Raw genomic sequence first — 57,671 nt, 5'->3', positions numbered from 1 at the left:
CGCCGATCATTCTGGGCGGCCTGGCGGCGATCATGATCTATTGGGTCAATTATTTCCCGCAATGGACCGATTTCAAGAAATTCATGGGCTTTGCCGCCGCCGTCGTGGGCGGCTACAAAGGCCCCGACATCTATGTCCAGAACCTGATCACCAAGCGCACCGCCGCGATCCGCAAGGGCCTGCCCGACGCGCTCGATCTGCTGGTGATCTGCGCCGAGGCGGGCCTGACGGTGGACGCGGCCTTTTCGCGCGTGGCCAAGGAACTGGGGCGGGCCTATCCCGAACTGGGCGATGAATTCGCGCTGACCGCCATCGAGCTGTCCTTCCTGTCCGAACGGCGCCAGGCCTTTGAAAACCTTGCCTATCGCGTGGCGCTCGACTCGGTGCGCGGGGTGGTGACGACGATGATCCAGACCGAGCGCTACGGCACCCCGCTGGCCTCGGCGCTGCGCGTGCTGTCCGCCGAATTCCGCAACGAACGCATGATGCGCGCCGAGGAAAAGGCCGCCCGTCTGCCGGCGATCATGACCGTGCCGCTGATCCTGTTCATTCTGCCGGTGCTGTTCATCGTCATCCTTGGCCCGGCGGCCTGTTCGATTGCCGACGCCTTCAGCAGCGGCCCGGCGGCGACCAAGAAATAAGCCCGCGAACAAAGACTCTGTCCTACAGAAAACCATTCCGGTTATAAGCCGCCACCATCCCGCGCCGAGATCCGCATCGGGGGCCGTCGACAGCCCCCCAGCCGGCCCCGGCAAGGGAGGACCGGCAGGCGTTGCGGGGCAAAGGCGGCGGCATCTCAGCCGCGCACACCCAACCGCCAAAAAGCCAGCGGGATCAAAAGGATGGACGGAAGCCTGCGAGCCCGGCCGCCATCCACCCGGCTGATGAGGGCCGAGCAGGGACACCGGCGTTTGCCCTGCCCTTCGCCAAAGCGCCAAAGCGCCGCCCTTGCGCACCAAGGCGGCCCGCATGTCTGCCGGTCCACGGCCTCTTATCCGCATTGGCCTGCGGAGGGGCGATTATGCCTACCTCAGAGTTCCCGATGCGATTCGAGGTATTTTTCCGGAATGCGCAGGATCTCGGCGGCAATCTGCGTCTCGCGCAGGAAGAGCCACAATCCCCACATCAGCAGCGCCACCGAGATCAGAAAGCCCCCCGCCGCCACGCGCTCGAGCGGCACCGACACCATTTCCTCCAGAAACAGGATCGCCACCGTCAGCCCGATGCACAGGCCCGACATCACCAGCACGCGAATAGCCTTGGTGTTCAACTGAATACGCAGATCGACCTGCCGCATTTCCAGCACGACAATGTCATGCGCCGCCCCGGTGGTTTCGCCATAGAGCTTTTGCAAAGCGCGCGCCCGGTCCACGATCCGGCCCAGCCGCGTGGACAGGATGTTCATGATATTGCCGATCGCCACCAGTACGAAAACCGGGGCAAGGGCAAGCTGGATAGTATGCGCGATCATGGGCCTGTTCATAATTCAAGCGCGGCCCAAACCCAAGAGGCCCCGATTCCTATTCACAGGAACCAGCTCTGCTTCCACCCAAAGACCGATTCGACCGGCCGACCGGCCCCGTCGCGTGCGGGATTGAAGCGGAACCGCTCCATCACCATCCGGCAGGTCAGAGCATCGGCGGCGGGGTCGCGGCTGGGCCGATGGATGCGACAGGCGATGGGGCGGCCATCGACGCCCACCGTGATCGCCACGATGACATAATCGCCGATCCGCGCCTCGCGCCCCTCGCGCGGATAATCGCGCGCGGTGATTGTGCCCGCGATCTTGACCGCCGGGCCGCCCCCGCCCTGCCCCGTGCCGCTGCCTCCCGCGCCGCCGCCATCCCCCGATTGGGCGGCGCCGGTGCCCGCCCCGCTGCTCGCGCCCGAGGATTGCGCCGTTCCGCTGCCCGCCACCGGGGGCGCCACGATCGGGCGCAGCGCCACGACGGGTTTGGGCGCCGCCACAGGGCGCGGCACGGCCTTGTCGCCCGCGGCCCCCTTGGGCGCGGCGGGCGCGGCGGTCTGGGGTTTGGGCTCTGCCTGCGGTTCGGGGGGGGGCGGCGGCAGGGTGAAATCGACGCTCTCCATCGCGCCCACCGCGCCCTGACGCAGGCCATCGACCCCGCGCCCCAGCCCCAGCAAGGCCAGCAGCACCAGCCCCTGCACACCGCCCGCCAGCACGGCGGCGGCAAGGCGCGTTCGAGTGGAAGGCTTTTCCATCGCCCGTCTATTAGCACCAACGCCCGGTCGGACACCAACGCAAAGGGGGCGGAAAGCCCAAGCCTTCCGCCCCCTTATGCGAAACCTGAAACAGGCTTACTTCTTCAGCGTGCCCAGATAGGCCACGATGTTGGCGCGTTCGGCCGCATCGGGGATCACCATCGCCATGCGGCTGCCGGGCACCAGCTTGGTCGGACCCGAAATCCACTGATCGATCAGCGCCGGGGTCCAGGTCTTGCCATAGGCCTTGAGCTGGGGCGAATACATCGCGAAATCGGTGGAACCGGCCTTGCGGCCAACCACGCCCAGCAGGTTGGGGGCCATGGTGCCCTTCTGGCCCGCGCCGATCACATGGCACAGCTGGCACTTGGTCTTGAACGAGGCCGCGCCCTTGGCAGGATCACCGGCAGCAGCAGCAGGAGCGGCAAAGCCCAGAGCCATCGTGGCGGCAGCCACCAGCGCGGCAGCGGGGGTAAACAGTCGCGACATCGTCATTCATCCTCTTTTCAAGCGAAAGGCCCGGCCCGGCAATTCACGCAGAATCATCCCGACCGTCTTTTTCATCGGCGCTCATGCCCGCAAAGTGGCGGGGAAAGCAAGCGTTGAGAAAGGCCCGTCAGCGTTCATAATCAACGCAAACATCGGGCATTTTCTCTGGCCTTGCCGCCCCCTGCCCCACAATGCGCAGTTTTGCGCTGTAGCCTGCTTATCGAACAGAATGGCTGTCGGCGCGCTGAATAGGAATTACAGCCTCTCGATCTTCTGCGTGGCCTCATCAATGATACGGGCCACTTCAAAAGGCAGATCCTCGCCCGCCCCTTCGCGGCCCAGCCGCTCCATCACGGCGGCGCGCAGATTGTGGACCGCGCGGCGCACCGGGGCGCCATCGGTCCGCTCGGCCTGCGCGGCCAGGGCTTTCAACCGGGCAAAGAGCGCCTCGATCTGCTCGCCCTTGCCCTCGATCTCGGCGCGGCCAAGATCGCTGATGGCAAACAGGCGGCGCTTGCCCCCGGCAGTGTCCACCTCGACCACCAGCTCCATTTCGCTCAGCATCACCAGCAGCGGGTAAAGCACGCCGGGGCTGGGCTGATAGGCGCCGCCCGATTGTTCGGCAAAGGCGCGGATGATCTGATACCCATGCTGAGGCGCATCGGCCAGCAGCGCGAGGACGAGCAGGCGCAATTCATCGCCGTCATACAGCTTGCCCCGGCGCCCGCCGAAACCGCGCCCGCCACCAAAGCCGCCGCCGCCGAAACCGCCTCCAAAACCGCCGCGCCCGAACGGGCCGCCTTCAAAGCCGCCCTCAAAACCGGCGGCAAAGCGCCCGTGGTGGCCGTGATGGCCGTGATGGCCAAAGCCGTGATGGTCAAAGCCGTGGGCACCCCTGCGCCCGTGTTTTCCGATGTTCGATCCGAACATGGCATACTCCTTCATATCGGTCATGAAGCCGAATGTAGGAGAATTTCAAAAACCTTCAAGATATATCTTCATAAAATTTCAGCACGCCGATTGTCCCGGTCAATCCGCCACCCCTGCGGCCTGTCGGGATCATCGGAAACATGGGCGACATAGCCCGCCCCCGGCGCTTCCCAATCCGCCGCCGCCATTGCCGCCCCATCGCGCGCCAGCCAGCGCCCATCACGCGGAAATTGCGCGAAATCCCCCGCCCGCCGCCGGGCCGAAAGCGCCGCGACATCATCCTCCAGCGCCTCGTCCCGCGCCGACCAGTCGACCCAGCCGATCGCGCTGTCCTGACAATAGGCATTGTTGTTGCCCTGCTGCGTCCGGCCAAATTCATCGCCCGCGCTCAGCATGATCGTGCCGGTCGAGGCGAACAAAGTGCCCAGCAGCGCGCGCGCATCCGCCCCCCGCCGCGCGTTCACCTCGGGCGAATCGCTTGGTCCCTCAACGCCATTGTTCCAGCTGTGATTCTCGCCATGCCCATCGCGGTTATCCTCGCCATTGGCGTGGTTGTGGCGCTGTTCATAGGCCACCATATCGGCCAGCGTGAAGCCATCATGCGCGGCCAGGAAATTGACGCTGCGGCATTGCTGCTCGCCAAACACATCCGCGCTGCCCGCCATCCGCGTGGCCAGCGCGCCCAGCCCTCCCTCGCCCTTCCAGAACCGCCGCACATCATCGCGAAACGCATCATTCCATTCCAGCCAGCCCGCCGGAAAGCGCCCCAATTGATAGCCGCCCGGCCCGATATCCCACGGCTCGGCAATCATCACCCGGTCGGCCAGAACGGGATCACCGGCGATCTCGGCAAAGATCGGCGCATCGGGATCAAACCCCGGCCCGCGCGCGATCACCGGCGCCAGATCGAAGCGAAACCCATCCACCCCGCATGTGACAACAAAATGCCGCAGCGCCGCCAGCGTCAATTCGCGCACCGCCGGATTGGCAAAATCCAGCGTATTCCCGCAACCCGTATCGTTGATCAGCGCCCCATCCGGCGCATGGGCATAGGCCGCATCATCCAGCCCGCGCAGCGACAGCACGCCGCCCAGCACATCGCTCTCACCCGTATGGTTGAACACCAGATCAAGGATCACCCCGATCCCCTCGGCGCGCAAAGCCGCCACCGTCTCGCGCAATTCCATCACCCCGCCGGGGCACAGGCCGGGGTCCAGCGCCATCATCGCCACCGGATTATAACCCCAGAAATTGCGCAGACCCAAGGGCGGCAAATGGCGCTCATCCAGCCAGGCCACAATCGGCATCAGCTCCACCGCGCCCACGCCCAGCTTCTTCAAATACGCGATAATCGCGGGATGCGCCAGCGCCGCCACCGTCCCGCGCTGCGCCTCCGGCACATCGGGGTGCAGCAGGGTAAAGCCGCGCACATTGACCTCATAGATCAACCCGCCCGGCGCGAAACAGGGCGGCAGAGGCGCGACCGGCGGCATTGCGCCCGGCACAATCGCACGCGGCACAATCGCCCCCGTATCCACGCCATAGACCGCCAGCATCGGATCCTGAACAAAGCGGCGATCCAATTCCACCGCATAGGGATCGACCAGCAATTTGGCCGGATCGAACCAGCGCCCGTTTTGCGGATCCCACGTCCCATCGGCGCGATAGCCATAGCGCGCGCCTGCCCGGTCTCCCGGCAGGCTGACGCGCCAATTATCCCCTTCGCGCGCCATAGCAACGCACACCTCAGCCTGCCCTTCAAACAGGCAGAGCCACACCGCAGCGGCCAGCGGGGCGCGCACCGCGAAATGGGTCGCGCCCGCCTCTACCCACGCGCCGTAACGCGCCATCAGGTGATGACGCTGGGCTCGGTCCGCCCGGTGTGGCGCGCGATGCCCGCGATGCCATCGGCCGCCGCGATCAGATCGGCCAGCTTGACCGGCGTCTCGCCCGCCAGATCGCCACCCACCGGCTCATATCGCTCCAGATAGACGCGCAGGGTCGCCCCTTCGGTGCCCGTGCCCGACAGGCGGAAGACGATGCGGCTGCCGCCCACAAACAGGATGCGCACGCCCTGATTGGTGGACACCGAGCCATCGACCGGATCGGTATAGGCGAAATTGTCCGCCGTCTCGATGGTCAGCCCCTCGAAAACCTGCCCCGGCAAAGTGGCCAGCGCCCCGTTCAATTCGCCCATCAAGGCATTGGCCGCCTCGGTCGGCAGGCCCTCATAATCGTGGCGGGCATAGTAATTGCGCCCGAACTTGGCCCAATGTTCCGCCGCAATCTGCGCCACCGGCTGTTTGCGCACGGCCAGAATGTTGAGCCAGAGCAGCACCGCCCAGAGCCCGTCCTTTTCGCGCACATGGTCGCTGCCGGTCCCGGCGCTTTCCTCGCCGCAGATCGTGGCCATGCCCGCATCCAGCAGATTGCCGAAGAATTTCCACCCCGTGGGCGTCTCAAAGGCGGGAATGCCAAGGCTCTGCGCCACAAGGTCCGCCGCCGCGCTGGTCGGCATGGAGCGCGCAATGCCCTTGAGGCCCCCCGCATAGGCGGGCGCCAGATGCGCATTGGCCGCCAGCATCGCCAGAGAATCCGAAGGCGTCACGAAAATCCCGCGCCCCACGATCAGGTTCCGATCGCCGTCGCCATCCGACGCCGCGCCGAAATCGGGAGCGTCGGGCCCGAACATCGTTTCAAACAATTCATGGGCATGGACCATATTGGGGTCCGGATGATGCCCGCCAAAATCCTCCAGCGGCACGCCATTCTTCACCGTGCCGGGCGCAAAGCCGAGGCGCTTTTCCAGAATTTCATGCGCATAGGGGCCGGTGACGGCATGCATGGCATCAAAGCTCATCGTCAGCCCACCGGCGACAGCGGCCCGGATCGCTCCGAAATCGAACAGCTTTTCCATCAGCGCGGCATAGTCGGCCACGCTGTCGATCACCTCGACCGCCATGCCCGCCACATCGACCACGCCCAGCGTATCGAGATCAATGTCGGCCGTATCCACCGCGCGCCATTCGGTGATTTGCGTGGTGCGCTGATAGATCGCCTCGGTCACGCCCTCGGGCGCGGGGCCGCCATTGGCGATGTTATACTTGATCCCAAAATCCTCATCCGGGCCGCCCGGATTGTGGCTGGCCGACAGGACCAGCCCCCCGCTGGCGCCATATTGGCGGATCACGTTGGAGGCCGCAGGCGTCGAGAGAATGCCCCCCTGACCCACCAGCACGCGGCCATAGCCATTGGCGGCGGCCATGCGGATCGCCTGCTGGATCACGGTGCGGTTGTGATAGCGCCCGTCGCCGCCGATCACCAGCGTGGCCCCATCGCCCCGCTCGACCACGTCGAACACGCTCTGGATAAAGTTTTCCGCGTAATTGGGCTGGGCAAAGACCTTCACCTTCTTGCGCAGGCCCGAAGTGCCCGGCTTTTGCCCGGCAATCGGCTGGGTGGCCTGAGTGATGACCTGTGGGGTCAGGGTCGTTGCGGTCATGCTGGCGAATTCTCCAAAGCGATGGATCTGTATAAATGCGCATAGGCGGCGCCCGATTGACGCCAGGTAAAATCGGCGGACATTCCGGCTTTTTGCATCGCGCGCCACACATCCTGCTGGGAATAAAGCAGGATTGCACGACTGATTGCGCCCGAAAGCGAGGCATAGTCAACTGTTGCGAATTGCAAGCCCGTGGCCGCCCCGGCCTTGACCGCGGCCAGATTGGCATCGACCACCGTATCGGCCAGCCCCCCTGTGCGCGCCACCACCGGTACGCAGCCATAGGCCAGCCCGTACAATTGCGTCAGGCCGCAAGGCTCGAACCGGCTGGGCACAAGGATGGCATCGCCCCCCGCCTGCATCCGGTGCGAGAGCGCCTCGTCATAGCCGATGCGCAGGGCCACGCGCCCCGGATGGCGCGCGGCGGCGGCGGAAAGCTCGCCCACCAGCCCCGCATCGCCCGAGCCCAGCAGCGCCAGACGCCCGCCCAGCCCAACCAGATGATCGATGCACTGCGCCAGCACATCCATGCCCTTTTGCCACGTAAGACGGCTGACCACGATGAAGAGCGGGCCGTCGTCGCGCTCAAGGCCAAATTCGGCCTCCAGCGCGCGTTTGTTGGCCTGTCGTTTGGCAAGGCTTCGCACGGTAAACTGGCTCTTGATCGCCGCGTCGGTGGCCGGGTTCCATTCGGCCGGGTCGATGCCGTTGACAATGCCATGCACCTGCGCGCCCCGGCTGCGGATCAGCCCTTCCAGCCCCATGCCGAAATGCGGCTCGCGGATTTCCAGCGCATAGGTGGGTGAAACGGTGGTGATCGCATGAGCCGCCTCCAGCCCGGCCTTCAACAGCCCCACGCCGCCGTGATATTCCACCCCGTTCATCGCCCATGCCTCGGCAGGCAGGCCGATCTCATGAAACAGCGCGGCAGGGAAATGGCCCTGAAACGCCATGTTGTGGATCGTCATCACGCTGGGAACGGAATGCCCGCCATAGGGCGCGAATTTGAGATAGGCCGGAGCCAGACCCGCCTGCCAATCGTGAGCGTGGAGGAGGTCGAAGGTCATCCCCTCGACAATGCCCCCCGCCACATCGGCCGCCGCCCGCGCAAAGACGGCAAAGCGAAGTCCATTGTCGGGCCAGTCCTGCCCCGCATCATTGCCATAAGGCCCGCCGGGGCGGTCAAACAGCGCCGGGCAATCGAGCACCAACAAGGGCGCGCCATCACCCGCGCCATCCAGCGTTCCGGCCAGCAGCCGCGCGGGATGGCCACAGATCGCCTCCCATTCGTGGAGAACCTTTGGCCCCGCCGCTTTTGCGCGCTTGGATTTGGGCGCCGGATATTGCGCCGCCAGCCGCGCCAGAACCCCCGGATAGCCCGGCAGCATCGTGGTCATCGCCACCCCATGCGGGGCGACCGCGGCGGGCAGCGCCCCCGCCACATCGGCCAGCCCGCCGGTCTTGATGAAAGGCACGGCCTCCGAGGCGAGGCTGAGGACGCGCAGGGTCATGTCTCCCAATCCCTTCAATCCAGATCCAGCGCCTGTATCATCCGCTTGGTGATGAGGCAGACGCCGTTTTCAGTGCGGCGGAAACGCTTGGCGTCCAGTTCGGGGTCCTCGCCCACCACCAGACCTTCCGGGATGCGCACGCCCGAATCGATGATCACGCGCGAGAGTTTGGCATGACGCCCGATGTTGCAATAGGGCAGGATCACCGCCTCATTGACCTCGGACCAACTGCCCATCTTCACGCCCGTAAACAGCAGCGAGCGATAGGCCGTCGCGCCCGACACGATGCAGTCCTGCGAGATCAGCGAACGGATCGCATGGCCCCGGCGCCCTTCCTCGTCATGGACGAATTTGGCGGGCGCGGCCACGACCTGATCGGTCCAGATGCGCCAGTCGCGGTCATACATGTTGAGCATCGGCACGGTATCGGTCAGATCGAGATTGGTCTCGAAATAAGCATCCAGCGTGCCGACATCGCGCCAATATTCGCCGATCTCATCGGCCGCCCGAACACAGCTTTCGGTAAAGCGATGCGCCACCGCCTTGCCGCCCTTGACGATCTTGGGGATCAGATCATTGCCGAAATCATGCGTGCTGATCGGATTGGCCGCATCCTCGCGCAGCAGTTCGAACAGAAATTTGGTGTCGAACACATAAATGCCCATCGACGCCAGCGACCAGCCCGGCTTGCCCGGAATTTCGGGCGGATTGATCGGCTTTTCGACGAAATCGGTGATGACATCATTGCCGTCCACCGCCATCACGCCAAAGCCGCTGGCCTCCTTTTGCGGGACCACCAGACAGCCGATCGTCACATCCGCGCCGCTGTTCACATGCTGGCGCAGCATCAGTTCATAGTCCATTTTATAGATATGGTCGCCCGCCAGGATGACCATATATTTGGGACCATAGCTCTCGATGATATCGATATTCTGATAAACGGCGTCGGCGGTACCCTCGTACCACTGGGTTTCGGATACGCGCTGGCTGGCGGGCAGGATGTCGAAGCTTTCGTTACGTTCCGGGCGCATGAAATTCCACGCGCGGTTCATGTGGCGGATCAGGCTGTGCGCCTTGTACTGCGTGGCCACGCCGATGCGCCTGATCCCTGAATTGATCGCATTCGACAGGGCAAAGTCGATGATCCGGCTCATTCCCCCGAAATAGACCGCAGGCTTAGCGCGATTGTCGGTCAGTTCCTTGAGCCTGCTGCCCCGCCCCCCGGCCAAGACATAGGCCATCGCCTCACGAGCCAGAGGCTGGCTATTCGTATCGCGCATCATACCCTCCCATTCACGCCGCAGCTTCGATCCATTCCAGCATAATCGTGGCAAGAGGCGGCAGCGTGACCAACGCCGCGCCATTTTGCGCCACAACCTGCCCCATATTGCCCAAGCCCGTGCCGCCATAGATGGTTGCATCGGTGTTGATGATTTCGCGCCATACCCCCTCGCGCGGCAAAGGCAGGCGGTACGAGCCATGCACCTGGGGCGTCATATTGCTGATGACCGCCACACAGCCGCCATCGCCGGCATGGCGCACCCATGCAAACACACTGGCCAGCGCATCATCGACCACCAGCCATTGGAACCCCTCGCCCTCGCAATCGCGGGCATGGAGCGCGGGCGTCTCGCGATAGGCGCGGTTGAGATCGCGCACGAGGCTGCGCATCCCCTCATGCGCGGGTTGGCCCAGCAGATCCCAATCAAGGCTGCGCTCCTCGCTCCATTCGCGAAGCTGGGCAAATTCCTGCCCCATGAACAGCAGCTTCTTGCCCGGATAGCCCCACATCAACCCGTAATAGGCGCGCAGATTAGCGAATTTCTGCCACTCATCGCCCGCCATCTTGTTGACCAGGCTGCCCTTGCCATGGACCACCTCGTCATGGCTGATCGCCAGCACGAAATTCTCGGCAAAGGCATACATCAGGCCAAAAGTGATGTCGTTATGGTGATGGCGCCGGTGGATGGGATCGCGCGCCATATAGCGCAGCGTGTCATGCATGAAGCCCATGTTCCACTTGAAGCCAAAGCCCAGCGCGCTGCGATTGTCCTCCACCGCCGGTTGTGTCACGCCCGGCCATGCGGTCGATTCCTCGGCCACGGTGAAGAAGCCGGGGAACTGGCCATAGACCGCCCGGTTGACGGCGCGCAGGAAATCCACCGCTTCCCAATTCTCGCGCCCGCCCGCCTCGTTGGGGATCCATTCGCCCGCCTTGCGGCTGTAATCGCGATAGAGCATCGAGGCCACCGCATCGACGCGCAGCCCGTCGACATGATAGCGCTCGGCCCAGAACAGCGCATTGTTGACGAGGAAGGAGGACACTTCCCGCCGCCCGAAATTATAGATCGCGGTGTTCCAGTCGGGGTGAAAACCCAGACGCGGATCGTCGTGTTCATACAGCGCCGTGCCGTCAAAGCGCGCCAGCCCATGCGCATCGGTGGGGAAATGCGCGGGCACCCAGTCGACCAGCACGCCGATCCCGGCCCGGTGCGCCCCATCGACAAAGCGGGCAAAGCCTTCGGGCGGCCCAAAGCGCGCCGAAGGGGCAAACAGGCCCAGCGTCTGATAGCCCCATGACGGATCATAGGGATGTTCGGCAATCGGCAGGAATTCGATATGGGTAAAGCCCATCTCCACCACATAGGGGATCAGCTTTTCCGCCATGGCGTCCCAGTCGAGGAACCAGTCCTTATCATCGCGCATCCATGATCCGGCGTGGACCTCATAGATGCTGATGGGCGCGCGGCGCGGGTCGACCTTGGCCCAATAGTCGCGGTGGGTTTCATCGCCCCAGTCCTGTTTCACCGGATGGGCGGTCAGGCTGGCGGTGGAGGGGCGCAATTCGCCCGCCTGCCCCCATGGGTCGGCCTTGAGCGGCAGGACCGTGCCATCGGCCCCGACGATGCGGTATTTATACGCTGAACCCACGCCCACGGTGGGCACGAAGATTTCCCACACGCCGATGTCGGCGCGGCGGCGCATCGGGTGGCGCCGATGGTCCCAATCGTTGAAATCGCCCACCACGCTGACCAGCGCGGCATTGGGCGCCCAGACCGCAAAATGCACGCCCTCGCTGCCCTGATGGCTGATGCAATGCGCGCCCAGCTTGTCGAACAGGCGCAGGTGATGGCCCTCGTTGATGAGGTAATCGTCGAGCGGACCAAGGACCGGCCCATAGGAAAAGGCATCCTCGACAAACCAATGCGCGCCCAGCGCCCCGACGCGATAACGCAAGGGTTGGGGCGCCCCGGCGATCACGCCTTCAAACAGACCCCGGTCATCCACCAGCGCCAGTTCGCCCAGTTCCGTCCCGTCCAGCGCGCAGGCCACCGCGACCTGCGCCCCGGGCAGGACAGCCCGGACAAAAGTGCCCCCCGGCCCCTCATGCGGCCCCAACAGGGAAAAGGGATCGCCATGCGATCCATCGAGCAGGGCGGCAATGGCGGTCGGGTCGGGCTTCACTTGGATATTGTCCTTATTTCACGCCCCAGATGTCGCGCGCATATTCGCCAATGGTGCGATCAGAGGAGAACCAGCCGACATTGGCAATGTTGTGAATGGCCGCCTTGCGCCAGCCCGCTTCGTCCATCCAGCGCGCATCCACGGCGCGCTGGGCCTGAGCATAGGAGTCGAAATCGGCGGCCACAAGGAACCAGTCGCTATCATAGAGACCGCCCATCAGCCCCTTGTAGCGGTCGCGGTCATCGGGGCTGAACACGCCGCTGGCAATGGCCTGCACCGCCTGACGCAATTCGCGGTTGCCCTCGATGATGGCGCGGGGGTTATAGCCATTGGCGCGGGTGTCCTCCACCTCTTGCGCGGTCATGCCGAAGATGACGATGTTATCGTCGCCCACCCGGTCCTTGATCTCGATATTCGCCCCGTCCAGCGTGCCGATGGTCAGCGCACCATTCAGCGCGAATTTCATATTGCCCGTGCCGGACGCTTCCATGCCCGCCGTGCTGATCTGTTCCGACAGGTCGGCGGCGGGGATAATGCGTTCGGCAAAGCTGACATTGTAATTGGGGACGAACACCACCTTGAGCAGCCCGCCCACGCTGGGATCGGAATTGACGCGGCGGGCAATGTCATTGGCCAGTTTGATGGTCAGCTTGGCATTGTGATAGCTGGACGCCGCCTTGCCGCCAAAGATCTTGACGCGCGGCACCCAGTCCTTTTCCGGGTGGCTGCGGATCTGGTCATAAAGCGCGACGGTCTCGACCAGATTGAGCAACTGGCGCTTATATTCATGGATGCGCTTGATCTGGACGTCGAACAGGGCATCGGGATCGAGCCGCACGCCCATCAATTGCTTGATATGGTTGGACAGCGCCACCTTATTGGCGCGCTTGACCTCGGCAATGCGTTCGCCAAATTGCGCGTCGCCCGCCAAGGCGTTCAGATCGGCCAGCTTTTCGGCATCATCCAGGAACGCATCGCCGATCCCCTCGCGGATCACCCGCGTCAGGCCCGGATTGCATTGTTGCAGCCAGCGGCGCGGGGTGACGCCATTGGTCTTGTTGTTGATCCGCGCGGGATACAGCTTGTGCAGATCGGAAAAGACCGTGCTCTTCATCAGATCGGTGTGCAGCGCGGCCACGCCATTGACGCTGTGCGCGCCGACAAAGGCCAGATTGGCCATGCGCACCCGCCGCTCGCCATGTTCGTCGATCAGGCTAATGGCGGCAATCTGCTCGCCGCTCATCCCGGCCTTGCGCGCCTCACGCAGCACGCGGCTGTTGATGGCATAGACGATCTGCATATGGCGCGGCAAAAGCCGTTCGAACAAAGGCAGCGGCCAGCTTTCCAGCGCCTCGGGCAGGAGCGTGTGGTTGGTATAGCCGATGGTGCCCTTGGTCACCTCCCACGCCTCGTCGAATTCCAGATGATGGACGTCGATCAACAGCCGCATCAGTTCGGCGACGGCCACGCTGGGGTGGGTGTCGTTCAACTGGATCGCGGCCATTTTCGGCAGATTGCGCACGTCCTTGTCGGCCTGAAGATGGCGGCGCAGGATATCCTGAATGGAGGCGCTGGAGAAGAAATACTCCTGACGCAGCCGCAATTCCTGACCCGCAGGCGTATTGTCGGCCGGATAAAGCACGCGCACCAGAGAGTCCGCCTTGACCTGTTCGGCCAGAGCGCCCGCATGGTCGCCCGCGTTGAAGGCATCCAGCCGCAGCGGATCGAGCGCCCATGCCGTCCACAGGCGCAGCGTGTTGACCCGCTTGCCCCGCCAGCCCACCACGGGCGTATCGACGGCGCTGGCCTCAACCTGCTCGGCCGGATGCCACACCACCCCGCCGTTGCCCTCGATCACTTCCCCGCCGAAACCGACGCGATAGGCGCTTTCGCGGCGATCAAACTCCCAAGGATTGCCATGCGCCAGCCATGTTTCGGGCAATTCCACCTGCCAGCCATCGTCGATCCGCTGGCGGAACATGCCATTCACGTATCGGATGCCATAGCCATAGGCCGGAATATCCAGGCTTGCCAAACTCTCCATAAAGCAGGCCGCAAGCCGCCCAAGCCCGCCATTGCCCAGCGCCGCATCCGGCTCCAGCTCCTCCAGTTGGGCCAAATCGAACCCATGTTCGCGCAGCGCCGCTTCCATCTCGCGCGTTACGTCCAGATTGGAGAGCGCATCGCGCATTAACCGCCCGATCAGGAACTCCAGACTCAGATAGTAAACCCGCTTGCCCTCTTCCTCATAGGTACGGCGGGTCGATTCAAACCAGCGGTCGATGATCCGGTCGCGCACCGAAAGCACGGCGGCGTGAAACCAGTCATGCGGCTTGGCGGCGCGCTCGTCCTTGCCCACGCGGTGGCGCAGAACATCGACAATCAAATCGCTGATCGAGGGCTGGGAATCTGTCTGGGACTGGCTCATGCAACGATACTCCCCATGATGCCCGAAGCGCCCTTTGGCCGCCCGAGACGCTGATGTCCTGTCCTCCCCCAACCGACGTCGCGCCTTGCCTCTGATGAGCGCATAGGTGTTTTCGCGTCGCTTCCTTTGCAGGAGACTAGGACAGCTTTGCCCGAGCCGACAAGGTGTGATGCAATCTATTGTCACAATTTCCTGCCCTGTCGATGATGCTCCTTTGGCAATACGTATGTCATCGCGGCGCAGCACTCTTGGCGCTGCGGCGCAGCAATGCCAGAATAAAGGACATCGGCGCCTTCCCGCGCCGCCATGCTGCGGAGCCGCGCGATGAGTGATGCCAGTTGTGAAGAGATGCCATGGTGGCGCGGGGCGGCGATCTATCAGATCTATCCGCGCAGCTTTGCCGACAGCAATGGCGACGGCATCGGCGACCTGCCGGGCATCACCGCCCGCCTGCCCCATATCGCCTCCCTTGGCGTCGAGGCAATATGGATCAGCCCGTTCTTTACCAGCCCGATGGCCGATTACGGCTACGACGTGGCGGACTATCGCGATGTCGATCCGATCTTCGGCACGCTGGCCGATTTCGACGCGCTGATCGCCCGCGCGCATGAATTGGGGATCAAGGTCACCATCGACCTGGTGTTCGCTCATACCAGCGATGCCCATCCGTGGTTCGCCGGCAGCCGCGCATCGAAAGAGGGCGATCATGCCGACTGGTATGTCTGGCGCGACGCCAACCCGGACGGCACCCCGCCCAACAACTGGCAATCGGTGTTTGGCGGCCCGGCATGGACATGGGACGCCCGGCGCCAGCAATATTACTATCACCAGTTCCTGAAGGATCAGCCCCAGCTCAACGCGCATCACCCGGCGGTGCAGGACGCCTGCCTTGATGTCATGCGCTTCTGGCTGGATCGCGGGGTGGACGGGTTCCGGCTCGATGCTTTGAACCACGCCTTTTTCGATCCCGACCTGCGCGACAATCCGGTGTCGCGGGGGCATCATATCCGCACCCGCCCCTTCGATTTTCAGGACAAGATCCACAGCCAGAACCACCCCGCCGCCATCCCCTTCATCGAGCGGATCGGCGCGCTCTACGGCGAATATGGCGCGATCTTCACTGTGGCCGAGGTGGGCGGCGATGGCGCGGTGGGGCTGATGAAGGATTACACGGCGGGCGACGCGCGCCTGTCGAGCGCCTACAGTTTCGACTTTCTCTATGCCCCCGAATTGACGCCGCAGCGGATCAAGAGCTCGCTTGGCCAATGGCATGGCGAGGCGGGCGAAGGCTGGCCAAGCTGGGCCTTTGAAAACCACGATGCGCCGCGCCATATCTCGCGCTGGGCAGAAGGCGCGGATCTGACCGCCTATGCCCGGCTGACCATGGCGCTGCTGATCGCGCTGCGCGGCAATATCTTCCTCTATCAGGGGCAGGAACTGGCGCTGACGCAGGACGAGATCCCTTTCCACCTGCTCAAAGACCCAGAGGCCATCGCCAACTGGCCCCTGACGCTGAGCCGCGACGGGGTGCGTACGCCAATGCCATGGCAATCGGACGCGCCCCATGGCGGCTTTACGACAGGCGAACCATGGCTGCCTTTGTCAGAGGCCAATATCGCCCGCGCCGCCGCCACGCAGGAGGCCGATCCGGCCAGCCCGCTGCAATGGACCCGCGCGATGCTGGCCCTGCGCCGGGGCAGCGCGGCCCTGCGCCTCGGCGCGATGGAGGATGTGCATACCCATGGCATGTTGCTGCATTTCGCAAGGGCTTGGGGGGACGAACGGCTGCATTGCGCCTTCAACCTCGGCGCCGCGCCCATGCGCCATGCCTGTCCGCCCGGCGCGCTGATGCTCTCGGTCAATGGCGGCGGGGCCGCGCAATTGCCGCCATTCGGCGCAGTTTTCATTCGACAGGCATTGGGCTAACACGCCCGGCATGACATTGCCCATTGATGACGATCATGCCGCCCTGGCCGCGGCGGCAGCGCATGGCGGCGCGCTTTGCACAGTCGTGGGGATCGACGGCAGCTGGTCGCGGCGCTGGGGCGCGCAACTGGCGGTGCTGGGCGATGGGCGCATGGTCGGATCGCTGGCCGATGGCTGCCTCGAAGCCGCGCTGATGCGCGAGGCCATGGCGGGCAGAGAGCCCCGCGTGCTGCGCTATGGCGCGGGTTCGCCCTTTATCGACGTCCGCCTGCCCTGCGGTTCGGGGGTTGAGGTGATGGTCGATCCGGCCCCCGATGCCGATGCATTGCAGGGCGCGGTGGCGGCGCTGAAGCGGCGCGAGGTGGCGCATCTGCCGCTGGGCGCGGGCTTTACCCGACGCTACCTGCCCCGTCTGCGCCTGCTCGTGCTGGGCAGCGGGCCGGAAGCCGCGACCCTCGCCGCCATGGGTCGCGCGCAGGGGATCGAGGTGTTGCTGGCCACGCCCCATGGGCAGGCCGGAGATGCCATCATGTCGCTGGGCCAGCCCCCCGCCCTGCCCGATGATTGGACGCCCGATGCATGGACCGCCGTGGCCGTCCTGTTCCACGACCACGAATGGGAGCGCACGCTGATCCCATGGGCAATGGGGAGCGATGCCTTCTATGTGGGCGCGCAGGGCGGCGCGAAAACGCGGGCGAACCGGGTGGATTTGCTGTCCTCGCTGGGTTTCGACGGGGCCGCGCTGGCGCGTCTGCATTCGCCCATCGGGTTGATCCCGGCCACGCGGACGCCCTCGGTGTTGGCGCTATCCGTGCTGGCCGAGGTGGTGGGGGCTTATGAGGGGTTGTTGGGGTAGGGTTTGAGGCAGGTGTGCCTCCGGCGGGCAAAGGGACTCGTCCCTTTGCAATCCCATTCTGGAGTGGTGGGAAGTTGGCGAGGTGGCGCGATGAGTTTTAAAGCCTGCGGCGCGGCGAGGCAGCGCTGAAAAGCGCCGCAGGCTTTAAAAATTCAAACCGCCCGTCTGACACAAACCGCCGCCCCCATAGCACAACGCCGACAGTATCGGGATTGCAAAGGGCCCCCGCCCTTTGCCCGCCGGAGGCACCTCACACCCCTAAACCAACCCTACAACCGATCCGCCTGCGACACCGCATCACTGGCGCGCAAACTGGACACGATCCGCGTCAGGTGGGCCAGATCGCTGACCTCCAGATCGACCTCATAGGTGCCGAAGAGTTCGTCGCGCTGGACATTCTGGAGCTGGGTGATGTTGGCCTTGTTGGCGGCGAAGATGCCTGTGACTTCGGCCAGCGTGCCGGGGCGGTTATAGAGGACGCAGCGCAGGCGGCCGACGGCGCCAACGCTGCGATCACCCCATGACAGGTCGATCCAGTCGTGGTCCCCGCCCTCGATCAGCACGTCGCAGGCGATAGAATGGACCTCGACCCCGACGCCCGGTTTGCGCAGGCCCACGATGCGGTCGCCCGGCACCGGGTGGCAGCATTCGGCAAGCTGGAAAGCCATGCCGGGGGTAAGCCCCTTGATCGAGATCGCGCGTTCCTGCTTGGGCCAGGCCTCGGGCTCGGGCATGTCGCGCGCAGAGCCGGGGACCAGCGCCTCCATCACCTGCCGGTCGTCCAGCTTGGCCGTGCCGATGGCGGCCATCAGCTCGTCCTCGTTCTTCAGCCCCAGCCGCTTGACCGCCTCGGCAGTGGCCTTCTTGCCGACCTTGGTGGGCAGGCGCTCGATAATCTCGTCGAACAACTTGCGCCCGATGGCGGCCAGTTCGGAGCGCTCCTTGATGCGCACCGCGCGGCGGATCGCGGCGCGCGCCTTGCCCGTCACGCAAAAGCCAAGCCATGCCAGTTGCGGGCTGGCCGACCGGTTCTTGATGATTTCGACCACATCGCCATTGCTCAGCGCCGTGCGCAAGGGCACGTGGCGGCCGTTGAGCTTGGCGCCCACCGCCATGCTGCCCAGATCGGAATGGACCGCATAGGCAAAGTCGATGGGGGTCGCGCCCTTGGGCAACTGGAACAATTTGCCCTTGGGGGTAAAGGCGAAGATGCGGTCCTGATAGATCGCCATCCGCGTGTTTTCGAGCAATTCTTCAGGATCGTTGCTGGCCTCGAGCACCTCGACCAGATCGCGCAGCCAACCCACCTGCGAATCCGGCATCACCCCGCCCTGCTTATAGCTCCAATGCGCGGCAAGCCCGTATTCGTTGGTTTCGTGCATATTCCATGTGCGGATCTGCACCTCCATCCGCATGGCCTTTTCATAGATCATGGAGGTGTGCAGGCTTTGATAGCCATTGACCTTGGGGGTCGAGATGTAATCCTTGAACCGCCCCGGCAAAGCCTGCCATGTGGTGTGCAGCACGCCGATGGTGCGATAGCAATCCTCGACATTGTCCACCAGCACGCGGAAGGCCATGATGTCGGTGATCTGGTCGAAATTGACATGGCGCTCGGCCATCTTGCGCCAGATCGAATAGGGGTGCTTTTCCCGGCCCCAGACCTTGCACTTCACCCCCGCCTCGGTCAGCGCCTGGCTGATCGAGAGGGCGATGGCATCCACCTGCCCGTGGTCCTGACTGCGGATTTGCGCAAGGCGCCCGGTGATCGTGGCATAGGCCTCGGGCTCAAGCTGCTGAAACGCCAGCAACTGCATCTCGCGCATATATTCATACATGCCCACGCGCTCGGCCAGCGGGGCATAAATATCCATGGTTTCCTTGGCGATGCGGCGGCGCTTGTCCTCGCTCTTGATGTAATGGAGCGTGCGCATATTGTGCAGCCGGTCGGCCAGCTTGACTAACAGCACCCGCAGGTCCTCGCTCATGGCCAGCAGGAACTTGCGCAGGTTTTCGGCCGCGCGCTCCTTCTCGCTCATCGCTTCGATCTTGGACAGTTTGGTCACGCCATCGACCATCCGCGCCACATCCGGCCCGAACAGCTTCTCCACCTCATCAATGGTGGCCAGCGTGTCCTCGACCGTATCGTGCAGCAGCGCGGTGATGATCGTATCCTGATCGAGCTTCAACTCGGTCATCAACCCGGCCACCTCGACCGGATGGCTGAAATAGGGGTCCCCGCTGGCGCGCTTCTGGCTGCCATGCTTCTGGACGGTATAAACATAGGCGCGGTTGAGCATCTGCTCATCCGCATCAGGCGCGTAAGCCTTCACCCTTTCGACAAGTTCGTATTGGCGCAACATCGTCCAAAGACTTTGGGGGGTGGAACGCGCAAGGGCAAGGGGGAAAGGCCGGGACATTGACGCATGGCAACGAATTTTGCCGCAAAACATCTTTGCGCCAATGCTTAAAGGGCGAAGGGCGGCCTGTTCCATCATGGCCTCAGCCCCCGACAGCGGCGCGATCCTGCCAATCGATCACGGCCAGATAATTGCGCAGCCGGTTCTCCTCCAGCCGGGCCAGCAGCAGATTGTCGTCATAGGGCGCAAGGATGCGCGCCACATCTGCGGCCCATGGCGCATCGCCATCATAAACGACACCCAGCCCGAAAACGGCGGGCACATGGGCATAGCGCAGGTCGCGCCCTTGTCCCTTTTGTCCGGCGATAAAATCCTCCACCGCCGTCAGCACACCGTTGCGCGCGCCGCCCGCCTCCAGCGCCCAGGCATGAAAACCGCCGCCGCGAAAGCCGCGATGGGCGATGCTGCCCCGCGAATCCAGCGTAACGCCCACATCATAGGAATGGGGATGGCGAAATTCCGTCGGGATCCGTTCCGGGGCATAATACATGTCGCGCCGCGCACAGGGCCAGCCAACGTCATGCAGGATCGCCAGCAGCGGCCGCCCGGCCTCCTGCGCATTGGCCGACGCCAGCGCCAGTTCATGAAAGACTGTGTAATAATTGTGATCGCCGTCAATCACCCAGGCATCCATCGGCCCCAGTTCGGGCATGGCCTCAAGGCTGGGCCGGGCGATATGGTGTACATGGGGCATGGCCGCCGCCCAGACCAGAAATTCGGGCTTGGGCGAAGGGTCGATGCTGATCAGCTCTGCGCCGCGTTCGTGGCAATATTGGGCCAGACGGGTGGACATGCCACCAAATTCCGCCCCGATCTCGGCAAGGGTCCGCGCTTTGGCGGCGGCCAGCACATCAAGGATCAGTTCGCCGAATTCGGCCATTGAATGGATCAGCAGATCGGCCATGTCCCCACACTCACTCCCGTTTGAAGGAGCGGAGGATGGACCCTGCTTGGTTAATGCCCGGCTTGGCGCGGCCTAGGGCATAATGCAGAGAGTTTGAAAGGCTTTCGGGCGGGCAAGGCGCTCCCTGCCCGCCCGAGACGATCCCTATTGCCCCCGGACGAATGCCCCACAGGCAATCCGCCCGCCCGCATTGCCGGTGGGGTCGGTTTTGTAATCATCGGGCGCGGCATGGACGACCACCGCCCCGCCATCCTTGTCAAACAGCGCGGTCAGCAATTCATCCGCCTTATAGTCCAGCGGCAGCGTGACATTGGCCGTGCCGTCATCGCCCACTGTCACATTGGGCAGATCGCCCATATGCGCGCCCATCGGATTGTCGCGGCCATGCTGATGCCCGGCCGGGTTCAGGTGTCCGCCCGCCGAGGTGAAGGCCGGAACCTCGCACACGCCGCGCATATGCAGATGTACCGCATGCACGCCCGCCGGCAGGCCCGAGAGCGAGAGTTTCAGCCCCAGCTTGCCCTTGGCCTCAACGATCGAGGCAACGCCCGCAGGCATCGTATCGCCCTTCATCAAGGCCGCGCTGGCCAGCACCTTGTCCTTGGCGGCCGCCTTGGGCGCCGTTTTGGCCATACCCACACCCGGCACCATCAGGGCGGCCAGCACCCCGGCCATCGTCAGCCCCGTCAAAACCTTAGCCATCATCCGATCCTTTCCGCTTATCCGCGCCCACAACGCGCCAACCCGGTTTTTGCTCCCGTATCAGCTCCACACCGCCTCAGGCGGCAGGCTCATCAGGATCGCATCAATATTGCCGCCGGTTTTCAGCCCGAACAAAGTGCCCCGGTCGTAAACCAGATTGAATTCGGCATAACGGCCCCGCCATTCGAGTTGCTGCTGCTTTTGCGCGGCGTCAAAGGCAATGCCCATCCGGCGGCGCACCAGTTGCGGGAAAATGGACAGGAAGGTCTCGCCCACGGCCTTGGTGAAGGCAAAGTTTGCTTCCCACGCGGCCTCATCAGCGCATTCCAGATGGTCATAGAAAATGCCGCCCACGCCGCGATGGACCTTGCGATGGGGGATGTAGAAATAGTCGTCGGCCCATGCCTTGTAGCGCTCGTAATAGCCCTCGCCATGCGCATCGCAGGTAGCCTTGAAGGCGGCATGAAAATCGGCCGTGTCCTCGTCATAGGGCAGCGGCGGATTGAGATCCGCCCCGCCGCCGAACCACGCCTTGGTGGTGGTCAAAAACCGCGTGTTCATATGCACGGCGGGCACATGCGGATTGGCCATATGCGCGACAAGGCTGATGCCCGTGGCGGTAAAGCCGGGGTTTTCCACGCTGGCGCCGTTGATGCTGGCGGCAAATTGCGGGCTGAACACGCCATGGACGGTCGAGACATTCACCCCCACCTTTTCAAACACCTTGCCCTTCATCAGGCCCTGCACGCCGCCGCCGGTGTCCGCCTCGCCCGCCACCGCGTCGCGGGTCCAGGGGGTATATTGGAAACCGGCGTCCGAACCCGCCTCGCGCTCGATCTTTTCAAATTCGGCGCAAATGCCATCGCGCAGAGCCTCGAACCATGTCTTGGCGCGCTGCGTATAGGGGGTCCAGTCGGTCACGTCGGCCTCTCTTGCGGGGATTGTTGCGCCCCCGCTTGCCACCGCCGGGCGGGCGCGGCAAGGGGGCCGCATGACCGCGATGCAGTTTGCCCCTTTTTCCTTTGCCGATCACGAATGGCTGATCTCGGACAGCCGCGCGGTCTATTGGCCCGCACAGCAGGCCCTGCTGGTGGCCGACCTCCATCTGGAAAAGGCCAGCTGGTTTGCGCAGACCGGCCAGATGCTGCCCCCCTATGACAGCCGCGAAACGCTGGAGCGGTTGAGCGCGGCGGCGGCCATGACGGGGGCGCGGCGGGTGCTGTGCCTTGGCGACAATTTCCACGATGACGATGGCCCCTCGCGGATGGAGCCGGAGGCGGCGCGATTGCTGGGCGATCTGGCGCGGCGACTCGATGTGGTGTGGATCGTGGGCAATCACGATGCAGGGATGACGCGCGAGATGGCGGGCGATGTGGTGGAGGAGCTGATGCTGGACGGCATCGCCCTGCGCCACGAGGCCGAGCCGGGCGAAACCGGGCCGGAAATCTCGGGCCATTACCATCCCAAGCTGCGGCTGCGGGTGCGCGGGCGGATGATCAGCCGCCCTTGCGCGCTGCGCAGCGAGAATCGGCTGATTCTTCCCGCTTTTGGCGCTTTGACCGGGGGTATGGATGCGGCCGATCCGGCGCTGATCGCCGCCATGCAGCCCGCAAAACGCGCCGAGGCGATCTTGTGCGCCGCGGCAAAAGCGGCCATCCTGCCCGTCTGGCCCGCGTGAATCGGATGGCTGAAACAAAAGTTTCGCGATTTTGCCCCGACTGTGGCGAAATTGCGCTTTCATGCGTGTGGGTTTCGCTCTAAAGGCGCTCATCCAGAAATGTCTTATGGAGAGTAGACTATAGCCCCCCCTCCCCGGCGCAGTATGGCGCCCCCCGTCAAAAGCGGGCCTCGCTATAACGAGATGATTAACGTGCCCAAGGTGCGCGTGATCGATGACGAAGGCGAAAACCTCGGCATCCTGTATACGCGTGAGGCAATCGAGCGCGCGTTCGAACTCGGGCTTGACCTTGTCGAAGTGTCGCCCAACGCCGACCCGCCGGTCTGCAAATTCCTCGACGTGGGCAAGTTCCGCTATGAGGCGCAGAAGAAGGCCAACCTGGCCCGCAAGTCGCAAAAGACGCAGGAGATCAAAGAGATCAAGATGCGTCCCAATATCGACGATCACGACTATGACGTGAAGATGCGCGCCATTCACAAGTTCATCGGCGAAGGTGACAAGGTGAAGGTGACGCTGCGCTTCCGCGGTCGCGAACTTTCGCACCAGCAGTTGGGCATGAACCTGCTCAAGCGCGTGCAGGAAGATGCGGCCGAACTGGCCAAGGTCGAAGCCTATCCGCGCATGGAAGGCCGTCAGATGCTGATGGTGCTTTCGCCGAAATAAGGCTATAAGGCTCCTGCCTCGCTGGTTTGGCGGCCATTTCCGGCCAAACAGGCTGACCGGCAGGATCTACGAAGAGGCGCTGGCCCCGAATGCGGGACCGGCGCCTTTTTCTATTCAGCGCCTTGTACGCCGACTGCCAAATCGTTCGCGATTGGATATTTCCAGCGCCCTGAGCAGCGAGGACTTTGCCGTCCCGTCATCCCAGATATCGGCAATCCGCCATTGCCGATTTTCCGGACGCAAGATGAAGATGGCGTCATGCCGCCAATCACCACCAGCCGAATAGTGGACTCTGACCGCGACACCTCCGCCAACAACCGCGACCCGCTGGACTTGCGCCTTCAGACCCTCATTGTCCTGACATTGGCAAAGGACTTCTGCCTCAATCACGTCAATTTCTGACCGTGAACCGTCAAGCAGCATCGCGTCTGCCAATTGCCCGGTGAAAAAGCGCAAATACGCCGGACTGCGCGGATCGGGATCGCCATGCAACGCAAAGGCCAACGCACCTTGCATAAAAAACCGCGCGCCAGACGGTTCGCCCGCATGTGCGGCCATCGACAAAGTCATAAACCACAAGCTGACAACCCAACGCATACCGCCCACTTCCGACCATAAACCATCACGGATGCAGCAAAAAATGTCAGGGGGCCTGTAAGCCGGGTTCTGTGAAGGCCGCTCGTATCTATCGACGCGGCGGCCAGCGGCAGCCATTCCTCTCGGCGCCCTGTTACCAGTGCGCTCCAGCAACCAACCCGGGCAACTGGCGCGAAACCCGCCTGTCCTGATGGACGCGTTGCCCCTATTCGGTCTTGCTCCGGGTGGGGTTTGCCATGCCGATGCTGTCGCCAGAATCGCGGTGCGCTCTTACCGCACCCTTTCACCCTTGCCTTGGGGTTTGCACCCGTTCGGCGGTTTGCTCTCTGTGGCACTTTCCCTTGAAGGTCGGCCAAAAGCCTTCCCCCCGGCGGGCGTTACCCGCCACCCTCGTTTCGTGGAGCCCGGACTTTCCTCGGCAGGGATGAACCCTGACGCGGCTGCCCCGCCCCCTGACGCCCGCTCCGCTAGCAGGCTTTGGCAGGGAACAAAAGCGATTAAGGCGGCGATTTTTGCGTAGCGTCAAAGCAGGCTGCGCAAGTGGTGTCATGAGAGGGTCGACGCGCTAGGTTTTCCACCTGATATATTCGATAACTCGCACATTACACTTATGTTGCAACTGCGTCACACTGTTGCTAGATTTTGGATGAATGTGTCAAAACGCGATTGCATGTCGCGGCCCGGCCCCCAATAGACTTTCACCACTGTAAGTAAAGTGCCTGTGCGGGCTCTTCCCACAGGCGCTTTCAGGGGGACAATCCAGTTATGAATAACCACAAGCACCTTCGCGGCGCGTGGCTGCGCCATGGTGTTGCCGCTCTCTCGCTGGCCACCACGCTCGCCTCGGCGCCTGCCTTTGCGCAGAGCACCACCGCCGCCGCCGAGCCCGAAACCATCGTCGTCACCGGCACGATGTTCCGCCGCACCAACACCGAAACGCCTTCGCCGGTCACCGTGCTGACCTCCGAATCGCTGATCAAGGCCGGCATCACCAACGCCTCGGACGCGATTCGCTCGATTTCGGCTGACGGCGCCGGTTCGATCGGTTCGGGTTTCCAGTCGGGCTTCTCGGCGGGCGGTTCGGCCGTGTCGCTGCGCGGCCTAGGCGTGTCCTCTACCCTCGTTCTGATTGACGGCCTGCGTTCGGCCAACTTCCCGCTGAATGACGACGGCCACAACGCCTATGTCGACCTCAACTCGATCCCCTTCAGCCTGATCGACAAGATCGAAGTCCTCAAGGACGGCGCTTCGTCGAGCTATGGCGCGGACGCGATCGGCGGCGTGGTCAACCTCAAGCTGAAGAAGCAGTTCAACGGCGTGGCCGGCAATGCCGAAAGCGGCATCTCCGAGCGCGGCGATGGTCGCAACAACCGCCTGAGCCTGACCGCCGGTTTCGGTGATTATGAGAACCAAGGCTGGAACTTCTACCTGAACGGTGAATACCAGTACAATGGCCGCATCTCGAACAAGAGCCGCGGTTTCCCCTACAACACGCAGGATCTGACCTCGATCGGTGGCCTCGACAAGAACGCCGACGACTCCTCAATGACCCGCAACGTGCCGACCGCCTATGTCGTCCGCACCTCGCAGAGCGATCTGAACAACCCGCTTTCGGGCGGCATTAATGCATCCGACGGCAAGACCGCGCAATATACCGCGCTTGGCCTTGCCAATTGCGCGGGCGGCACCTTCACTGGCTCAAACGGCACGGGCTGCAAATACGATTTGGTCAACCAGTATCGCCAGATCGCCCCGCTGCAGGAACGCTACTCGATCAACGGCCGCCTCAGCTTCCGCGTCTCGGACAGCATCGAAGGCTATGTCACCGGCAGCTGGAGCCACAGCTATGTGTCGATCAACGGCACGCCTTCGGCCATTCGCGCCACCCAGCCCTTCGGCGGCTCGCCCACGCTGGCTTCGTCCAGCCCCGGCATCGTGCTGCCCGTCTACGTCTGCTCGTCAGGCGTGAACTGTGCCACGGCGGCGGATCGTCAGCTCAACACGACGAACAACCCCTATGCTTCGGCCTATGCCAATGATCCGACCAATGGCGCGGCCCGCATCTATTACATGTTCGGCGACATTCCGGCGGGCAGCGAGCGCAGCAATGACGTGTATCGCTTCACCTCGGGCCTGAACGGCAAGATCGGCGAAAGCACCGACTGGCGCGTTGAGGGCGTCTATGCCCGCGACAACCTGAAGCTGACCCAGCACGGTCTGCTCAACATCGCCAACCTGATGAAGGCCATCAACACCGGGTCGTATAATTTCGCCAATCCGTCGGCCAATTCGGCGGCTGTGCGCAACTTCATCGCTCCGGACCGGACCACGCCGTCCTATTCGGAAATGTATGGCGTTGACGCTTCGATGACGCGTGCGCTGTTCGAACTGCCCGGCGGCAAGGCGCAGCTGGCCATCGGCGGCCAGATCCGCGCTGAAAAGCTGGAAAACCGCAACCAGAACGCGGCGCTCGACACCTATGGCCTGACCACGGCTTCGGCCTATGGCCAGCACACCGTGTCGGCGGCCTATTTCGAAGTGGACGCGCCCATCGCGCGCGTGCTCGACACCAACTTCTCGGGCCGTTTCGACCATTATTCGGAAGGCTACTCGAAGTTCTCGCCCAAGATTGGCGTGAAGTTCACCCCTATGAAGGAACTGGCCTTCCGCGGCACCTACTCGGAAGGCTTCCGCGCCCCGACCTTTGCCGAATCGGGTCCGCGCAGCCAGTATGCCGGTTTCGTTTCGACGACCCCGCCCGCCGGTTTTGTTGACCAGCATGGCGGCGCTGCGGCCAACAATGCCTATAACAACGTCTATAACCTGGGTCGCGGCTCGGTTGGCAACCCCAACCTCAAGCCGGAAAACTCGCGCAGCTTTACGTTGGGCATGATCGCCCAGCCGACGCGCTGGCTCAGCTTCACGGCTGACTATTACAACATCAAGAAGTCGAACCTGATCGTGTCGGGCCCGCTGGCCGGTAAGGCTGTGGACGCCTATTTCAGCGCCACCAACCTTGCCGCTGCACAGGCCGCTGTGGCCGCCGTTGGGCCGGGCTATTCGGTGAACTCGGTTGACTCTGTCGACCCGCTCTATCCCGACGCTCTGCCGCGCGTGCTGATCATCAACGTGCCCTATGTGAACGCGAACTATTCGGTCACCTCGGGTCTTGATTTCTCGGCCACGGCCAAGGTGAACCTGCCCCATGACATCAAGTGGACCAGCCGTCTGGAAGCCACTTATGTCATCCGTTATGACCTGAACAATAACGGCACGCTGCAGCGCTATGCTGGCACCTTCGGCCCCTACGACCTGTCGTCGGGCAATGGTACGCCCCGCATCCGCGGCAACTGGCAGAACACGCTGGAAATCGGCCAGCTCTCGCTCAGCCTGACCACCTACTATGTGGGTCGTATCAAGGAAACCGCCGCCGACCAGGCCAGCACGGACACCAGCTGCTCGAAGAACCTGTACGGCACCGGCAACAACTTCTGCTATGTCAGCCCGTTCATCAACAATGACTTCAACGCGACGCTCAAGATCAATGATCGCATGACCGTCTATGGCATTGTGAAGAACGTGTTCGACGCCAAGGCTCCGGTGGCTCCGGCTGCCTACTCCAGCGCGCCGAACTTCCTCACCACCTGGCACTATGCCGGTCTGGTGGGCCGCGAATTCCGCGCGGGCGTGAACATCAAGATGTAATCATCGCGTGGGCCGGAAAGGGCGATGGCTCGTTCCGGTCTGCGAGTTGGGAAAATGGGCGCTGCCTTCCAATCTGGAGGGCGGTGTCTTTTTTTTTGAGAAAGAAGATGCCTCCGGCGGGCAAAGGGACTCGTCCCTTTGCAATCCCATTATGGGGTGCTGGGAGGTTTGCAAGAGCAGCGTCATACGCATTGGCTACTAAAGCCTGCGGCGCAGAGGCCTCACGCTGATAAGCGCCGCAGGCTTTTAAAATTCAAACATCGCACTCGACACAAAATGCCGCCGCCCTGGCGCAACACAGACAGTAACGGGATTGCAAAGGGCCCCCGCCCTTTGCCCGCCGGAGGCAAGCTTTCCCCTCTTTAATAGGGAAAATCATCCTCCCCACATTCCTTCCAATCCTCGCCCTCCGAAGCATCACGCGCGATCAGCAACTCGAACAGCAAAGCCCCGACCTCACCGTCCAGTTCGCCATCGATGATTCGCGGGCGAAACCGGCGCTGAAAGGCGGCGATGGCGGCACGGCCATCGGTCACTTCATAGCCGAACCGTTCGAGCGACAGATAAAATGCCCCCGGATTTTCATGCAGCAGCCGGATGCGCGGACGCGGCGTGGGCAGCGCGAGGCCATAACGCGCGAGCAATTCCCAATCGAATAATTCGCCCGGATCCTGCTTGCGCGCGGGGGCGACATCGGAATGGCCCACCACATTGGCCGGTTCGATATTATGCCGCGCCATGATGCTGGAAAGCAGCGGAATCAGCGCTTCCATCTGCGCTTCGGTAAAGGGGCGATAGCCGAATTCATGGCCGGGGTTGACGATCTCAATGCCGATGCTGGCCGAGTTCACGTCGGTGATTCCGCGCCAATAGGACCGCCCGGCATGCCATGCCCGCTTTTCCTCGGGCACAAGGCGGATGACGGTGCCGTCCTCGTCGATCAGGTAATGGGCCGAAACCTCGGCGGCCGGATCACACAGGCGGTCGAGCGCCTCCTGCATCGTGCGCATACCGGTGTAATGCAGCACGACCATGCTGATCGGCAATTTGCGCTCGTTGTAATTGGGCGAGAGGCATTCGCGGTGGACCAGTTCGCTCATGCCCGCTCTCTCCCCTCACCCATGGCCATCAGGCCTCCACCATCATTGAGCGGGAATCACTGCGCCCATCACCAGGGCTTCCTCGCTCAGCGCATATTGTACGCTTCCGCCCAGCCCGGCAGCCATCACCTGCAGCATGGCGGCGGGCGCGGTCTTGCTGGACAAATCGCCGGGCGCCAGATTGCCGTCCAGCGCAAGACCGATGGTCGGATCAAAGGCGATGCGGGGCCCTGCGGCTCGCACGACGATTTCGGCCGCGCCATCGCGGATTTCCGCAGCAATGTCGATCGTGCCGCCGCGCACCAGCGCGTCGATCGCGATCAGGGCAAAGTTGAGCAGCGTCTTGACCGCCGATTTGGGCAGCATATCGTTGCCCAGTGCGAAATTGACCGCCACCCGGTCCTTGCCCGCCAGCAAAGCCTCGATCAGCGCGCGCGGTTCGCCCACGGGAATCAGATCGCCAAAGCCCCCCGCCGCGCCAAAGGCCAGACGATAGAATTTCAGCTTGTTGGCGCTGACCCGCGCGGATTGTTCGAGCAGCTCGAAACAGCGCTCGCGCATCGCCGGATCTTTCTCCTCGGCCAGCAATTCCAGCCCGTTCGAAAGCGCGCCCACCGGGCTGAGCATATCATGACACAGGCGCGAACAGAGCAGGCTGGCAAGATCGAGGGCAATGGTACGGTCAATTGTATCGGACATATTCTACGTTTTCCCGGATGGTGCATGACTGTCGCACAGCACCTTTACCCATCCCTTAACCCTCAACTTCGCGTGTGAAAAGCACTTCAAATCCATTGGCCCCATCGCGCCACCAACTGACCGTTTTACCCCCGCAAATCGCCCATATACGGCCATCGTGCGCGGCCATGGCGGCATCGGTCCGGCTGGGCATGGCATCGCCGGTGGGGTGGGAATGGTAATAACCCAGCACCTGCTCTCCCCCCGCCCGTTCGGCCCGAAAAGCGGCGATCAAGGCGGCCGGATCGATCTCGAAATGACGGGCCGGATCGGGCGCGACATTGGCGCAGGGGCGGATTTGCGCCACCTTGCCGCCCTGCCCCAGCAGCAATCCGCAGGCTTCATGCGGATGGGCGTTCATCGCCTCTGCGCGGATCGCGGCGATTATTCCTCTTGCCAAGTGAATTTCCATGCCCATTTGCGAAAGAATGAGCATGGGGGAAAGCATCGTACAAGGGGCAATTTCAGGCGGCGGTCGGCTGGACCGCGCGCTGGCGGAAAGTTGCCCGGCCGAGGCCGCCCTCTCGCGTGAGCGAATCAAGGCGCTGATCGGCGAGGGCCGGGTAAGTCTGGATGGCCGCAAAGTGTCGCAGGCCTCGATGAAAGTGACCCCGGGCGCGCATTTCATCATCACTCTGCCCGAGGCCGCACCGCTTGATGCGGTGGCGCAGGATATTCCGCTCGACGTGGTGTATGAGGATGAACACCTGATCGTGGTGGACAAGCCCGCCGGGCTGGTCGTCCATCCCGCGGCGGGCAACCCCGACGGCACGCTGGTCAATGCGCTGCTGCATCATTGTGCGGGGCAATTGTCAGGCATCGGCGGGGTGGCCCGCCCCGGCATCGTCCATCGCATCGACAAGGACACATCGGGCCTGCTGGTGGTGGCCAAATCGGATGTGGCGCATGAAGGGCTGGCCCGGCAATTTGCCGACCATTCCATCGAACGGGCCTATCTGGCGCTGACCCAAGGCATTCCTCATCCCACACATGGCACGCTGCGCGGGGTCATCGCCCGCCATCCCACCGACCGCAAGCGTATGGCGCTCTTACCCGAAGGCGCGCGAATGCCGGAGGATGGAGGGCGCGGCAAACATGCCATCACCCATTTCCGCATGCTCGAAGCGCTCGATCGTGCCGCGCTGGTGGAATGCCGACTCGAAACCGGACGCACTCATCAGGTCCGCGTACATATGGCCTCGATCGGCCATGCCCTTCTGGGCGATCCGGTCTACGCCCGATCACAGAAATCGCAAAAACCAATCCTGACAGAGCTTGGCTTTGCGCGTCAGGCGTTGCATGCTGCGGTTCTCGGTTTTTTACACCCGGTCACTGGCGAAACCATCCGTTTTTCCAGCCGATTGCCCGCCGACATGCGGGAACTTTTACACCGGTTGGGCGGTTCTGATGCCGACCAGCCGGTCTCTTCCCTGCTATCCGGTGCCATTGGGCCGGGCGGCAAGGAAGGCTCACCGTGGCCGCCGCCGAGGGATGCCTGTTAAGGGTCCGTCAATGCGCGTGCTGACAAGTTGAAGGACGATGACTGCCATGACCCAAGACAGCAATCTGCCCGCCGTCCCGGCGCTTGCCTCCGGCGAGGACGGGCTGAACCGCTACCTTTCGCAAATCCGCAAGTTTCCCGTGCTGACGGCGGAACAGGAATATATGCTGGCCAAGCGCTATGCCGAACATCAGGACCCTGATGCCGCGCGCCAACTGGTTACCAGCCACCTGCGCCTCGTGGCCAAGATCGCGATGGGCTATCGCGGCTATGGCCTGCCGATCAGCGAGCTGATTTCCGAAGGCAACATCGGGTTGATGCAGGGCGTCAAGAAATTCGAGCCCGACCGTGGGTTCCGTCTGGCCACCTATGCGATGTGGTGGATCAAGGCCAGCATGCAGGAATTCATCCTGCGCAGTTGGTCGTTGGTCAAGATGGGTACGACGGCGGCGCAAAAGAAGCTGTTCTTCAACCTTCGCCGGATGAAGAAGAACATAGACGCCTTTGAAGACACAGACCTGCATCCCGACGATGTAAAGAAGATCGCCACCGACCTTGGCGTGTCCGAGGCCGAGGTGGTCAACATGAACCGCCGGATGATGATGGGCGGCGATGCTTCGCTCAATGTCTCCTTCAACGAGGAAGGCGAAGGCCAGTGGCAGGATATGCTGGCCGATTCGGGGCCGCTGCAGGATGAAACCGTCGCCAATGCCGAAGAGGCCCAGTGGCGCCACGCCCTGCTGGCCGAGGCGATGGACAGTCTGAATGAGCGCGAACGGGCGATCCTGTTCGAACGGCGTCTGACCGATGATCCCAAGACATTGGAAGAATTGAGCCAGACCTATAATGTCAGTCGCGAACGCGTGCGCCAGATCGAGGTGCGCGCCTTTGAAAAGCTGCAAAAAGCCATGCAGAGCATCGCGCGCGAACGCATGTTGGTGGCGGCGGCCTGATCCGCCCTTCGGGGCGGCAAAAGGCCGCCCCGCGCCCACCCGGACACACCCGGAAAATCGAGAAAACACAGGCAACGCGGCATGATAGGCTGCCTTGCCCGTGTTTGGGCGGCCCGCACCCTGGCGCGGGGCCGGCCCGATGGCCGACTTTTGACCCTTGCTCCATTTAATATGTTGATTTGATGACGGGCTTTGGAATTTCTTAGGGATATTCCAGATACTATGCGTTCTTACTAGGTAAGGCGTTAGGGAAATCTTGCGCCTGTCATACTCGCAAGGATCAACCCCATGGGCGTCGAGATACCCCCCTCGCATGGCGCAAACCCTTCCGATGCTTATGCCACCTCTGGTCTGCATGGTCTGATCGGGGGCTCCGCAGCCATGCGTGAGGTCTATTCGCAGATCAAATATCTGGCCGCGAGCCGGGCCAATATTTTCATCACCGGCGAGAGCGGCACCGGCAAACAGGCCTGTGCCGAAGCGATCCACCGCGCATCGCCGCGTTCGGCCGCGCCCTTTGTCACGGTGTCCTGCAACGCGATGCCGCCCGAGCTGATCGAGCGGCGGATCTTTGGCGACCCTTCCGAAAGCGCCCCGTCCGGCCCGCCTTGCGCGCTGCGCGCCGCTGATCGCGGCACCTTGTTTCTGGATGAGGTCAGCGTGCTGCCCCTGCCGCTGCAGGGCCGGCTGCTGCGCTTTTTGCAAAGCGGGATGGCCGGGCGCACGCTGGTCGATGTTCGCCTGATCTGTTCGAGCAGCCAACCCATGCTGGCCGAGCTGGCCTCGGGCAAATTCCGCGAGGACCTCTATTACCGTCTGGCGGTGGTGCCGCTCGAACTGCCCCCGTTGCGCGAACGCGGCGGCGATATCGAGGCGCTGGCGCAAAGTTTCCTGCGCCGCTTTGCCCGCGAACAGGGCAAGAAATTCGACCCGCTCGGTCCGGAACATCTGGCCGCGCTGGAGGCCTATTCCTGGCCGGGAAATCTTCAGGAATTGCAGAACGTGATCCGCCGCGCGGTGCTGCTGTTCGACGGGCCGGAACTGCCGCTGCGCGCGCTGCCCGCTATTCCGCCCGCTCCGCAGGGTCAGACCCCGCAAACGGCGGAAACCGCTGCCGAGCAGCCCGCCGCGACCGAAGCCAGCCACGAGGCGCTGTTCAAGGCGCTGGCCGGGCTGACACTGGATCAGATCGAGAGGCTGGCGATCGAAGGGGCGATCCGGGCCGCGCATGGCAGCCTACCGGGGGCCGCGCGCATTCTGGGGGTCAGCCCCTCGACGCTGTATCGCAAGCGCGAACGCTGGAACGATGCCCAGCGCAGCGCCTGACGCGGGGGCTGTTTACCAGTCCCCGCCATTGCCGTCATCGGAGGAATCCCAGGAACTGTCGTCGGAAATGCCAAAGTCATTGCCGCCCATGTCCTGATTGGAATTGCCTGAATCCCAGCCCGAATTATCTTCGCGCAGCGGACGGCGCTGTTCATCCTTGTGGTCGCCGAACATGCCGTCGATGATCTTTTCACCAGCGGCGAAACCCGCGCCCGCCGCCGCGCCCGTGGCCAGACCGCCAAGGATCGACGAACCCATGCCGCCGCCCTGCTGGGGATAGCCGCCGCCATAGCCGGGACCACCATAGCCGGGGCCGCCAAAGCCCTGATTGCCATAGCCCTGCCCGCCGTAACCGGGACCGCCCTGCGGAGCATAAGGCGCGTTATAGACCTCGGCCTGACGGCTGCGGCGGCGAAAGAAAGCCAGCACGCCAAATACCAGCGCGCCGATCAGCACAATGCCGACCCACGATATCCCGCGCGATTGCGCAGGCTGTGGCGCCTCACTGCGCGTGACCGCGCCGTTTCCCACCGACCCGCCATTAAGCTGCGACTTGAGCGCGGCCACCGATTGCGGCTGGATGCCCGGCAGGCCCGGCGCCAGCTTCTCGGCCTGCGCCAGTTGCGCCCGCGCATCCGCCGTCTTGCCCTGCTTGGCCAGCAGTTCGGCCTGAACATAATGGGCCTTGGCGCTGTTTGGATGAGCCTTGAGCACCTCGTCCATCATGGTCACGGCCTTGTCCACCTGCCCCGCGCGGGCGGTGGCATAGACATCGCGCACGCTGGGTTCGGCGGCCATGACCGGCGCCGACACCATCATCAGGGCCACAGGGGCCAAAAGCCACAGGGCAGACTTCTTCATCTTCCTCACTCCATATGACGCAAGCTGCGCCGCAATGTGATCTGGTGCGCCTTATGGCTTTTGCAAGATGAACAGACCCTGTGCTGCCTTCAGCGCGGCTGTGACCACCGCATCGCGCGAACCATCCGCCGCAAGGACGCACCAGTCCGACAGATCGCCGCAATCATAGGCCATCTGGCGCGTGACCACGGCGGCATCGGCATCCGAGGCATCGCCCCGGCGCGCCGCAACGCGCTGCTGCATCGTCGCGCCATCAGCCGTCAGCCACAGGCCCAGAAAGGGTGCATCGGCGGCATGGGCCGCGTCCGCGATGGCGGCGCGCTCATCCGGCGCGGCAAAGACCGCATCGGCCACCACCGGCCATCCCCGCGCCAGCATCGCCCCGGCCCGCTCGACCATCGCGGCATAGACCTGCTCGCTGGCCTCTCTGGTATAGGTTTCGCCCGGCAGGCGATCCTCAGGAGCCACACCCGCCAAACTCTTGCGGATCACATCGGAGCGCAGCCAGCGCGCGCCCGGCGCCGCGCCGATGCGATAGGCCAGCGCCCCGGCCAGCGTCGATTTGCCCGTACCCGACAGTCCGCCCACCGCGATCAGCCCCGCAGCACCGGGCCGCAGAAATTCAAGCGCCGCATCGAGATAGGCAAGCGCCTCGCCCGCCTTTTCCTCGCGCGCCGCCCCGCTCAGCCGCGCCGCCGTGGCCGCCCCCACATGCGCCCGGATCGCCGCCCGCACCGACAGGAACAGCGGCAGCGCGGGCCAGCCATCCTCTTCGCCCATCCGGTCGGCATAGCGATTGGCGACAAGATTGGCCGCCTGCGCATAGCCCTTATGCCACAGGTCCATCAGCAGAAAGGCCAGATCGTAAAGCAGGTCGGTCGTTGCCAGTTCGGCGCTGAATTCGAGACAGTCGAAGGGCACGGGCCGCCCCTGCCACAGGCAGATATTGGCCAGATGCAGATCGCCATGACCATGGCGCACCTTGCCCTCCCGCGCCCGCGCATCAAGCAGATCAGCCACCTGCGCCAGCGCCTCAAGACTTTGCGCCTGTAAATGGGCCACCTTGTCGGGGGGCAGCAGATCGGGCGCGATGGCGGCAAAGGAGCGGGTGTTGCCGACAATCACCTCGCGCATCCGCGCCGCGCCGTCGGCATCGAACAGGACCTGCGCCTTGCCATGAAAATCGGCCACGCCATCGGCCAAAGCATGGAGCATGGGCTGGCTCAAGGCCCCGCGCGCGGCCACTTGCGTCAACAGATCCTGCGCGGGAAAGCGGCGCATGACGACCACCCAGTCGATCACCTCGCCCTCATCCCCCCAGCCCGGCGCCCCGTCCGCCCCCTGCCGGATCGCGCGCAGCCCGCAATAGAGATCAGGCGCCGTGCGCCGGTTGAGCGCCAGTTCGGCCCGGCACGCCGCCTCGCGCAGGGCCAGCGTGGAGAAATCGAGATAGCCCAGATCGACCGCCCGCTTCAGCTTGTAAACGGTGTCCGGGCCAAGAAAGATCATCGCTCCATGCGTGTCGATCCGCTCGACACCGGGGGCGGAGAGAAAGGCGATGGTCGCGCTCTGGTCCTGCTCGCTGTGATCCATGGCCATGGGATGCGCCTTTATGCCTTGTGCTCAATCTATTGCATAACAGATGATGGCACGTCATGCGCCTCGTCAACAAGGCTGGCTGGATCGCGCGGGCGCGCGATGCTATAAAAACTGCCTTATGGTCCCGCCCAGCGAAGAAAGCCGCGCATGAACGAGATTGGCGCTGTTGAGTCAACCTTGCGAAAGCCCGCGCTCGATGCCTTGCCCGATCATGGGCCCGAGGAGGTGGAAATCAAGCTGGCCGCAGGCAAGGCGATGCTGGAAAGCCTGCGCCTTCATCCCGCCTTGCAGGGCGAGCCCCAATGCGAGAGCCTGCGCACGACCTATTTCGACACGCTGGATGGCGCGCTGGCGGCGGGCAAGGCCAGTCTGCGCGTCAGGCGGCGGGCCAAGGGTTGCGAACAGACGCTGAAGATCGCGCTGGGCCGCAAGAGCCAGATGCAGCGCAGCGAATGGAACCAGCCCCTTCGCGCCGATGCGCAGGGCCCCGATCCGGCCGCCTTTCCGGCCCCGGCCGCCCTGGCGCTGGATCAGATGCGGCGCGGCGCGCGCCTGCTGCCCTATGCCGAACTGGCGGTGGAGCGCGAGACAAGGCTGCTGCGCCGGGGTAAGGCTCTGATCGAAGTGGCCTTTGACACCGGCGAGATCCGCGCAGGCGAGCGCCCCGCCCAACCGATTGCCGAGATCGAGCTGGAATTGTGCGAAGGACGACTGGCGGATCTGTTGCGACTGGCGCTGGAATTGCCGCTGGGGCCGGATCTGGGCTGGTCTATCCGCACCAAGGCGCATCGCGCGCAGGCGCTGGCCAAAGGGCGTATGCCACAGGCCGTGTCCGCCGCGCCGGTTGCCCTGACGCGGGGCATGAGCCTGGCCCGCGCGTTTCAGACGATCGGGTGGAATGTGTTGGCCCATGCGGTGGGCAATCTGGGACTGGTGATCGCGCATGGAGATCCGGGGGCGGTCCATCAATTGCGGGTAGCGATCCGGCGGCTGCGCGCGGCGGTCTCGCTGTTTGGCAGGGACCTGCTGGCGCTCGATCCTCAGGCGCGCGCCTTGCGGCAGGAATTGCGCGACGCGGCGACATTGCTGGCCCCGGCGCGCGATCTGTATGTGCTGGCCCAAAGCATCAAACATCCGCCCGAAGCGCTGCTGCGTGCGCAGGCCGCCGCAACGCAAAGCGCGCGCGAGGGCCTGAGCCAGCCCCGGTTTCAGCGGCTCTGGCTGCAACTGGCGCTCTGGCTGGAGGATGGGGAATATCTGGCCTCGCCGCTGGCGGGGGCGGCGGTCGAGCCCTTGGCCGCGGCGATGATAGAACGCCAGCGAAGCGCGATCCGGGGTATGCGCAAACGTCTGGCCGGGATGAGCGACCGGGATCTGCATGAACTGCGCAAGGATGTGAAAAAGCTGCGCTATTCGGCAGGCTTCTTTCAGCCGCTCGACAAGAGCCGGACCGCCCGCGCGCATCAGGATGCGCTCGAACAGGTCCAGGGTGCGCTGGGCCGGATACAGGATCAGGCCAGCGCGATGCAGGCGGGTATGGCCATCGCGCGCCTGCTCGACCTGCCGCGCGGCGAGGCGCTGGCGTTGCAAGCGCAGCTCGACGAGGCCATGGCCCTGCCCGCCGTCGAGCGTTCACAGGCCATCGAGCAGGCTCGCGACGGGCTGGCGCTGGAAAAGACCCATGCGGGCTGGTGGAAAGCGCTGTAACGGTCTAACCGGGCCGGCATATTTATAAGGGTCGCATAGAGGGAGTGTCATGAGCGAGTCCGGCCTGCGCCTGAAAATCGCGATCCGCGTGATGAGCGGGAACGAAATCGCCATGGGGCCGGGCAAGGCCGATCTGCTCGATGCGATTGACGCCACCGGGTCGATTTCGGCCGCCGGACGCGCGATGGACATGAGCTATCGCCGGGCATGGCTGCTGGTGGATGCGATGAACCGGTGCTGGGCCTCCCCTCTGGTCGAAACCATGCCCAATGGTGCGGCGCGTTCGGGCGCGCGGCTCAGCGCGGCGGGGCGCAAGGTGCTGGACGCCTATCGCGCGCTGCAAAAGGGCGCAGCCATGGTCGAAAGCGGCGCCGAATGGCAAACTCTGAAGGCCCAGCTTTTGCCCATCCCGCGCGAACACCAATAGGGATCGCTTGTGTATGGCAAGGTTTGCGGGTTAAACGGAACGCCTGCAAATTCCCTATTGTTTCATTTTCATGACAAGGATAGTGACAATTCGTCAGATCGCCAGCCTGCCCTATCGACGTGTTGGTGATTCGTCCGATTCGCCTGTTGAGGTCCTTATGGTTACCTCGCGGGGAACCGGACGTTGGGTTTTGCCCAAAGGCAATGCGATGAAGGGTCTGGCCGCCCATGCCGCCGCTGCGCAGGAAGCGTATGAGGAAGCAGGGCTGGAAGGCGCGGTTTGTCCCACTCCTCTGGGCGATTACCGCTATCGCAAACAGTTGAAGTCGGGCGCCTCACTCCTGGTGGACGTGAGGGTTTTTCCGTTGGCCGTAACAACCGAACTTGACGAATGGCCCGAAGCAGGGCAGCGGACGCGGCAATGGTTCCCGCTGGCAACGGCGGCGGACCTTGTTGATGAGCCAGAACTGCGCGCACTGATGGTCCGGTTTCGGCCATCCGACTTTGCCGATTCGTCCGGCAAGCCAATCGTGGGCCGCAGTCTGGCACTGATGAGGGAAACTGTTCGAATGTTTCACTGGTTTCAGGCGCTGCTCCCCAAGCAGGGCAATTTCTTCGCGCTGTTTGAAGCCCATGTTGCCACAGTAGCCGCAGGCAGCGATGCTTTGGCCCGCCTGCTTCAGGGCGGATCGGGCATGGATCAGCATGTCCGCGAGATTGTCGAGCGCGAGGAAGAGGCCGACAATATCACGCGCGAAGTGCTCACCACCGTGCGCAAGACGTTCCTGACCCCGTTCGACCGCAGCGCGATCACCAGCCTGATCGGTTCGCTCGACGATTCGATTGACCAGATGCAGAAGACCGCCGGCGCGGTCAGCCTGTATGAAGTGACCGAATTCGAGCAGGAAATGCGCGACATGGCCGCGATCATTGTCGATTGTTCACGCCTGCTGGCCGAAGCCATGCCGCTGCTGCGCGATATTCACGGCAATGCCGCCCGCCTGCACGAGCTGACCGGCCGCATCGTCGAGATGGAAGGCCATTCGGACGAAATCCATGCCAAGGGCCTGAAAAAGACCTTCAAGCTGTATGGCAAGGCCGATCCGCTGACCTTCTTCATCCAGCGCGAAATCTACATGCACCTCGAAAAGGTGGTGGACCGTTTCGAGGACGTCGCCAACGAGATCGACGGTCTCGTGATCGACCACGCCTAAGGGGGCGCGCAGATCATGGACCATGTTATCGTGGCCCTGCCTTTGGTCATCGCCCTTGTGGCGCTGGCGCTGGCATTCGACTTCATCAACGGCCTGCATGACGCGGCCAATTCCATCGCGACGGTGGTTTCGACCAAGCTGTTGACGCCGGTGCAGGCGGTGCTGTTCGCCGCCTTCTTCAACTTTGCCGCCTATTGGATGTTCGGCCTGAAAGTGGCCGAAACGGTGGGCAAAGGCATCATCGACAAGGATGTCGTGACGCCCCATGTCATCTTCGGCGCTCTGGTGGGTGCGATGGCGTGGAATGTGTTCACCTGGGTCAAGGGCATCCCCTCCTCGTCCAGCCATGCGCTGGTGGGCGGTCTGGTCGGCTCGGGCGTGATGCATGCCGGCACCAATGCCGTCGTGTGGTCCGGCATCATCAAGACCACCTCCTTCATCGCTCTGGCGCCGCTGCTGGGCATGATGGCGGCGATGATGCTGATGATGATCACCTCGTGGATCTTCATGAAGGCCACCGCCAAGAGCGCGGAAGGCGTGTTCAAGAAGCTGCACATCCTGTCCTCGGCGGCCTATTCGATCGGGCACGGCGCCAATGACGCGCAAAAGACGATGGGCATCATCACGGTGCTCCTCTATTCGCAGGGCCTGCTCAAGGGCGACTTTGCGGTGCCGGGCTGGGTCGTCATCGGCTGCTATGTCGCCATGGGTCTGGGCACGCTGTCGGGCGGGTGGAAGATCATCGAAACGATGGGCAGCCGCATCACCAAGCTGTCGCATCATCAGGGCTTCTGCGCCTCGATGGGCGGTTCGCTGCTGCTGTTCGGCGCCACGGCTTTCGGTATCCCGGTTTCCACGACGCACACGATCACCGGCTGTATCATGGGCGTGGGCGCGGCCAAGCGCACCAGCGCGGTGCGCTGGGGCGTGGCGCAGCGTCTGGTTGTGGCATGGCTGGTGACCATTCCGGCCGCTGCTCTGGTGGGCGCCGCTTTCTATGAAATCGCGGTGCTGATCGACCGGGCGCTCTGATCGGAAAGTTAAAGGGTTGATGCGAGGGTCTAGTCCTTCGCGTCCCCTTTACTTCAGGTTCGACCTTTAGTGTCGGACGCACCGCTCGAAATTATAAAGCCTGCGACGCCAATTAAAAGCGCCGCAGGCTTTATTATATTCTGAATAGACCAGCCCTATGAACCAAGGCATCACCCCATTACCGGGATTGCAAAGGGACAAGTCCCTTTGCCCGCCGGAGGCAAAACTTACCCCTTCTTCTCACCGGGATAATTCAATCGCAACGAAACCGGCGCATGACACTGCCGGATCGCCTCGCCCACATGCCGCGCCCGCTCCGCCGTCAGGGACCCTGACACCAAAGGATGCGCCCTTTCGCGAGTTACTTCCTCGGCGGTAAAAGGACGGGTGCCCACCGGGGCGCTGTCCCCGCCCACCACGAACACCATATAATTGAGCATATCAGCCAGCTCGGCATTATCGCTGATCCGACTGTGCGCGATATTGGGCAGGCGCAGCAGATAGGCCCGCGAGGCAGGCGTACACATCAGCCAGCCCACCCTGCCCCGCAATTCGGGCAGGGCCGCGGGCGCCGAACGCCCGTCCGGCCCATGACATCCGCCGCAATGCTCGATAAAATCGGACCGAGCCAGTTCGGGATCGTTCATGCCTTTCAGAGAATCAGGCTGTGCCGACACCGACGCCGCCAGCCAAGGCAGCGCCAACAACGCCACCGCCCCGATCCACCGCGCCGGTTTCATCCTCAGACTGGCCCCACCATCACCGCGGTCGAGCAGTGATACTCCATGCTCTGCGTACCGAAACACCAGATGATGTTGTTGTTGAGCTGAGGCACGTAAAGCGGCGTCTCGCGGTCCTGATTGTCGCACATGCACTGGGTGCACATCGGCTTGCCGCAGCAATCGCGATAGGCGATCATATAGGCCTTGCCGTCCTCGGGGTTCATACAGGTGCCCACCCATGACACCGGCGAGGATTCCGCGCCCGGCGGGCAGGTGTGAATGCCCCCGCCGCAGCATGAGCACAGCGCCCCGTCGATCGCGCAATAGCGCCAGTAGTCGCATTTCGTGTCATCGACCGTCTGCGCCTTGCGGGCAAAGGCGGTCTTGGCCTCCGGGCTGCGGTCGGGCTTGGCGGCCCCGGCGCGGCTGACGGGCAGCAGCGGGAACACAGGCGCGGCCACCAGCGCCCCGCCCAGCCGCGCCAGCATCCCCCGGCGCGATGTGCCCCCGGCAAAGCGGCGCAGCAGCTTTTCGGCGGCGGCATCGGGATTGAACAGTTTCATCGGCAAACCCCCGTAGAAAAATGAAATAGCCCTCAGCCGACGACCTTGAGCGAGGCGATATAGTCCTGCACGCTCTTCACGCCCATTTCATGGGCGATAATCAGGCTTTCGAGATGCTCGCGGCTGTTGACCAGCCCCTTGGACAGCACGACCCCATCGGCATCCATCAGCACCGCATAGGGCAGCTTGCCCACGGCAAAGGCTTGCCCCACATCCGGGCCATTGACGAAAGTGTAGTCCTCCAGTCCCTGCTGCGCGATCAGCTTGCGCTGGGTCGCCGCATCATCGTCGCCGATGAAGGTCAGGTCGAGCCGCTCATCCTTGGCAAAGCTCTTAGCCACCGGAATCAGCCCCTTACACAAAGGGCACATGGCCGACACGAACATCAGCAGGCGCAGCGGCTTATCCTTGGCCGGGCCGCCGATATGGACATGGCGACCGTTCAGATCATTGGCCTCGATCACCGGGCTGCCCGAACCCACCGCAGGCCCGCCCGCCGTGGTCAGCGCGCCCGCCGGCGCCACGCGCATATGCAAAACGCCCACCTGCCGCGCCAGCGCCAGCAGCGCCACCACCAGCCCGGCAATGACCAGCCACGAAACAACCTGTGAAATGACCAGCGAAAGGATCATGCCTCTATCTCCGAGTGGGAAGCCGAATGGGATGCAGACTGGCCGAAAGCGGGCTGGATTGCAGCGCCGCCAGGGCATTGAACAGATGATAACCCAGCCAAACCGCCAGCCCCGCCACCATCGCGGCGATCAGCGCCATGCCATCGGGCAGAACCGGGCCCATCGCGGCCAAAGCCAGCAAGGGCAGCGCCAGCACCACATTGCGCGCCACCAGCGCCCAGCTAAGCGGTTGGCGCAAGGTGTCATGACCGCAGCCGCAATCGATAAAGCCGCGCCCGCGCCGCAAATTGACCGCCATCGCCCATCCGAAGAGCAACAACAGCCCGCCCCCCGCCAGCGCGCCCCCGCGCCCAACCCCAGCCGCCAATGGCGCCACCATCAGAGCCAGCCCGACCGCCATTTCCCCCCACGGCAACAACCCCGCGACAGGAGCAACCAGCCCATCGGGCAACAGGCGATAATTGCCGACGACCCCGACCAGCAAGCGCCGATGCCGCCAATGGCTCAGCCCGGCAAAGGCAAAGATCAATCCCGCCCCGATGCCAAAGCCCAGCAGCAAAGTGGCCAGCAGCACCGCCATCACGGGGCCTCGACCGTGGCGATAACCCCGCCGCCGATCGCGCCGATTTTCGGCCCCAGCGTCCATGTCGCCAGATCGAGAATATAGCCGTCATTCTTGCCGGTATTGACGAAGAGCTTGGGTTTGTCCCCCTGCGTCACCTCGATATTGTCGATGTGATCTTCCAGCGGGAAGCGCTTGACCACCTTCTTGGCCGACAGGTCCACGTCCCAGATCTCCTCGCCCGGATCTTTCTGGGTCCAGAATTCGCCGATATGCATCAGCACATAGAGGTGGTTGCTGGCATGATGCCATGCGGTCAATTGCCGCCCGCCGGGCAGCCAGTTGACGTCCAGCGGTTTGGTCTCGCCGGGGCGCAGGCCAGCGGCGGCCTGAATGGAAAAGGGCGCGGCGATTTCCGGTTTCAACCCGATTTTCGCCGTATAGATCAGCCCGGTATAGCTGAGGAACACCGCCTCCTTGCGCTTGACCGAATAATTGTAGGCGTCAAACACCGGGTCATTGGTGGCCGAAAAGAAAGGCGCGCTGCGGGTAATCTCCGCCTTGCCGCCCGACAGGTTGAGCGAGGCCAGCGAACCATCCGAACATACCGACACCAGCCCTTCGGCAATCGGCATCAGCCCGGCGCAGCCCGGCAATTCGACATTGCGGACAAATTTGCGCTTGGCCAGATCGACGATATTGACCGAGGCGGCGGGCGTCAGATTGAAGATATAGGCGCTCTTGCCATCGGGCGAGATCGCGAAATTATTGACCTGCGCGCCGATGATAAGGCGGCCCGGAAAAGGCACTTCGGTCTGCAGTTTCAAACTGTTGGCGTCGTAAATCGAAAGCAGATCCTGCCGCGTCCCCCGGTTGCCCTTGCTCCAGATCGTTTCGGACACGTAATAGAACTTGCCCGCCGGATCGACCGCCATATCCGATGTGCGGCTGGTATCGATCATACCCACCATCTTGCCGGTGGCGCTGTCCACGATCTGGGTGCCCGCCGTGTCAAACCCGCCGCGCACATAGAACCAGCCCGGATTGGGCGAGGCCAGCGTAGCGACATTGGGGGTTTCCGGCTCGGTGGGCACGGCGGCCTGCGCGCCAGAGGCCAGCACGGTCCCAATCAGCACAGCAGCGGCGCGAAGGGTGAAAGCTTGCGAAGTGTGGCGAGACATCTGGCCGGAACCCTCCTTGAAAGCGGCATAATGGCGGCAAAAACAGGCCAAGGCGATGGTCCATCCCCCTGCGGAACCGATCATGCGTTCAGACAGGGCAAGGCTGGACGAGTGTCCAGAATTAATCAAGCCCCTTCTGATGGCCCGACCTTGCGAAAACCGGGCGCGACATTGGCCAATGCGCACAATGGCGTAAACCCCGCCAGCCTATCACAGCCGCCCCCACCCCGGCCAGCACCGCCAGCCCCGCGCCCAGCAGCAATCCGCCATTGGGCATCACCCAAACCAACCCCGAACCCAGCGCCGGGCCCGCGCTCATCCCCAGATTGTGCGTGGCGGCGACGAAGACACGAAAGCGCGGATCGAGACCCAGAGCGCTGGCCAGACCCGAGCAGCGGATGATGATCGCGGTCGATCCGATATTGAGCAGGACCATCGCCAGCACGAAACCCGTCCCCGCGCCCGGCCGCGTCAGCACCAGCGGCGCCAGCAGGGCCGCGCCCACCAGGCAGGCCGTGACCGGCAGCGGCACGCGCAGCCGCTCGCGCATCACCGCAATCGCCGTGGCCGCCCCGGCCAGCGAACCGATCGCCACCGCGCGCCCGATCAGCCCTTCGCTGTGCCCCGCCTGCACCGCCAGCGCGCCGCACAGGCTCCACACCATCATCGTGGCGCAGATGAACCAGAAATTGGCCAGCGCCAACGCCCAGCCCGCGCGCGGTGTGGCGCTCTGCCCCAAAGGCGCGAGGCGCGCGGCGCCCCCTTCCCGCGCGCATGCCAGCGCCATCGCCGCCGCCAGCGGCACCAGCGCCAAGATCCCCAGCGCCCGCCCCGCCCCGATCCTCGCGGCCATATCGGGCAGAGCCAGCGAGACCAAAGTGGCCAGCATCAATTGCACCAGCAGAACAATGGCATAGGCGCCGGTGGGCCGCGCCGCGGCAAAGCCCCCCATCGCGCGGGCATAGATCGCCCCCATTCCCAGCCCATAGATCCCGCGCAGCGCCAACAATCCAGCCAGCCCTTGCGCCAACGGCGTCAGCAGACCCGCCACCATCGCCCCGAGCGCCAGCGCCAGCACAGCACGCATCGGCATCCTTGGCCCCAACCACCACACCATCATTGCCGCCAGCGCCGAAGCGCTTTGGGTCATGCCCACCACCCAGCCATGATCGGCGGCGGGCAAAGGCGTGGCCCGCGAAAGCAGCGTGAGAAACACCGGGTCAATCGCCGGTTGCAGGCACCCCAGCACCGCCGCCGCCGGCAAGGCGCAACCGCGCGCACGCCCCCAGCCCAGCCCCGATGCCCAGCCATCCTGCTCTGCAAGCAAAATCCGACGCATAAACAGCCCCCTTTGCCCGCCGCGACCATCGCGGCAGGCCGGTGTCCTGCGTCAGAAGGCGCCGACGGCTCAGGCCGTCTGGCTTGTCATTCCGGCAATCTCTCGCGAAGTGATCGTTTTGGCAAGTGTAACCAGCCCATGCACGGCAATTGACGTATAGGCGGGCATCCGGTCGGCCCATGGCTTTTCAAAGCCAAGGAAGGGCGTCGATCCCTCCATGCTGGCGCTGATATAGAGCGAGACGATGGCCACTTCCTCGCTGGTCAGCGCGGGGTTGAGCGCGGCGACATATTCACCGATGAAATCATGCACCCGCTGATAGAAGCCCCGCACGCGATCGGCGATGAAATCATTGTGATTGGCCAGCGCCCACAGTTCGGTGAACAGCCGCGTGGTCCGCTTGCCCGCAATATCCTCGAGACAAATCACGATCAGCAGCCGCAGCCGCTCCTCCGTGGTCAGGTCGGGCTGGCGCACGCGGTCCTCCAGCACCTTTTCATAGGAGGCCAGCAATTCATCGAGCAGCACCTGAACCAGCATTTCCTTACGCGGGAAATGATAGGAGACATTGCCCACCTTCATCCCGCAGGCCGCCGCAATCCGCCGGATGGTGAAGGCCGCCGCACCCTCGTCGATCAGCACGCCGAGCGCCGCTTTCAAAATCGCGTCCACCGTCTCTGTCCCGCGCGAATAGGTGCCGGGGCGCGCGGTGGTGACGAGGTCTTCCGATAGGTCCATGGGGCTTCTTCTCCTGGCGGCGCCATGCCACCGGCTTGCGCTTATGGCAACTGTCCCCGGCACGCGGCTTGACGGAATCTTGAAGCGCGTCCAGTATCGGCCGGTCTGCCCCTATGTTCCCATCAGGAGCCCGCAAACGTGAGCCAAGGAAAATTCGCCCTTACCATCAACCGCAAGCCGGTCAGCGTGACGACCGATGCGGACAAGCCGCTGCTTTGGGTGCTGCGCGAGGAATTGAAGATGCCGGGCACCAAGTTCGGCTGTGGGCAAGGGCTTTGCGGGGCCTGCACGGTACTGCTCGATGGACAGGCGGTGCGCTCTTGCCAGACGCCGGTGTCGGCGGCGGCGGGGCATAAGATCACCACGATCGAGGGCGCGACGGCTCTGCCGCAGGGGGCCAAACTGGTGGACATGTGGCGCGAGATCGACGTGCCGCAATGCGGATATTGTCAGGCCGGACAGATCCTGTCGGCAACGGCTCTGTTGCTGGCCAATCCCAAGCCGAGCGATGAGGAAATCGACGCGGGCATGAACGGCAACCTGTGCCGCTGCGCCACCTATCTGCGCATCCGCCGCGCGATCAGGAAAGCGGCCGAATTGGCCGATGTGACGGGAGATGCGGCATGAGCGCTGTTATCGATCGTCGCGGCTTCATGGCCGCTTCGCTGGTGGGCGCAGGCGCCTTGGCGTTTGAGGCGCGGATTGCCTTGGCGGAGACGCCCGGCGCGGTGCCGCTCAACGCCTTCATTCGCATCGGCGCGGATAACAAGGTCATTATCGGCTCCAAGAACCCCGAGATCGGCCAAGGCATCCGCACCATGCTGCCCATGCTGATCGCAGAAGAGCTGGATCTGAGCTGGGATCAGGTAGTGATCGAGCCCACGCTGGCCAATGACAAGATCTATGGCGTGCAAAGTGCGGGCGGGTCGAATTCGACGCCCAACAACTGGCTGCCCATGCGGCAGGTGGGCGCGGCGGCGCGGGCGATGATCCTGAGCGCGGCGGCGAAGGAATGGGGCGTGGGCGCAGCCAGCCTGACCACGGCGGCGGGCAAGGTTTCCCATGCGGCCTCGGGCAGGACCGCACCCTATGCCGCCTTTGCGCGGGGCGCGGCGGGCGAAACAGCGCCCGATCTGGCCAAGGTGGCACTCAAGGATCCCTCGCGCTTTTCCATCATCGGTCAGTCCAAGATCGGCGTCGATACGGTGGCGATCACGCAGGGCAAGCCGCTTTTCGGCATTGATGTGGACATGCCCGGCCTGATCCATGGCGCGATCATCAAGGCCCCGGCCCATGGCGCCACCATCGCATCCCATGACGCGGGCACGGCGCTGAAGCGCAAGGGCGTGATCGCGGTGGTGCCGGTCAACAGCAATTCGGTCGCGCCGGGCAAATTCGATACGCTGGTCGTGGTGGCCGACAGTTGGTGGACGGCCAAAAATGCGCGCGAGGCCGTCAAGGTAACGTGGGACGATGCCGCGCAGCAGGGCTTTTCCACCGAGGCCTATGACAAGGGCGCAGCCGCCGCCTTTGCCGCCGGGCCGCAGATTGCCCATGCCAAGAATGGTGATGTGGCCAAGGCTCTGGCGGGCGCGGCCAAAACCATCACGGCGGATTACTCCTATCCCTTCCTGGCCCATGGCACGCTGGAGCCGCAGAATTGCACGGGCCGCTGGGCCGATGGCAAGCTGGAGATCTGGGCGCCCAGTCAGGCCCCCAACAATGGCCGCAATGATACCGCCGCCATGCTGGGCATCAAGGGCGAGGACATCACCATCCACCAGACCCGCATCGGCGGCGGCTTTGGGCGGCGGCTCATCAATGATTACATGGTGATGGTGGCGCAGGTGGCCAAGGCTCTGCCGGGCAAACCGGTCAAGATCCTGTTCGACCGCACCGATGATCTGCGCCACGATTATTACCGCCCCGCAGGCTGGCACCGCTTTACGGCAGGGCTGGACGCCAAGGGCGATCTGGTGGCCTTCCGCGATCATTTCGTCAGCTTTGGCAAGGATGGCAAACCGATCCGCGCGGCGGAGATGAGCCCGTTCGAATTTCCGGTCAATGTGCTGGCCGATTCCGAAATCGGCATCACCTATCTGCCCACCAATCTGGCGACAGGCTGGCTGCGCGCACCCACATCCAATGCGGTGTCCTTTGTCTATCAAAGCTTTATGGACGAGATTGCGCAGGCTGCCGGGATCGACCTGCCCGAACTGATGCGCCGCACGCTGGGGGCCCCGCGCGATCTGGCGGTGGTGCCGGGGCGGCCGGTACTCCATTCGGGCCGGGCACGGGCGGTGATCGAAGGCGTGTGCAAGATGGCGAATTGGCAGGGCGGCAAGCTGACCCCCGGCCCCAAGGGTGAGAAGCGCGGGCGCGGCTTCGGCTTCTATTTCAGCCATCGCGGCTATTTTGCCGAGGTGGTCGATATCACCATCACCGAGGGCAATAATGTGCGGGTGGACAAGGTCTGGGCCTGCGGCGACATCGGCAGCCAGATCATCAACCCGATCAATGCGCGCCATCAGGTGCAGGGCGCGGTCAACGAGGGGCTCGGCCAAGGCATGGTCGAGCAGAAGATCGAGCAGGTGAAGGGTGTGGTGCAGGCCGAGAGCTTTGGCGACTTTCCCCTGATCCGCATCGAACAGGTGCCGCGCGAGATCGCGGTGCAATTTCTGAAAACCGATTATCCGCCCACCGGCCTTGGCGAACCCTCGCTGCCCCCGGTGATCCCGGCGCTGGCCAATGCGATCTTTGCCGCAACCGGACAGAGGTTGCGCCAATTGCCGCTGAAGCTGGCCTGAAAAACGCCCGAAATGCGCGATAAAACCCGCTCCTTGCGCGGCAGGGGGCGGGTTTTGTCATCATGGAGCCGCGCTGTTTGCGCCAAACTGCGTATAAAGCAAAAAGGCGCTTGAAGGATTTTTGACGCCTGTCCAATCTTCTCGCCGAAGCCACCGATTCATGGCATCAGATTCCAGCTTGGGGGGAATTTAACACTATGGCCTTCCCGTCCGATCCCTCGGATTCCGGCGCTCTTGCGTTATCGAAACGCACGCCGTCAAAACGCAATCGTCTGGCACTGCTTGGCCTGACCGCCACGGCGCTGGGCATGGCGGTGCTGCATGGCGCGGCCCCGGCCGTGGCGCAGGCCGACGAACAGGGCGGCGAAAAGGAAGCGGGCATTCCCGTGACCGACAAGCTGGTCATCGATAAATGCGGCGCGTGCCACACCAATGACGGCAAGGGCAACCTGTCGCGCATTTCCTGGATGCGCACCACGCCCGAAGGCTGGGCACAGGCGATCCACCGCATGGTCAAGCTCAACGGGCTGGTCATCACCGCCGAGGATGCCAAGAAGGTCATCCGCTCGCTTTCGGCCAGCCATGGCCTTGCCCCGGACGAGGCCAAGCCGGTCATGTATCTGACCGAAAAGCGCGTGCTGGATGAAACCAACATCCCCAATGAAACGGTGCGCGCGGCCTGCGCCTCGTGCCACGCCTTCGCCCAACCCCTGAGCTGGCGCCGGTCGGCCAATGAGTGGAAGCTGCTGCAGGAATTCCACATCGCGCTCTATTCGCAGGCCGAGGTCCAATATCGCCGCGGCGTGGACGAACACGGCATCCCGCAGGGCTATGGCGCACCGGCCGCCAAGGGGCCGACGCCGGGCGAGGTTGCGCTGGAGTACATGCGCAAGGTGGCCCCGCTGCATTCGGCCGAATGGGCATCGTGGAGCGCGAGGATGCGCCCGGCCGCTCTGGCGGGCAAATGGCTGGTTTCGGCCGATCTGCCCGGCAAGGGCCGCTATGCCGGATCGATGGTGATCGCGCCCAAGGGCGAGGATTTCACCACCACCATCACGCTCAAATCCCTGAAGGACGGCTCCACGATCACCCGCACCGGCAGCGGCATCGTCTATTCGGGCTATTCCTGGCGCGGCAAGTCGAAGGGCATGGGCGATATGACCGCCCCCGATGCTCCCGCGCATGAGGCGCGCGAAACCATGTGGTTTGCCCCCGATCAGAAATCGGCGGCGGGCCGCTGGTATTGGGGCGCCTATGAGGAGTTCGGCTTTGACGTCAAACTGACCAAGGCCAGCACCGAACCGACCATCGCCAGCGTCACCCCCGATGCGGTCAAGACCGGCACGATGGGCGCGCAGCTTCACATCATCGGGGACAAGCTGCCGACCAAATTCGCCCTGTCGGATATTACGCTGGGCAAGGGCGTCGTGGCCAAAAAGATCGTCTCGGCCAGCGATGATGAAATCGTGCTGAGTGTCGATGTAGCCGCCGATGCCACCGTGGGCGCGCATGATGTGGCCATTGGCGGGGCGGTGCTGGAAAAGGCGCTGCCGATCTACAAAAAGGTCGATTACATCAAGGTCACGCCCGAAACCTCGCTGGCCCGTCTTGGCGGCAGCGAGAAGCACCCCAAGGGATACCTGCAATTCGAGGCCATTGGTTATGACAAGGGCGCGGATGGCAAGGCGGGGACCGCCGATGACGTGGCCATCGGCCCGATCGACGCCAGTTTCTCGATGGGTGAATTCCCCTCGGTCTATTACGATGATGACGTGAATTTCGTCGGCAAGCTCTCCACCGCCGGGTTCTTTACGCCCAACATCGACGGGCCCAACCCCCAGCGCAAATGGAACCGCAACAATTACGGCGAGGTCTGGGTCACCGCCACCGCCAAGGCGGAAAAGGGCGCCGATGGCAAGCCCCTGACCGCCAAGGCTTTCATGGTCGTGACCGTGCCCGCCTACAAGCGCTGGGATCAGCCGGAGGTGAATCAATGAGCGCGCCTTTGACCCACACCTATCGCAGCGGCGAGGTCCATCGCTTTGACGCGCAGGGGCAGGATTTCATTTATCTGGTGTCGGCGGGCGCGATCTTCGCGCTCGACGGCGCGGTGGGCGAAGTGCTCTCCATGCTGGACGGCGTGGAAATGGCCCATGGCGATCTGATCACCACTCTGACCGGTTCCGGCTACAGTGCCGCCGATGCCGAAGATCTGGTGCGCGAGCTGCGCCTTGCCCGCGTGATCGTTTCGGATCAGACGGTAGCAGCCCCTGCCCCGGCCAAGCCGGAGGGCGATTATCCGCTTCAGGCGTTGGTGCTCAACATCACCAACCAGTGCAATCTGGCCTGCACCTATTGCTATGAATTTGGCGCGGACAAGATCGCCACGCCAAACGGCAAGCCCAAATACATGACCATCGACACCGCCAAGGCTTCGGTCGACCTATTGCTGGCGCAGTCGGGCGGGCGGCCTGCGGTGCATATCACCTTCTTTGGCGGCGAAACGCTGATGAACTTTCCGCTGCTGCGGCAGGTCGTCGCCTATGCCACGGATCAGGCCACGGCCCAGGGTCGCACCATCACCTTCAGCCTGACCACCAATGCCACGCTGCTGACCGACGACATCATCGAGTTTCTGGCGACCGAGCAAATCGGCGTCACGGTGAGCATCGACGGCCCCAAGGAGATGCAGGACAAGCGGCGCGTCTATAAAAGCGGCAAGGGCAGCTATGATGTCATCGAGCCCAAGCTGCGCAAACTGATCGCCCGCCATCGCACCCGCGCGATCACCGCCCGCGTGACGCTGAGCAAAGGCGTGACCGATGTGGTCAGCATCTTCCGCCACCTGCGCGAGGATATCGGCTTTCACGAGGTCGGCTTTGCGCCCGTGACGGAATCGGGCGAACAGGCTTATGCGCTGGGCGAGGAAGGCATGGTCACCGTGCTGGAGCAGTTCCATCTGCTGGCCGATGAATGGCTCGATTATGCGCTTAAAGGCCGGATGCACGGGTTTTCCAATGTTTCGGAAACCATTGGCGAATTGGTTCAGGGGACGAACAAGAGCCACCCCTGCGGTGCCGGTCTGGGCCTGCTCGGGGTCAGCCCTTCCGGTGATCTCTCGCCCTGCCACCGCTTCACCGACGCCGACAGCCATGTGATGGGCCATGTCTCCAGCGGCATCGACCGCAAGGCGCAGGGCGAGTTCCTGAGCAAGGGCCATGTCGGCGCCAAATATGCGTGCCAGTCGTGCTGGGCGCGGCCTTTGTGCGCTGGCGGATGCCATCACGAAGCCTTTGTCCGCTATGGCGACACGGGCCATGCCAATCTGCATTATTGCGACTGGATCCGCGAATGGACCGACACCTGCCTGAAAATCCAGGGCACGCTGGCGGTGCAAAACCCCGAATTCCTCGAAAAGTTTGCTGAAAGAAAGGGCCTGTCATGAAGCATTTGCGCCCCATCAACCAAAAGGCCAAGGCGATTGACGCAAGCGTGGAGGCGCAAACCGCCGCCATGCAGGAGGATGTCGTGGCCCTGCAACAGCAAGTGCGCCCGCATGTGCCGATGGGCTGCACCCTGTCCTTCTCGCCCGGCTGGGAAGTGGACGCCAGCGGCGGCACGGCGGGCCTTTGCCAGCCGGTCGAGCGCGACATCTATGACTGCTATGTCACCTGCTTCTGGCCGGTGCAGGTGCCCGACCATGTCAATTACTCGCCCGACTGGGCCAGCAATTGCTCGGCCGCGGCCAAGGACTGGCGCAGCCTGGACATCATCTTTCCCTGATCGCGGCCCAAGCGCCCGATCTTGCGACCTTTCTCATGAAAGAGCCTGCCACATGACGCATTCCCGCTCTGGCAAATCTCTCCGCCTTGCCGGCCTTATGCTGGCCGCCGCTCCGGTGGCCGCAAGCGCCGCCCCCATCGTGATGGGCACATATCCGGACAAGCTGTTCGTGGTGGAGGAGACCACCGGCAAGATCGCCGAGCATATCAAGCTCGACACGGGTCTTCCGACATCCCTGCGCCTGTCGAACGATCACAAGCGGATCTATGTCACCACCATCACCACGGGCGGGATCGAGGTGCTCGACACCGCTACTCGCAAGGTGCTCAACAAGTTCAGCCTGAACACGCCGACGACGAAATATCGTTTTACCGGCGGCGTGCCTGATCCGACGGGCAAATATTTCTACACGATCATGATGACGATCGACAAAGCCGTCGACCGCTACAAGGTCAGCAAGTGGCAATATGCCACCATCGACCTGACGCAGAAGAAGGTGGTGAAAACCGTCGATCTGCCCGACGAGGACAATGCGCTCAACGCCGCGCGCGCGAACATGATGATCTCGCCCGACGGCAAGCTGCTCTATCTGTTCCGCGACAAGGTGGTGATCCTCAACACCAGCGATTTCAAGGTGGTGGACCGGATCGATATGGCCAAGCCCGAGGGCGCGGGGCTGGAAAACACCAGCTTTGGCGGCGGGGTGGAATTGCTGCGCAACAATGACGAATATGTCTCGCTGTTTACCGCCGCCGATCCCTATATTCACAACAAGATCTTTGGCATCGGCCGTTTCAAGCTGGCGTCGAAAACCTTCGATTTCACCCCCATCGGCCCCGCGCCCTATCAGATGGCGGGGCTGCAGATTACGCCCGACAGCAAGGATGGCTATACCGTCACCACGCAGGGCACGACGGGCAACAAGCGCTGCGAGATCTGGCACTTCGACCTTGGCACCAACAAGGTGGTGGACAAGGCCGAATTCCCCTGCCGCTCGCGCTTCCAGTTCGGCATGTCGAGCGATGGCAAGAAACTCTACATCTATGGCGCCAGCTATGACATCGAGGTCTATGACGCCAAGACGCTGAAATGGGACAAGACGTGGAACCTTGACGCCGACGCCACGATGGCCGGGCTGGTTTACGCCCAGTGAGCCAAGCGCCGCGCCAGTCCGTGCTGATCCGTGGGGGCGGACTGGCGGGGGCTTGCGCGGCGCATTTGCTGCGCGGAGCGGGGTTTGCCATCGCGCATGAGCCGGTGCGGCGCTCGCCCGTGCCGGTCATCATGCTTTCGGACGCGGCGCTGGGTCTGATCCGCGATGCGTTTGGCCGCCGCGATCTGTTTGCCGATGCCCATCGCATCGCGCAGCGCGTGGTGCGATGGGGCCACGATCCGGTGGCGATGCCGCATGGGGCGGTGGTGGTGTCCGAGGATGACCTGATTGCCGCGCTGGGCGGAGAGCTTGCCGGCGATGCGGATGCCCCCGCGCCCATGGCCACGCTCCATTGCGCACCGCCCTTTCCCGATGCCGAGTTGATGCGCTTTGGCCAGCGGCGGGCGATGGCCGCGCGCGTTTTGCTGCGCGCCGGGGCCGATCATGCCACATGTCATGTCGAGGCTGTGGCGCAGGGCTGGCTGTTTCTGATCCCGTCGGGGCCGACGCAATGCTGGCTGCTGGGCGTAGGCGCGCCCTTGGACCGCCTGCTGGAGAACAGCGTGCTGATCGCGCCTCTGATCGCGGGCCTTGGTGAAAGTTCGCCGGGGTTTGAAACCGCGCCGCGTCAACTGGCGCAACTCGCAGGACCGAACTGGCTGGCCTGCGGCATGGCGGCGATCGCCTTTGATCCCATCTGCGGCGACGGCAGCGCCCAATCGGTGCGCGAGGCCATTCTGGCCGCCGCCGTCATCGTCCATCCCGGCGACCGTCATGCGCTGGCCACGCATTACCATTCAATGCTGACGGCCTCTTTGCGCCGCCATATCCAGATCTCCGGCCAGTTCTATGCCACCGGCGGCGACAGCCCATGGTGGCCCGAACAGGTGGCAGCCCTTGCGCAAGGTTACGCATGGACCACCGCGCAACTCGCGCATATGCCGGAGCCGCGCTATCTGCTGCGCGGGTTTCAACTGATCGAACGGGAGGCCGCGACCTGAACGCGCCGCGACACGCTTTGCATGCTTCCCCACCTCCTGCGCCATGGGCGGCCTATCGGCGGCTGTGGCCCTATTTGCGCCCCTATCTGCCGCGCCTGCCCGCCGTCATGCTGGTCAGCCTGACGGCCACTGCGCTCAGTCTGGCCCAGCCCTATATTTCCAAGCTGATGATCGATGGCGCGTTGATGCGCCATGATATGGGCGTGCTGTGGCGCGTGGCGGGGCTGATGCTGGGGGCGACGGTCGGCTCCTATGTGCTCAACATCGCAGCCTCCTGGCTGCATGTCTCGCTCTCGGCCGCCATGCTGTTCGACATCCGCGTGGCGGTGCTTTCCCATCTACAACGTCTCTCGCCGCGCTTCTTCGGCCGTTTTCGCCTTGGCGATCTGATGAGCCGGTTGAACAGCGATGTGTCCGATATTCAACGGGTCGCGGGCGACACGCTGCTCGCCGCGCTGGCCAATCTGCTGTTTCTGACGGGCAGCATCGCGCTGATGCTCTGGCTCGACTGGCGGCTGTTTGTCGTGGGCGTGGTGCTGGTTCCGCTGGCGGTGGGGGCTTTTCTGCGCGCGCAAAAGCGGCTGACCGAGCTGTCGCGGCAAATGCGCGAGGCGGGCGCGGATATCGGCAGTATGCTGGTCGATACGATCATGGGTATGCGCACGGTGGTGGCGCTGGGCGCGCAGGAGCGCGAGCGGGAGCGCTTTGCGGCCGCCAATGGCGGTTTCGTGCGCGCCATGCTGCGGATGCAGGTGACGTCCTTTCTCTCGGGCGCGGTGCCGGGCACTTTGCTCTCCGCCTCAACGGCCGGGGCCATGCTGTGGGGCGGCTATGAGATCACCGCCGGACGGATGACGATCGGCACACTGGTCGCCTTCCTCGCTTATCAGCAGCGCCTGTTCGCGCCCATTCAGGGGCTGCTCGGCCTGTCCGCCACGCTGGCCCAGACGCGGGTGGCGCTGGCGCGGATCTTTGAATTGATGGACACGCCGCCCGAGGTGGAGGAGGCTGCCAGCCCCCTGCCCCTGTCTGCCGGGCCATGCAGCATCCGCTTCGATCATGTCCGCCTCTCGCATGGCCGCGCGCCGGTGCTGCGTGACGCGGATTTCACCATTCCGGCGGGCTCCTTCTGCGCGATCCTCGGCCCCAGCGGGGCGGGCAAATCGACGATGGCCGATCTGATGGTGCGGATGATCGACCCTGATGGCGGGCGGGTGATGCTGGGCGACACGGACCTGCGCGAGGTGGCGCTGGGCGATCTGCGCCGCGCGGTGCTGCTGGTCGAACAGACGCCGTTTCTCTTCAACGCCACGCTTTATGCCAATATCGCCTTTGGCCTTGCCGATCCGGGGCGCGATGCGGTGATCGCCGCCGCGCATGACGCCGGGCTGGAGGCTTTGCTCTCCCGCCTGCCGATGGGGCTGGAGACACCGGTTGGCGAACGCGGCCTTGCCCTGTCGGCGGGCGAGCGGCAGCGGGTGGCGCTGGCCCGCGCCCTGTTGCGGCGGCCCGATGCGCTGATCCTGGATGAGCCCACCGCCGCGCTCGACGGCGATACCGAGGCGCTGATCGCCGCCAGCCTGCGCCGCGCCCTGCCCGACGCCACGCTGATCGTCATCACGCATAAGCCCGCGCTGGCCGCGATGGCGGATAGGGTGATTACTCTGAAAGATGGCATCACGACCTATGGCTGAACGCATTCTGGTCGCGGTGATCGACAGCGGCGTGCATCCCGATCACCCGCATATCGACCCGGCCCGCCTGCGCCCGGGTTTCGCCATTGGCGCCGATGGCATGGTCATCGAACAGGGCGTCATCCCGCTCGACCGGCTTGGCCATGGCACCGCCGTCACCGCCGCGATTCAAGAGAAAGCCCCAGAGGCCGATATCCTGCCCATCCGCGTATTCCATGATGCCCTGCGCGGCAGCGCCTTGGCTTTGGTCGGCGCGATCAGGATGGCCGCAGGGGCTGGCGCAGATATCATCAACCTCAGCCTCGGAACCACCAATGCCGCCCACGCCCCGCTGTTTGCCGAGGCCGTTGCGGCGGCGCCGGACGCGCTGATTCTGGCCGCCGCGCAGGCCGATGGTGTGCCCTGTTTGCCCGGATCGCTGGCGGGGGTGCTGGGCGTCGAGCTAGATTGGGACATCCCGCGCGAGACATTCCTATGGCGCGACGGCCAGATGATCGCCAGCGGCTATCCCCGACCGATCCCCGGCGTGCCGCAAAGGCGCAACCTCTACGGCATCAGCTTTGCCGTGGCGCAGGCCAGCGGTTTTGCCGCCCGGATTGCCCATGAGCGCAATCTGCGCGCGCGCGCAGCCCTGCTGGCCGCGCTGTCCACCGCCTGATCCCCCCCTGACCATTGCGACACATAAAAAACGCCCCCATGGCGCAAACCATGGGGGCATAAGTTGTCCTTCGCAGGGTGAAGATGATCAGGTCAGAACTAGAGTCTCCTCAGAACTTCTGGCCAAACTTGATGCCGAAGACCTGCGGGCGCACGGTGAAGCTGCGCGACGAGCCCGAGCAGAAATCGATCGAACAGAAAGTGTTGGTGGTCAAAGCGCCACGGCCGTCGAAGGCGTTCTGGATATAGATGTCGAAGGCCCAATTATCCTTCTTGATCCCGCCCGAGAAATCCATCGTGGCAAAACCGGCCGTATTGCCCAGCAACAGGTTGTTTGAATATTTCAGATCCTGCGTCGCATTGGTCTGATACAGGATCGAACC

50 protein-coding genes and 1 other RNA gene (2 of these 51 cut by a window edge) are annotated in these 57,671 nt (G+C 63.7%); 22 read left to right on the top strand and 29 right to left on the bottom strand.

Annotation, left to right across the window (positions count from 1 at the left end; all coding sequences use genetic code 11):
* Positions 1–641, top strand: partial view of a type II secretion system F family protein gene (locus FHW92_RS05335; RefSeq protein ID WP_168602237.1) — the 3' portion only. Its footprint begins 379 nt before the window's first position; only the last 641 of its 1,020 coding nucleotides appear in the window; the start codon falls outside the window, past its left edge; the stop codon is at positions 639–641.
* A 389-nt stretch (positions 642–1,030) separates the two neighbouring features.
* Here FHW92_RS05335 and FHW92_RS05330 read toward each other — a convergent pair whose 3' ends face one another.
* From FHW92_RS05330 to FHW92_RS05285, 10 genes are all read right to left on the bottom strand, one after another.
* Positions 1,031–1,471: a DUF2721 domain-containing protein gene (locus FHW92_RS05330; RefSeq protein WP_168602236.1), complete on the bottom strand. Its 441-nt coding sequence runs from the start codon at positions 1,469–1,471 to the stop codon at positions 1,031–1,033.
* A gap of 53 nt (positions 1,472–1,524) precedes the next feature.
* Positions 1,525–2,223, bottom strand: a complete 699-nt coding sequence (locus FHW92_RS05325) for a TonB family protein (RefSeq protein ID WP_168602235.1) — start codon at positions 2,221–2,223, stop codon at positions 1,525–1,527.
* A 96-nt stretch (positions 2,224–2,319) separates the two neighbouring features.
* A complete protein-coding gene (locus FHW92_RS05320; protein ID WP_246869965.1) occupies positions 2,320–2,718 on the bottom strand; it encodes a c-type cytochrome in 399 nt (132 codons plus the stop codon).
* Between the two features lie 249 nt (positions 2,719–2,967).
* Positions 2,968–3,666, bottom strand: coding sequence for a helix-turn-helix transcriptional regulator (locus FHW92_RS05315; protein ID WP_246869964.1), 699 nt, complete (start codon positions 3,664–3,666; stop codon positions 2,968–2,970).
* A 44-nt stretch (positions 3,667–3,710) separates the two neighbouring features.
* Positions 3,711–5,492, bottom strand: a complete 1,782-nt coding sequence (gene glgX / locus FHW92_RS05310) for a glycogen debranching protein GlgX (protein WP_168602234.1) — start codon at positions 5,490–5,492, stop codon at positions 3,711–3,713.
* A complete protein-coding gene (locus tag FHW92_RS05305; RefSeq protein ID WP_168602233.1) occupies positions 5,492–7,144 on the bottom strand; it encodes an alpha-D-glucose phosphate-specific phosphoglucomutase in 1,653 nt (550 codons plus the stop codon). Before FHW92_RS05305 ends, glgX begins: the two co-directional genes overlap by 1 nt.
* Positions 7,141–8,655, bottom strand: a complete 1,515-nt coding sequence (glgA, locus tag FHW92_RS05300) for a glycogen synthase GlgA (RefSeq protein ID WP_168602232.1) — start codon at positions 8,653–8,655, stop codon at positions 7,141–7,143. Before glgA ends, FHW92_RS05305 begins: the two co-directional genes overlap by 4 nt.
* Positions 8,656–8,669: 14 nt before the next feature.
* The gene (gene glgC, locus FHW92_RS05295) at positions 8,670–9,935 is read right to left on the bottom strand and encodes a glucose-1-phosphate adenylyltransferase (RefSeq protein WP_168602231.1); all 1,266 of its coding nucleotides are present in this window, start codon (positions 9,933–9,935) and stop codon (positions 8,670–8,672) included.
* A gap of 13 nt (positions 9,936–9,948) precedes the next feature.
* Entirely contained in the window at positions 9,949–12,120 is a 2,172-nt protein-coding gene (glgB, locus tag FHW92_RS05290) for a 1,4-alpha-glucan branching protein GlgB (protein WP_168602230.1), read from the bottom strand.
* A 13-nt stretch (positions 12,121–12,133) separates the two neighbouring features.
* Positions 12,134–14,548: a glycogen/starch/alpha-glucan phosphorylase gene (locus tag FHW92_RS05285; protein WP_168602229.1), complete on the bottom strand. Its 2,415-nt coding sequence runs from the start codon at positions 14,546–14,548 to the stop codon at positions 12,134–12,136.
* A 324-nt stretch (positions 14,549–14,872) separates the two neighbouring features.
* Here FHW92_RS05285 and FHW92_RS05280 point away from each other — a divergent pair, with 324 nt between their 5' ends.
* Positions 14,873–16,474 carry an alpha-amylase family glycosyl hydrolase gene (locus tag FHW92_RS05280; protein WP_168602849.1) on the top strand — a complete coding sequence of 534 codons (1,602 nt, stop codon included), beginning with the start codon at positions 14,873–14,875 and terminating at the stop codon, positions 16,472–16,474.
* A 10-nt stretch (positions 16,475–16,484) separates the two neighbouring features.
* Positions 16,485–17,330, top strand: coding sequence for an XdhC family protein (locus FHW92_RS05275; protein WP_168602228.1), 846 nt, complete (start codon positions 16,485–16,487; stop codon positions 17,328–17,330).
* Between the two features lie 269 nt (positions 17,331–17,599).
* Here the strand turns inward: FHW92_RS05275 and FHW92_RS05270 are convergent, their stop codons facing one another.
* The 4 genes from FHW92_RS05270 to hemF all read right to left on the bottom strand — a co-directional run bounded on the left by FHW92_RS05270 (position 17,600) and on the right by hemF (position 22,277).
* Positions 17,600–19,693 carry a bifunctional (p)ppGpp synthetase/guanosine-3',5'-bis(diphosphate) 3'-pyrophosphohydrolase gene (locus FHW92_RS05270; RefSeq protein ID WP_168602227.1) on the bottom strand — a complete coding sequence of 698 codons (2,094 nt, stop codon included), beginning with the start codon at positions 19,691–19,693 and terminating at the stop codon, positions 17,600–17,602.
* A 139-nt stretch (positions 19,694–19,832) separates the two neighbouring features.
* On the bottom strand, positions 19,833–20,654 hold the full coding sequence (locus FHW92_RS05265; RefSeq protein ID WP_168602226.1) for a class I SAM-dependent methyltransferase: 822 nt from the start codon (positions 20,652–20,654) through the stop codon (positions 19,833–19,835).
* 144 nt (positions 20,655–20,798) lie between these two features.
* Complete coding sequence (locus FHW92_RS05260) at positions 20,799–21,359, bottom strand: superoxide dismutase family protein (protein ID WP_246869963.1); 561 nt, start codon at positions 21,357–21,359, stop codon at positions 20,799–20,801.
* Positions 21,360–21,416: 57 nt separating this feature from the next.
* The gene (gene hemF / locus FHW92_RS05255; RefSeq protein ID WP_168602225.1) at positions 21,417–22,277 is read right to left on the bottom strand and encodes an oxygen-dependent coproporphyrinogen oxidase; all 861 of its coding nucleotides are present in this window, start codon (positions 22,275–22,277) and stop codon (positions 21,417–21,419) included.
* 79 nt (positions 22,278–22,356) lie between these two features.
* Here hemF and pdeM point away from each other — a divergent pair, with 79 nt between their 5' ends.
* Both pdeM and infC read left to right on the top strand, forming a co-directional pair.
* Complete coding sequence (pdeM, locus tag FHW92_RS05250) at positions 22,357–23,034, top strand: ligase-associated DNA damage response endonuclease PdeM (protein ID WP_246870013.1); 678 nt, start codon at positions 22,357–22,359, stop codon at positions 23,032–23,034.
* 144 nt (positions 23,035–23,178) lie between these two features.
* Positions 23,179–23,697: a translation initiation factor IF-3 gene (gene infC / locus FHW92_RS05245; protein ID WP_168602223.1), complete on the top strand. Its 519-nt coding sequence runs from the start codon at positions 23,179–23,181 to the stop codon at positions 23,695–23,697.
* A gap of 114 nt (positions 23,698–23,811) precedes the next feature.
* Here infC and FHW92_RS05240 read toward each other — a convergent pair whose 3' ends face one another.
* Entirely contained in the window at positions 23,812–24,267 is a 456-nt protein-coding gene (locus FHW92_RS05240) for a hypothetical protein (RefSeq protein WP_168602222.1), read from the bottom strand.
* A gap of 69 nt (positions 24,268–24,336) precedes the next feature.
* An RNA gene (gene rnpB / locus FHW92_RS05235) (RNase P RNA component class A) lies at positions 24,337–24,750 on the bottom strand.
* A 309-nt stretch (positions 24,751–25,059) separates the two neighbouring features.
* Here rnpB and FHW92_RS05230 point away from each other — a divergent pair.
* Positions 25,060–27,999: a TonB-dependent receptor gene (locus FHW92_RS05230; RefSeq protein WP_168602221.1), complete on the top strand. Its 2,940-nt coding sequence runs from the start codon at positions 25,060–25,062 to the stop codon at positions 27,997–27,999.
* Positions 28,000–28,361: 362 nt separating this feature from the next.
* Here the strand turns inward: FHW92_RS05230 and FHW92_RS05225 are convergent, their stop codons facing one another.
* The 3 genes from FHW92_RS05225 to FHW92_RS05215 are packed head-to-tail and all read right to left on the bottom strand — an operon-like array spanning position 28,362 to position 30,237.
* The gene (locus FHW92_RS05225; RefSeq protein ID WP_168602220.1) at positions 28,362–29,099 is read right to left on the bottom strand and encodes an N-acetylmuramoyl-L-alanine amidase; all 738 of its coding nucleotides are present in this window, start codon (positions 29,097–29,099) and stop codon (positions 28,362–28,364) included.
* Positions 29,100–29,141: 42 nt separating this feature from the next.
* Positions 29,142–29,798, bottom strand: coding sequence for a histidine phosphotransferase family protein (locus tag FHW92_RS05220; RefSeq protein ID WP_168602219.1), 657 nt, complete (start codon positions 29,796–29,798; stop codon positions 29,142–29,144).
* Positions 29,799–29,853: 55 nt separating this feature from the next.
* Positions 29,854–30,237 carry a M67 family metallopeptidase gene (locus FHW92_RS05215; RefSeq protein ID WP_246869962.1) on the bottom strand — a complete coding sequence of 128 codons (384 nt, stop codon included), beginning with the start codon at positions 30,235–30,237 and terminating at the stop codon, positions 29,854–29,856.
* A gap of 28 nt (positions 30,238–30,265) precedes the next feature.
* Between FHW92_RS05215 and FHW92_RS05210 the strand changes: the two genes are divergently transcribed.
* The 3 genes from FHW92_RS05210 (at position 30,266) to FHW92_RS05200 (ending at position 33,617) form a co-directional block, all read left to right on the top strand.
* Positions 30,266–31,339 carry an RluA family pseudouridine synthase gene (locus tag FHW92_RS05210; protein WP_172249346.1) on the top strand — a complete coding sequence of 358 codons (1,074 nt, stop codon included), beginning with the start codon at positions 30,266–30,268 and terminating at the stop codon, positions 31,337–31,339.
* Positions 31,340–31,385: 46 nt separating this feature from the next.
* Complete coding sequence (rpoH, locus tag FHW92_RS05205) at positions 31,386–32,291, top strand: RNA polymerase sigma factor RpoH (protein ID WP_168602217.1); 906 nt, start codon at positions 31,386–31,388, stop codon at positions 32,289–32,291.
* A gap of 288 nt (positions 32,292–32,579) precedes the next feature.
* On the top strand, positions 32,580–33,617 hold the full coding sequence (locus FHW92_RS05200) for a sigma-54 dependent transcriptional regulator (protein ID WP_168602216.1): 1,038 nt from the start codon (positions 32,580–32,582) through the stop codon (positions 33,615–33,617).
* A gap of 12 nt (positions 33,618–33,629) precedes the next feature.
* On the opposite strand, the gene FHW92_RS05195 is transcribed toward FHW92_RS05200, so the two are convergent.
* Both FHW92_RS05195 and FHW92_RS05190 read right to left on the bottom strand, forming a co-directional pair.
* Complete coding sequence (locus tag FHW92_RS05195; protein WP_168602215.1) at positions 33,630–34,478, bottom strand: tetratricopeptide repeat protein; 849 nt, start codon at positions 34,476–34,478, stop codon at positions 33,630–33,632.
* A 51-nt stretch (positions 34,479–34,529) separates the two neighbouring features.
* Positions 34,530–36,077 carry a bifunctional aminoglycoside phosphotransferase/ATP-binding protein gene (locus FHW92_RS05190; protein ID WP_168602214.1) on the bottom strand — a complete coding sequence of 516 codons (1,548 nt, stop codon included), beginning with the start codon at positions 36,075–36,077 and terminating at the stop codon, positions 34,530–34,532.
* A gap of 147 nt (positions 36,078–36,224) precedes the next feature.
* Here FHW92_RS05190 and FHW92_RS05185 point away from each other — a divergent pair, with 147 nt between their 5' ends.
* From FHW92_RS05185 to FHW92_RS05170, 4 genes are all read left to right on the top strand, one after another.
* Positions 36,225–37,784 carry a CHAD domain-containing protein gene (locus FHW92_RS05185; RefSeq protein WP_168602213.1) on the top strand — a complete coding sequence of 520 codons (1,560 nt, stop codon included), beginning with the start codon at positions 36,225–36,227 and terminating at the stop codon, positions 37,782–37,784.
* 49 nt (positions 37,785–37,833) lie between these two features.
* A complete protein-coding gene (locus tag FHW92_RS05180; RefSeq protein WP_168602212.1) occupies positions 37,834–38,211 on the top strand; it encodes a LysR family transcriptional regulator in 378 nt (125 codons plus the stop codon).
* 70 nt (positions 38,212–38,281) lie between these two features.
* The gene (locus FHW92_RS05175; RefSeq protein WP_168602211.1) at positions 38,282–39,424 is read left to right on the top strand and encodes a DUF47 family protein; all 1,143 of its coding nucleotides are present in this window, start codon (positions 38,282–38,284) and stop codon (positions 39,422–39,424) included.
* Between the two features lie 15 nt (positions 39,425–39,439).
* Complete coding sequence (locus tag FHW92_RS05170) at positions 39,440–40,456, top strand: inorganic phosphate transporter (protein WP_168602210.1); 1,017 nt, start codon at positions 39,440–39,442, stop codon at positions 40,454–40,456.
* A 227-nt stretch (positions 40,457–40,683) separates the two neighbouring features.
* Here the strand turns inward: FHW92_RS05170 and FHW92_RS05165 are convergent, their stop codons facing one another.
* The 7 genes from FHW92_RS05165 to FHW92_RS05135 form a co-directional block, all read right to left on the bottom strand.
* Positions 40,684–41,196 (bottom strand): cytochrome C, encoded by a 513-nt coding sequence (locus FHW92_RS05165; RefSeq protein ID WP_168602209.1) that lies wholly within the window; start codon positions 41,194–41,196, stop codon positions 40,684–40,686.
* Between the two features lie 2 nt (positions 41,197–41,198).
* Entirely contained in the window at positions 41,199–41,741 is a 543-nt protein-coding gene (locus FHW92_RS05160) for a methylamine dehydrogenase light chain (protein WP_168602208.1), read from the bottom strand.
* A 32-nt stretch (positions 41,742–41,773) separates the two neighbouring features.
* Entirely contained in the window at positions 41,774–42,373 is a 600-nt protein-coding gene (locus tag FHW92_RS05155) for a methylamine utilization protein MauD (RefSeq protein WP_168602207.1), read from the bottom strand.
* Between the two features lie 4 nt (positions 42,374–42,377).
* Positions 42,378–42,953: a MauE/DoxX family redox-associated membrane protein gene (locus FHW92_RS05150; RefSeq protein WP_172249344.1), complete on the bottom strand. Its 576-nt coding sequence runs from the start codon at positions 42,951–42,953 to the stop codon at positions 42,378–42,380.
* On the bottom strand, positions 42,953–44,200 hold the full coding sequence (locus tag FHW92_RS05145; RefSeq protein ID WP_246869961.1) for an amine dehydrogenase large subunit: 1,248 nt from the start codon (positions 44,198–44,200) through the stop codon (positions 42,953–42,955). Before FHW92_RS05145 ends, FHW92_RS05150 begins: the two co-directional genes overlap by 1 nt.
* Positions 44,201–44,237: 37 nt before the next feature.
* The gene (locus FHW92_RS25515) at positions 44,238–45,455 is read right to left on the bottom strand and encodes an MFS transporter (RefSeq protein ID WP_210428386.1); all 1,218 of its coding nucleotides are present in this window, start codon (positions 45,453–45,455) and stop codon (positions 44,238–44,240) included.
* A 69-nt stretch (positions 45,456–45,524) separates the two neighbouring features.
* Positions 45,525–46,193: a TetR family transcriptional regulator gene (locus FHW92_RS05135; protein ID WP_168602205.1), complete on the bottom strand. Its 669-nt coding sequence runs from the start codon at positions 46,191–46,193 to the stop codon at positions 45,525–45,527.
* A 138-nt stretch (positions 46,194–46,331) separates the two neighbouring features.
* On the opposite strand from FHW92_RS05135, the gene FHW92_RS05130 reads away from it, so the two are divergent.
* The 9 genes from FHW92_RS05130 (at position 46,332) to FHW92_RS05090 (ending at position 57,289) form a co-directional block, all read left to right on the top strand.
* Positions 46,332–46,820, top strand: a complete 489-nt coding sequence (locus FHW92_RS05130) for a (2Fe-2S)-binding protein (protein ID WP_349237647.1) — start codon at positions 46,332–46,334, stop codon at positions 46,818–46,820.
* Positions 46,817–49,000 (top strand): molybdopterin cofactor-binding domain-containing protein, encoded by a 2,184-nt coding sequence (locus FHW92_RS05125; RefSeq protein ID WP_168602204.1) that lies wholly within the window; start codon positions 46,817–46,819, stop codon positions 48,998–49,000. Before FHW92_RS05130 ends, FHW92_RS05125 begins: the two co-directional genes overlap by 4 nt.
* A 197-nt stretch (positions 49,001–49,197) precedes the next feature.
* The gene (peaA, locus tag FHW92_RS05120; RefSeq protein ID WP_246869960.1) at positions 49,198–50,997 is read left to right on the top strand and encodes a quinohemoprotein amine dehydrogenase subunit alpha; all 1,800 of its coding nucleotides are present in this window, start codon (positions 49,198–49,200) and stop codon (positions 50,995–50,997) included.
* Complete coding sequence (peaB, locus tag FHW92_RS05115) at positions 50,994–52,445, top strand: quinohemoprotein amine dehydrogenase maturation protein (RefSeq protein ID WP_168602203.1); 1,452 nt, start codon at positions 50,994–50,996, stop codon at positions 52,443–52,445. Before peaA ends, peaB begins: the two co-directional genes overlap by 4 nt.
* Entirely contained in the window at positions 52,442–52,783 is a 342-nt protein-coding gene (qhpC, locus tag FHW92_RS05110; RefSeq protein WP_168602202.1) for a quinohemoprotein amine dehydrogenase subunit gamma, read from the top strand. The genes peaB and qhpC overlap by 4 nt, the downstream gene beginning before the upstream one ends.
* A gap of 52 nt (positions 52,784–52,835) precedes the next feature.
* Complete coding sequence (locus FHW92_RS05105; RefSeq protein ID WP_246869959.1) at positions 52,836–53,936, top strand: hypothetical protein; 1,101 nt, start codon at positions 52,836–52,838, stop codon at positions 53,934–53,936.
* On the top strand, positions 53,933–54,937 hold the full coding sequence (locus FHW92_RS05100) for a hypothetical protein (RefSeq protein ID WP_168602201.1): 1,005 nt from the start codon (positions 53,933–53,935) through the stop codon (positions 54,935–54,937). The genes FHW92_RS05105 and FHW92_RS05100 overlap by 4 nt, the downstream gene beginning before the upstream one ends.
* Before the next feature lie 17 nt (positions 54,938–54,954).
* Entirely contained in the window at positions 54,955–56,631 is a 1,677-nt protein-coding gene (locus tag FHW92_RS05095) for an ABC transporter ATP-binding protein (RefSeq protein ID WP_168602200.1), read from the top strand.
* On the top strand, positions 56,609–57,289 hold the full coding sequence (locus FHW92_RS05090; protein WP_246869958.1) for a S8 family serine peptidase: 681 nt from the start codon (positions 56,609–56,611) through the stop codon (positions 57,287–57,289). The genes FHW92_RS05095 and FHW92_RS05090 overlap by 23 nt, the downstream gene beginning before the upstream one ends.
* Before the next feature lie 109 nt (positions 57,290–57,398).
* Here the strand turns inward: FHW92_RS05090 and FHW92_RS05085 are convergent, their stop codons facing one another.
* On the bottom strand, positions 57,399–57,671 hold the 3' end of the coding sequence (locus tag FHW92_RS05085) for a TonB-dependent receptor (RefSeq protein ID WP_349237646.1). Its footprint extends 2,358 nt past the window's final position; the window shows 273 of its 2,631 coding nt (coding positions 2,359–2,631); its start codon lies off the right edge, out of view; it ends in the stop codon at positions 57,399–57,401.

This window comes from Novosphingobium sp. SG707 (assembly GCF_012275515.1).
Classification (GTDB): Bacteria; Pseudomonadota; Alphaproteobacteria; order Sphingomonadales; family Sphingomonadaceae; genus Novosphingobium.
Note: the sequence above shows the minus strand (reverse complement) of the source record. Positions and strands in the feature narration are given on the sequence as shown.

What these genes read in the sequence shown, in the direction of transcription:
- FHW92_RS05220 (WP_168602219.1), bottom strand. Translation starts at nt 29,798, where the DNA reads ATGTCCGATACAATTGACCGTACCATTGCCCTCGATCTTGCCAGCCTG.
- FHW92_RS05125 (WP_168602204.1), top strand. Translation starts at nt 46,817, where the DNA reads ATGAGCGCTGTTATCGATCGTCGCGGCTTCATGGCCGCTTCGCTGGTG.
- FHW92_RS05175 (WP_168602211.1), top strand. Translation starts at nt 38,282, where the DNA reads ATGACAAGGATAGTGACAATTCGTCAGATCGCCAGCCTGCCCTATCGA.
- glgC (WP_168602231.1), bottom strand. Translation starts at nt 9,935, where the DNA reads ATGCGCGATACGAATAGCCAGCCTCTGGCTCGTGAGGCGATGGCCTAT.
- FHW92_RS05315 (WP_246869964.1), bottom strand. Translation starts at nt 3,666, where the DNA reads ATGACCGATATGAAGGAGTATGCCATGTTCGGATCGAACATCGGAAAA.
- FHW92_RS05225 (WP_168602220.1), bottom strand. Translation starts at nt 29,099, where the DNA reads ATGAGCGAACTGGTCCACCGCGAATGCCTCTCGCCCAATTACAACGAG.
- FHW92_RS05275 (WP_168602228.1), top strand. Translation starts at nt 16,485, where the DNA reads ATGACATTGCCCATTGATGACGATCATGCCGCCCTGGCCGCGGCGGCA.
- FHW92_RS05195 (WP_168602215.1), bottom strand. Translation starts at nt 34,478, where the DNA reads ATGAAGAAGTCTGCCCTGTGGCTTTTGGCCCCTGTGGCCCTGATGATG.
- FHW92_RS05135 (WP_168602205.1), bottom strand. Translation starts at nt 46,193, where the DNA reads ATGGACCTATCGGAAGACCTCGTCACCACCGCGCGCCCCGGCACCTAT.
- FHW92_RS05230 (WP_168602221.1), top strand. Translation starts at nt 25,060, where the DNA reads ATGAATAACCACAAGCACCTTCGCGGCGCGTGGCTGCGCCATGGTGTT.
- FHW92_RS05090 (WP_246869958.1), top strand. Translation starts at nt 56,609, where the DNA reads ATGGCATCACGACCTATGGCTGAACGCATTCTGGTCGCGGTGATCGAC.
- FHW92_RS05155 (WP_168602207.1), bottom strand. Translation starts at nt 42,373, where the DNA reads ATGATCCTTTCGCTGGTCATTTCACAGGTTGTTTCGTGGCTGGTCATT.
- FHW92_RS25515 (WP_210428386.1), bottom strand. Translation starts at nt 45,455, where the DNA reads ATGCGTCGGATTTTGCTTGCAGAGCAGGATGGCTGGGCATCGGGGCTG.
- FHW92_RS05145 (WP_246869961.1), bottom strand. Translation starts at nt 44,200, where the DNA reads ATGATCGGTTCCGCAGGGGGATGGACCATCGCCTTGGCCTGTTTTTGC.
- FHW92_RS05265 (WP_168602226.1), bottom strand. Translation starts at nt 20,654, where the DNA reads ATGGCCGATCTGCTGATCCATTCAATGGCCGAATTCGGCGAACTGATC.
- FHW92_RS05170 (WP_168602210.1), top strand. Translation starts at nt 39,440, where the DNA reads ATGGACCATGTTATCGTGGCCCTGCCTTTGGTCATCGCCCTTGTGGCG.
- FHW92_RS05285 (WP_168602229.1), bottom strand. Translation starts at nt 14,548, where the DNA reads ATGAGCCAGTCCCAGACAGATTCCCAGCCCTCGATCAGCGATTTGATT.
- qhpC (WP_168602202.1), top strand. Translation starts at nt 52,442, where the DNA reads ATGAAGCATTTGCGCCCCATCAACCAAAAGGCCAAGGCGATTGACGCA.
- FHW92_RS05280 (WP_168602849.1), top strand. Translation starts at nt 14,873, where the DNA reads ATGAGTGATGCCAGTTGTGAAGAGATGCCATGGTGGCGCGGGGCGGCG.
- FHW92_RS05185 (WP_168602213.1), top strand. Translation starts at nt 36,225, where the DNA reads ATGAACGAGATTGGCGCTGTTGAGTCAACCTTGCGAAAGCCCGCGCTC.
- FHW92_RS05240 (WP_168602222.1), bottom strand. Translation starts at nt 24,267, where the DNA reads ATGACTTTGTCGATGGCCGCACATGCGGGCGAACCGTCTGGCGCGCGG.
- FHW92_RS05150 (WP_172249344.1), bottom strand. Translation starts at nt 42,953, where the DNA reads ATGGCGGTGCTGCTGGCCACTTTGCTGCTGGGCTTTGGCATCGGGGCG.
- glgX (WP_168602234.1), bottom strand. Translation starts at nt 5,492, where the DNA reads ATGGCGCGTTACGGCGCGTGGGTAGAGGCGGGCGCGACCCATTTCGCG.
- FHW92_RS05210 (WP_172249346.1), top strand. Translation starts at nt 30,266, where the DNA reads ATGAGCATGGGGGAAAGCATCGTACAAGGGGCAATTTCAGGCGGCGGT.
- FHW92_RS05320 (WP_246869965.1), bottom strand. Translation starts at nt 2,718, where the DNA reads ATGACGATGTCGCGACTGTTTACCCCCGCTGCCGCGCTGGTGGCTGCC.
- glgA (WP_168602232.1), bottom strand. Translation starts at nt 8,655, where the DNA reads ATGACCCTGCGCGTCCTCAGCCTCGCCTCGGAGGCCGTGCCTTTCATC.
- rpoH (WP_168602217.1), top strand. Translation starts at nt 31,386, where the DNA reads ATGACCCAAGACAGCAATCTGCCCGCCGTCCCGGCGCTTGCCTCCGGC.
- pdeM (WP_246870013.1), top strand. Translation starts at nt 22,357, where the DNA reads ATGCAGTTTGCCCCTTTTTCCTTTGCCGATCACGAATGGCTGATCTCG.
- FHW92_RS05270 (WP_168602227.1), bottom strand. Translation starts at nt 19,693, where the DNA reads ATGTTGCGCCAATACGAACTTGTCGAAAGGGTGAAGGCTTACGCGCCT.
- FHW92_RS05200 (WP_168602216.1), top strand. Translation starts at nt 32,580, where the DNA reads ATGGGCGTCGAGATACCCCCCTCGCATGGCGCAAACCCTTCCGATGCT.
- peaA (WP_246869960.1), top strand. Translation starts at nt 49,198, where the DNA reads ATGGCCTTCCCGTCCGATCCCTCGGATTCCGGCGCTCTTGCGTTATCG.
- FHW92_RS05180 (WP_168602212.1), top strand. Translation starts at nt 37,834, where the DNA reads ATGAGCGAGTCCGGCCTGCGCCTGAAAATCGCGATCCGCGTGATGAGC.
- peaB (WP_168602203.1), top strand. Translation starts at nt 50,994, where the DNA reads ATGAGCGCGCCTTTGACCCACACCTATCGCAGCGGCGAGGTCCATCGC.
- infC (WP_168602223.1), top strand. Translation starts at nt 23,179, where the DNA reads ATGGCGCCCCCCGTCAAAAGCGGGCCTCGCTATAACGAGATGATTAAC.
- FHW92_RS05165 (WP_168602209.1), bottom strand. Translation starts at nt 41,196, where the DNA reads ATGAAACCGGCGCGGTGGATCGGGGCGGTGGCGTTGTTGGCGCTGCCT.
- FHW92_RS05160 (WP_168602208.1), bottom strand. Translation starts at nt 41,741, where the DNA reads ATGAAACTGTTCAATCCCGATGCCGCCGCCGAAAAGCTGCTGCGCCGC.
- FHW92_RS05330 (WP_168602236.1), bottom strand. Translation starts at nt 1,471, where the DNA reads ATGATCGCGCATACTATCCAGCTTGCCCTTGCCCCGGTTTTCGTACTG.
- FHW92_RS05190 (WP_168602214.1), bottom strand. Translation starts at nt 36,077, where the DNA reads ATGGCCATGGATCACAGCGAGCAGGACCAGAGCGCGACCATCGCCTTT.
- FHW92_RS05105 (WP_246869959.1), top strand. Translation starts at nt 52,836, where the DNA reads ATGACGCATTCCCGCTCTGGCAAATCTCTCCGCCTTGCCGGCCTTATG.
- FHW92_RS05325 (WP_168602235.1), bottom strand. Translation starts at nt 2,223, where the DNA reads ATGGAAAAGCCTTCCACTCGAACGCGCCTTGCCGCCGCCGTGCTGGCG.
- FHW92_RS05260 (WP_246869963.1), bottom strand. Translation starts at nt 21,359, where the DNA reads ATGATGGCTAAGGTTTTGACGGGGCTGACGATGGCCGGGGTGCTGGCC.
- FHW92_RS05305 (WP_168602233.1), bottom strand. Translation starts at nt 7,144, where the DNA reads ATGACCGCAACGACCCTGACCCCACAGGTCATCACTCAGGCCACCCAG.